Source organism: Chryseobacterium culicis, assembly GCF_002979755.1.
GTDB lineage: Bacteria > Bacteroidota > Bacteroidia > Flavobacteriales > Weeksellaceae > Chryseobacterium > Chryseobacterium culicis_A.
This window is the reverse complement of record NZ_PCPP01000001.1, coordinates 214,336-272,006: the sequence shown is the minus strand read 5'-3', so window position 1 is coordinate 272,006 and position 57,671 is coordinate 214,336. Positions and strand designations below refer to the sequence as shown.

Annotated in this window: 51 protein-coding genes and 4 tRNA genes (2 of these 55 only partly in view); 22 read left to right on the top strand and 33 right to left on the bottom strand. The window is 36.4% G+C overall.

What is annotated here, in order from left to right; all coding sequences use genetic code 11:
• Window positions 1–768, bottom strand: partial view of an MsnO8 family LLM class oxidoreductase gene (locus CQ022_RS01335; RefSeq protein ID WP_105682707.1) — the 5' portion only. It extends 228 nt beyond the left edge of the window; the window shows 768 of its 996 coding nt (coding positions 1–768); it begins with the start codon at window positions 766–768; its stop codon lies beyond the left edge, outside the window.
• 66 nt (window positions 769–834) lie between these two features.
• Window positions 835–1,191 (bottom strand): winged helix-turn-helix transcriptional regulator, encoded by a 357-nt coding sequence (locus tag CQ022_RS01330; protein WP_105682708.1) that lies wholly within the window; start codon window positions 1,189–1,191, stop codon window positions 835–837.
• A gap of 107 nt (window positions 1,192–1,298) precedes the next feature.
• On the opposite strand from CQ022_RS01330, the gene CQ022_RS01325 reads away from it, so the two are divergent.
• Window positions 1,299–2,444: an MFS transporter gene (locus CQ022_RS01325; protein ID WP_228421686.1), complete on the top strand. Its 1,146-nt coding sequence runs from the start codon at window positions 1,299–1,301 to the stop codon at window positions 2,442–2,444.
• Window positions 2,445–2,498: 54 nt separating this feature from the next.
• Here the strand turns inward: CQ022_RS01325 and CQ022_RS22845 are convergent, their stop codons facing one another.
• From CQ022_RS22845 to CQ022_RS01315, 3 genes are all read right to left on the bottom strand, one after another.
• A complete protein-coding gene (locus CQ022_RS22845; RefSeq protein ID WP_158521351.1) occupies window positions 2,499–2,663 on the bottom strand; it encodes a bacteriocin-like protein in 165 nt (54 codons plus the stop codon).
• A 175-nt stretch (window positions 2,664–2,838) separates the two neighbouring features.
• Window positions 2,839–4,335 carry a sodium/proline symporter PutP gene (gene putP / locus CQ022_RS01320; RefSeq protein ID WP_105682711.1) on the bottom strand — a complete coding sequence of 499 codons (1,497 nt, stop codon included), beginning with the start codon at window positions 4,333–4,335 and terminating at the stop codon, window positions 2,839–2,841.
• Between the two features lie 194 nt (window positions 4,336–4,529).
• Window positions 4,530–5,825, bottom strand: a complete 1,296-nt coding sequence (locus CQ022_RS01315) for an Ig-like domain-containing protein (RefSeq protein WP_105682712.1) — start codon at window positions 5,823–5,825, stop codon at window positions 4,530–4,532.
• A gap of 233 nt (window positions 5,826–6,058) precedes the next feature.
• On the opposite strand from CQ022_RS01315, the gene CQ022_RS01310 reads away from it, so the two are divergent.
• The 7 genes from CQ022_RS01310 (at window position 6,059) to CQ022_RS01280 (ending at window position 13,357) form a co-directional block, all read left to right on the top strand.
• Window positions 6,059–6,940, top strand: a complete 882-nt coding sequence (locus CQ022_RS01310; RefSeq protein ID WP_105682713.1) for a cupin-like domain-containing protein — start codon at window positions 6,059–6,061, stop codon at window positions 6,938–6,940.
• Between the two features lie 127 nt (window positions 6,941–7,067).
• Complete coding sequence (locus tag CQ022_RS01305) at window positions 7,068–7,781, top strand: hypothetical protein (RefSeq protein ID WP_105682714.1); 714 nt, start codon at window positions 7,068–7,070, stop codon at window positions 7,779–7,781.
• Between the two features lie 56 nt (window positions 7,782–7,837).
• On the top strand, window positions 7,838–8,374 hold the full coding sequence (locus tag CQ022_RS01300) for a TetR/AcrR family transcriptional regulator (protein WP_105682715.1): 537 nt from the start codon (window positions 7,838–7,840) through the stop codon (window positions 8,372–8,374).
• Window positions 8,375–8,386: 12 nt separating this feature from the next.
• Window positions 8,387–8,920 carry a Crp/Fnr family transcriptional regulator gene (locus CQ022_RS01295; protein ID WP_105682716.1) on the top strand — a complete coding sequence of 178 codons (534 nt, stop codon included), beginning with the start codon at window positions 8,387–8,389 and terminating at the stop codon, window positions 8,918–8,920.
• 66 nt (window positions 8,921–8,986) lie between these two features.
• Complete coding sequence (locus CQ022_RS01290) at window positions 8,987–9,370, top strand: hypothetical protein (RefSeq protein WP_105682717.1); 384 nt, start codon at window positions 8,987–8,989, stop codon at window positions 9,368–9,370.
• A gap of 134 nt (window positions 9,371–9,504) precedes the next feature.
• Window positions 9,505–12,315: a TonB-dependent receptor gene (locus CQ022_RS01285; protein WP_105682718.1), complete on the top strand. Its 2,811-nt coding sequence runs from the start codon at window positions 9,505–9,507 to the stop codon at window positions 12,313–12,315.
• Between the two features lie 7 nt (window positions 12,316–12,322).
• Entirely contained in the window at window positions 12,323–13,357 is a 1,035-nt protein-coding gene (locus CQ022_RS01280) for a phytase (RefSeq protein ID WP_105682719.1), read from the top strand.
• 390 nt (window positions 13,358–13,747) lie between these two features.
• Here the strand turns inward: CQ022_RS01280 and CQ022_RS01275 are convergent, their stop codons facing one another.
• From CQ022_RS01275 to CQ022_RS01235, 9 genes are all read right to left on the bottom strand, one after another.
• Entirely contained in the window at window positions 13,748–14,470 is a 723-nt protein-coding gene (locus tag CQ022_RS01275; protein ID WP_105682720.1) for a sterol desaturase family protein, read from the bottom strand.
• 79 nt (window positions 14,471–14,549) lie between these two features.
• Complete coding sequence (locus CQ022_RS01270; protein ID WP_105682721.1) at window positions 14,550–14,819, bottom strand: hypothetical protein; 270 nt, start codon at window positions 14,817–14,819, stop codon at window positions 14,550–14,552.
• Window positions 14,820–15,087: 268 nt separating this feature from the next.
• On the bottom strand, window positions 15,088–16,425 hold the full coding sequence (locus CQ022_RS01265; RefSeq protein ID WP_105682722.1) for a S41 family peptidase: 1,338 nt from the start codon (window positions 16,423–16,425) through the stop codon (window positions 15,088–15,090).
• A gap of 6 nt (window positions 16,426–16,431) precedes the next feature.
• Window positions 16,432–17,175: a hypothetical protein gene (locus tag CQ022_RS01260; protein WP_228421688.1), complete on the bottom strand. Its 744-nt coding sequence runs from the start codon at window positions 17,173–17,175 to the stop codon at window positions 16,432–16,434.
• Window positions 17,176–17,355: 180 nt separating this feature from the next.
• Complete coding sequence (locus tag CQ022_RS01255) at window positions 17,356–18,279, bottom strand: T9SS-dependent choice-of-anchor J family protein (protein ID WP_105682724.1); 924 nt, start codon at window positions 18,277–18,279, stop codon at window positions 17,356–17,358.
• Between the two features lie 76 nt (window positions 18,280–18,355).
• Complete coding sequence (locus tag CQ022_RS01250; RefSeq protein ID WP_105682804.1) at window positions 18,356–19,648, bottom strand: hypothetical protein; 1,293 nt, start codon at window positions 19,646–19,648, stop codon at window positions 18,356–18,358.
• A gap of 324 nt (window positions 19,649–19,972) precedes the next feature.
• Entirely contained in the window at window positions 19,973–21,259 is a 1,287-nt protein-coding gene (locus CQ022_RS01245; RefSeq protein WP_105682725.1) for a hypothetical protein, read from the bottom strand.
• Window positions 21,260–21,316: 57 nt separating this feature from the next.
• A complete protein-coding gene (locus tag CQ022_RS01240; RefSeq protein ID WP_105682726.1) occupies window positions 21,317–24,619 on the bottom strand; it encodes a TonB-dependent receptor in 3,303 nt (1,100 codons plus the stop codon).
• Window positions 24,620–24,669: 50 nt separating this feature from the next.
• Window positions 24,670–25,617 carry a FecR family protein gene (locus tag CQ022_RS01235; RefSeq protein ID WP_228421690.1) on the bottom strand — a complete coding sequence of 316 codons (948 nt, stop codon included), beginning with the start codon at window positions 25,615–25,617 and terminating at the stop codon, window positions 24,670–24,672.
• A 241-nt stretch (window positions 25,618–25,858) separates the two neighbouring features.
• On the opposite strand from CQ022_RS01235, the gene CQ022_RS01230 reads away from it, so the two are divergent.
• On the top strand, window positions 25,859–26,485 hold the full coding sequence (locus tag CQ022_RS01230) for an RNA polymerase sigma factor (protein ID WP_105682728.1): 627 nt from the start codon (window positions 25,859–25,861) through the stop codon (window positions 26,483–26,485).
• Between the two features lie 981 nt (window positions 26,486–27,466).
• Here the strand turns inward: CQ022_RS01230 and hxpB are convergent.
• Together hxpB and CQ022_RS01220 are read right to left on the bottom strand one after the other, a co-directional pair.
• Window positions 27,467–28,114, bottom strand: coding sequence for a hexitol phosphatase HxpB (gene hxpB, locus CQ022_RS01225; protein ID WP_105682729.1), 648 nt, complete (start codon window positions 28,112–28,114; stop codon window positions 27,467–27,469).
• A 36-nt stretch (window positions 28,115–28,150) separates the two neighbouring features.
• Entirely contained in the window at window positions 28,151–28,771 is a 621-nt protein-coding gene (locus tag CQ022_RS01220) for a helix-turn-helix transcriptional regulator (RefSeq protein WP_105682730.1), read from the bottom strand.
• Window positions 28,772–28,965: 194 nt separating this feature from the next.
• On the opposite strand from CQ022_RS01220, the gene CQ022_RS01215 reads away from it, so the two are divergent.
• The 6 genes from CQ022_RS01215 to CQ022_RS01190 all read left to right on the top strand — a co-directional run bounded on the left by CQ022_RS01215 (window position 28,966) and on the right by CQ022_RS01190 (window position 32,566).
• Window positions 28,966–29,592 carry a superoxide dismutase gene (locus CQ022_RS01215; protein WP_105682731.1) on the top strand — a complete coding sequence of 209 codons (627 nt, stop codon included), beginning with the start codon at window positions 28,966–28,968 and terminating at the stop codon, window positions 29,590–29,592.
• Between the two features lie 21 nt (window positions 29,593–29,613).
• The gene (locus tag CQ022_RS01210) at window positions 29,614–30,114 is read left to right on the top strand and encodes a DUF2480 family protein (RefSeq protein WP_105682732.1); all 501 of its coding nucleotides are present in this window, start codon (window positions 29,614–29,616) and stop codon (window positions 30,112–30,114) included.
• Window positions 30,115–30,118: 4 nt separating this feature from the next.
• Window positions 30,119–30,688, top strand: a complete 570-nt coding sequence (locus CQ022_RS01205; RefSeq protein WP_105682733.1) for an NADPH-dependent FMN reductase — start codon at window positions 30,119–30,121, stop codon at window positions 30,686–30,688.
• Between the two features lies 1 nt (window position 30,689).
• Complete coding sequence (locus CQ022_RS01200) at window positions 30,690–31,742, top strand: NAD(P)/FAD-dependent oxidoreductase (RefSeq protein ID WP_105682734.1); 1,053 nt, start codon at window positions 30,690–30,692, stop codon at window positions 31,740–31,742.
• Between the two features lie 5 nt (window positions 31,743–31,747).
• Window positions 31,748–32,071, top strand: a complete 324-nt coding sequence (locus CQ022_RS01195; RefSeq protein WP_105682735.1) for a 2Fe-2S iron-sulfur cluster-binding protein — start codon at window positions 31,748–31,750, stop codon at window positions 32,069–32,071.
• 144 nt (window positions 32,072–32,215) lie between these two features.
• Entirely contained in the window at window positions 32,216–32,566 is a 351-nt protein-coding gene (locus CQ022_RS01190) for a 4Fe-4S dicluster domain-containing protein (protein WP_105682736.1), read from the top strand.
• A gap of 90 nt (window positions 32,567–32,656) precedes the next feature.
• Here the strand turns inward: CQ022_RS01190 and CQ022_RS01185 are convergent, their stop codons facing one another.
• From CQ022_RS01185 to CQ022_RS01175, 3 genes are all read right to left on the bottom strand, one after another.
• A complete protein-coding gene (locus CQ022_RS01185) occupies window positions 32,657–33,592 on the bottom strand; it encodes a ketopantoate reductase family protein (protein WP_105682737.1) in 936 nt (311 codons plus the stop codon).
• Between the two features lie 63 nt (window positions 33,593–33,655).
• Window positions 33,656–34,237 (bottom strand): Crp/Fnr family transcriptional regulator, encoded by a 582-nt coding sequence (locus tag CQ022_RS01180; RefSeq protein ID WP_105682738.1) that lies wholly within the window; start codon window positions 34,235–34,237, stop codon window positions 33,656–33,658.
• Window positions 34,238–34,313: 76 nt separating this feature from the next.
• Window positions 34,314–35,120 carry a class I SAM-dependent methyltransferase gene (locus CQ022_RS01175; protein WP_228421693.1) on the bottom strand — a complete coding sequence of 269 codons (807 nt, stop codon included), beginning with the start codon at window positions 35,118–35,120 and terminating at the stop codon, window positions 34,314–34,316.
• Between the two features lie 175 nt (window positions 35,121–35,295).
• Here CQ022_RS01175 and CQ022_RS01170 point away from each other — a divergent pair, with 175 nt between their 5' ends.
• On the top strand, window positions 35,296–36,051 hold the full coding sequence (locus tag CQ022_RS01170) for a helix-turn-helix domain-containing protein (protein WP_105682739.1): 756 nt from the start codon (window positions 35,296–35,298) through the stop codon (window positions 36,049–36,051).
• A 26-nt stretch (window positions 36,052–36,077) separates the two neighbouring features.
• Window positions 36,078–37,244 (top strand): FAD-dependent oxidoreductase, encoded by a 1,167-nt coding sequence (locus CQ022_RS01165; RefSeq protein WP_105682740.1) that lies wholly within the window; start codon window positions 36,078–36,080, stop codon window positions 37,242–37,244.
• 94 nt (window positions 37,245–37,338) lie between these two features.
• Here the strand turns inward: CQ022_RS01165 and CQ022_RS01160 are convergent, their stop codons facing one another.
• The 3 genes from CQ022_RS01160 to CQ022_RS01150 all read right to left on the bottom strand — a co-directional run bounded on the left by CQ022_RS01160 (window position 37,339) and on the right by CQ022_RS01150 (window position 44,040).
• On the bottom strand, window positions 37,339–40,374 hold the full coding sequence (locus CQ022_RS01160; RefSeq protein ID WP_105682741.1) for a reprolysin-like metallopeptidase: 3,036 nt from the start codon (window positions 40,372–40,374) through the stop codon (window positions 37,339–37,341).
• Between the two features lie 663 nt (window positions 40,375–41,037).
• A complete protein-coding gene (locus CQ022_RS01155; protein WP_123864370.1) occupies window positions 41,038–42,462 on the bottom strand; it encodes a hypothetical protein in 1,425 nt (474 codons plus the stop codon).
• A 168-nt stretch (window positions 42,463–42,630) separates the two neighbouring features.
• A complete protein-coding gene (locus tag CQ022_RS01150) occupies window positions 42,631–44,040 on the bottom strand; it encodes a tetratricopeptide repeat protein (protein WP_123864369.1) in 1,410 nt (469 codons plus the stop codon).
• A gap of 511 nt (window positions 44,041–44,551) precedes the next feature.
• On the opposite strand from CQ022_RS01150, the gene CQ022_RS01145 reads away from it, so the two are divergent.
• Together CQ022_RS01145 and CQ022_RS01140 are read left to right on the top strand one after the other, a co-directional pair.
• Window positions 44,552–45,034, top strand: coding sequence for a GNAT family N-acetyltransferase (locus CQ022_RS01145; protein WP_105682806.1), 483 nt, complete (start codon window positions 44,552–44,554; stop codon window positions 45,032–45,034).
• Window positions 45,035–45,219: 185 nt separating this feature from the next.
• Entirely contained in the window at window positions 45,220–46,095 is an 876-nt protein-coding gene (locus CQ022_RS01140) for an alpha/beta fold hydrolase (RefSeq protein ID WP_105682744.1), read from the top strand.
• Between the two features lie 102 nt (window positions 46,096–46,197).
• On the opposite strand, the gene CQ022_RS01135 is transcribed toward CQ022_RS01140, so the two are convergent.
• Window positions 46,198–46,270, bottom strand: a tRNA-Lys gene (locus tag CQ022_RS01135).
• A gap of 485 nt (window positions 46,271–46,755) precedes the next feature.
• Here CQ022_RS01135 and CQ022_RS01130 point away from each other — a divergent pair.
• Entirely contained in the window at window positions 46,756–47,490 is a 735-nt protein-coding gene (locus tag CQ022_RS01130) for a hypothetical protein (protein WP_105682745.1), read from the top strand.
• Window positions 47,491–47,680: 190 nt separating this feature from the next.
• On the opposite strand, the gene CQ022_RS01125 is transcribed toward CQ022_RS01130, so the two are convergent.
• The 5 genes from CQ022_RS01125 to CQ022_RS01105 all read right to left on the bottom strand — a co-directional run bounded on the left by CQ022_RS01125 (window position 47,681) and on the right by CQ022_RS01105 (window position 51,393).
• Complete coding sequence (locus CQ022_RS01125) at window positions 47,681–49,060, bottom strand: helix-turn-helix transcriptional regulator (protein ID WP_105682746.1); 1,380 nt, start codon at window positions 49,058–49,060, stop codon at window positions 47,681–47,683.
• Window positions 49,061–49,295: 235 nt separating this feature from the next.
• The gene (locus CQ022_RS01120) at window positions 49,296–49,757 is read right to left on the bottom strand and encodes a hypothetical protein (RefSeq protein ID WP_105682747.1); all 462 of its coding nucleotides are present in this window, start codon (window positions 49,755–49,757) and stop codon (window positions 49,296–49,298) included.
• A gap of 1,317 nt (window positions 49,758–51,074) precedes the next feature.
• A tRNA-Lys gene (locus CQ022_RS01115) sits at window positions 51,075–51,147 on the bottom strand.
• Window positions 51,148–51,202: 55 nt separating this feature from the next.
• Window positions 51,203–51,285: transfer RNA gene (locus CQ022_RS01110), tRNA-Leu, on the bottom strand.
• 35 nt (window positions 51,286–51,320) lie between these two features.
• Window positions 51,321–51,393, bottom strand: a tRNA-Lys gene (locus CQ022_RS01105).
• A gap of 115 nt (window positions 51,394–51,508) precedes the next feature.
• On the opposite strand from CQ022_RS01105, the gene CQ022_RS01100 reads away from it, so the two are divergent.
• Complete coding sequence (locus tag CQ022_RS01100) at window positions 51,509–52,024, top strand: shikimate kinase (RefSeq protein WP_105684228.1); 516 nt, start codon at window positions 51,509–51,511, stop codon at window positions 52,022–52,024.
• 16 nt (window positions 52,025–52,040) lie between these two features.
• On the opposite strand, the gene CQ022_RS01095 is transcribed toward CQ022_RS01100, so the two are convergent.
• A complete protein-coding gene (locus CQ022_RS01095) occupies window positions 52,041–52,481 on the bottom strand; it encodes an RNA-binding S4 domain-containing protein (protein WP_105684229.1) in 441 nt (146 codons plus the stop codon).
• 55 nt (window positions 52,482–52,536) lie between these two features.
• Between CQ022_RS01095 and CQ022_RS01090 the strand changes: the two genes are divergently transcribed.
• Window positions 52,537–53,316 carry a hypothetical protein gene (locus tag CQ022_RS01090; RefSeq protein WP_105684230.1) on the top strand — a complete coding sequence of 260 codons (780 nt, stop codon included), beginning with the start codon at window positions 52,537–52,539 and terminating at the stop codon, window positions 53,314–53,316.
• 63 nt (window positions 53,317–53,379) lie between these two features.
• Here CQ022_RS01090 and CQ022_RS01085 read toward each other — a convergent pair whose 3' ends face one another.
• From CQ022_RS01085 to CQ022_RS01070, 4 genes are all read right to left on the bottom strand, one after another.
• Window positions 53,380–54,897 carry an FMN-binding glutamate synthase family protein gene (locus tag CQ022_RS01085; RefSeq protein ID WP_105684231.1) on the bottom strand — a complete coding sequence of 506 codons (1,518 nt, stop codon included), beginning with the start codon at window positions 54,895–54,897 and terminating at the stop codon, window positions 53,380–53,382.
• A 54-nt stretch (window positions 54,898–54,951) separates the two neighbouring features.
• Window positions 54,952–56,298: a tRNA (N(6)-L-threonylcarbamoyladenosine(37)-C(2))-methylthiotransferase MtaB gene (mtaB, locus tag CQ022_RS01080; RefSeq protein WP_105684232.1), complete on the bottom strand. Its 1,347-nt coding sequence runs from the start codon at window positions 56,296–56,298 to the stop codon at window positions 54,952–54,954.
• A gap of 66 nt (window positions 56,299–56,364) precedes the next feature.
• Window positions 56,365–56,955, bottom strand: coding sequence for a DUF1572 family protein (locus tag CQ022_RS01075; protein WP_105684233.1), 591 nt, complete (start codon window positions 56,953–56,955; stop codon window positions 56,365–56,367).
• A gap of 88 nt (window positions 56,956–57,043) precedes the next feature.
• A protein-coding gene (locus CQ022_RS01070; protein ID WP_105684234.1) for a T9SS type B sorting domain-containing protein crosses the window boundary here: on the bottom strand, window positions 57,044–57,671 show its 3' portion. 1,475 nt of this gene lie beyond the right edge of the window; only the last 628 of its 2,103 coding nucleotides appear in the window; the start codon falls outside the window, past its right edge — the gene reads right to left on this strand; it ends in the stop codon at window positions 57,044–57,046.

Here is a 57,671-nt window from a genome sequence, read left to right as displayed (position 1 = left end):
AGCATCAGGACTGACTAACTGTCGGGATTGTAAAAACTGATAAGCCATTCCATAGGCATTTCGTCTGGCTTCTTCAATATTGTCTGCTACAGACAGGGCTACAGCAACCTGTAAAGAAGGCTTGGGAAAATATTGCGTTGCATCAAATTCTCTGAGATAAGCATCCGTATTTTCCTTTCCATTTTCGCTATTCATAAAAGCCGCAAATGAATATCCAACTCCATGTTTTGCCGCTTCCCGGGCAGAGGTCATTCCTGAACCCAGCCACATGATTTCCGGGATATGCTGCACATGAGTAGGCTGTGCAATAAGCCCATCATATACACCTTCTTCCTCTCGTATGAATTGAATGATCTCTTCCAGCTTTGTTTCCATATTGGATAAAACTACCGGTTTATGGTTATTCAGTGCCATGACAGCATCTTTTAATCCTCCCGGCGCTTTTCCCAACCCGAGAATAAACCGTTCAGGATAAAGGGTCGACAGCATTTTGGACCACTCCGCAATTTTATACGCAGAATAGTTCCGCATCATAATACCGGCTGTTCCTACTTTGATACGGTTTGTTTTACTGAGAACGATAGCAGCTAATAATTCAGGGCTGGAACTTCCATAAGCTTCTACGCCATGATGTTCGGAATACATAATGCTATGAAATCCTATTTCTTCAGCCCATACAGCAAGGTTAATACTGTTTTTCAATGCGGATGCTGCATTGCCCCCCATGGTGGTGGGTGACTGATCTAATATCCCCAGTTTCAGCTTCATACTATTGAATCAATTTTATGGTGAAGTTATGAAAAAAGCGTTACGTAATGGAAAAATATAATCTTATCATTCTTTAGGCGGGAAGACAATTCCTTCATCCTTAATCAGCTCATAGCCAAACTTCATAATGGTTTCAATCACCGGAATGGCTTTTTTCCCTTTTTCTGTAAGACTATATTCTACTTTTGGAGGAACTACGGGAAATACTTCTCTGTAAATCATTTCTTTAGCTTCCAGTTCGCGCAGCTGACTGGTCAGCATCTTGTCGGTGATATGCGGAATGTCTTTTTTAAGTTCACTAAAACGAAGAGGTTTCTCCTGTAATCTCCACAGAATAGGCATTTTCCAGGTTCCTCCGATATGACTTAAAGCAAATTCAATGGGAGTATAGTACAATCTTTTATCATGGAAAAATTCAGGCATAACAATTTTTTTTGAGGGTCACTTTCAAAAAGGTAAGTATAGAACTAAAAGGTAAGTATATAGTTTTCTGAAAGTCTATTCTGCAAATTTGCAAAAAAATAATGAAAATGAACAGAAATCTTTATGTGCTGGCACTCGGTGTTTTCGGAATTACCACTACTGAATTCGGAGTGATTGGAGTATTGCCAGAAATAGCTTCTACATTCCGGATATCCATTGAAAAAGCAGGCTGGCTGCTGAGTACCTTTGCATTAATTGTTGCCGTTTTTGGGCCTTTTATGCTGATGATATTATCTTCATTCAAAAGAAAGAATCTGCTACTTTTGTCTCTATTTATTTTTGTCGCCGCCAATATTTTTTCTGCCTGTATCACCAATTTTTATCTGCTGCTTGCCGTCAGAATGATTCCCGCATTTTTTCATCCGGTATACTGGTCCATTGCCTTATCTGCTGCCGGACAGACCTCAGATCCTAAAGAGAAATCAAAAGCGGTAAGCATTATTTTTTCAGGCCTTACCCTAGCCACCGTCATGGGAGTTCCACTGGCTACCTTTATGTCTGATCTGTTTTCCTGGCAGTCTTCTTTTTTACTTACTGCTTTTATTAATGGCGTTGCTCTGGCAGGAGTATGGATTTATTTACCATCGATTCAAAATACCCATGCATCATCAAATCAGTTTCCCTTTAAAATATTTAACAGTAAACATCTATGGATTGGGCTTTTCCTGGCATTCTTTACGATTACAGCAATGTACTCAACCTATGGTTATATGGCAGAATTTTTAAAGAGTATTACCAAAATGAACGGAAAACAGATCAGTCTGATGCTCTTCCTGTTTGGAACAGTGGGAATTGCAGGAAATAAAATTGCGGGAAAATATATGAGCAGATTTCCGTTTCAGACCACTCTTATATTTCTCATTCTGTTATCTGGTATTCATTTTCTGATTGGGCATTATGGCAGTCATTTTGTAATCATGACTCTGATCGTGGGATGCTGGGGATTGGTTCATTCCGGAGGGTTTCTGATCAGTAATATGAATGTAACCTCATCTGTTTCGGATTCTTCAGAGTTCATCAACAGTATTTTTACTTCCTGCGGAAACTTTGCTGTTACTGCCGGCACTCTATTCGGAGGATTCTGGATTGCCCGTTATGGGATAGAAAATACAATATGGTCAAGCATTATAGGATTAACTCTCGCTCTTATACTGGTGCTTATCAAAAGGAAGTATACAGAAACTAAACTTTAATATAAAAAATACAATCTTCCTTATTCCGGAAGGTTTCTTTCTTTATAAAGATGATTATGCACATCTGATATCAGCACAACCGCCACCACCTCCATTTCCGTTTTTGTAATAACATGCTGATGTAGGGCATCCACATGCTATACACTCACTCTCTGCAGGTGGACGACCGCCCGTGATTGTTTTTAAACTTTGTCTCGCGATTTTCTTTAGATTTTTCATAATAAATAAGTTTTTGGTTTGAAATAACAAAATAGTAAAAAAATGTAAACCATCTTTAATACAGATTATTAAATAGCAATACATTAAAATATAATAGGCTGGGAAAAATGAAAAAGATATACCCTCACTGTTGAGCAAGGGTATATTATTGTTGTATAATTGCAAAAGTTCTATATTACTCCTGCATTATTTTTTTAACTTCATTAAACTCGCTTTCAATAACAGCATCTGGTTGATAGGTTGATAATGAAACAATCACATTAGTCAACAGAGAAAGGGCAAACCCAGGAATGATTTCGTACCAGTCTTTTAATGGATGCTGAAGATAGACCCATGCTAAGACCGTAATTCCTCCTACCATCATCCCGGCAAAACCTCCCTGCCATGTTGCCTTTTTCCATAAAAGAGACAGCAGGATCAACGGTCCGAATGCAGAACCAAAGCCGGCCCATGCATTTCCTACAAGATTAAGAATACTATCCTTGGGATCCAGGGATAAAAGTACCGCAATGACGGCTACGAGTAAAACAGAAAGTCTGCTCGCCATTAATAATTGCTTGGAAGTTGCTTTTTTATTAAGAAAAGCTTTGTAAATATCTTCTGTTAATGAACTTGAAGTCACCAATAACTGGGAAGAAATCGTACTCATTACTGCTGCGAGAATGGCTGTAAGTAAAAATCCTGCAATAAACGGATGGAATAATATACGGGAGAAATAAATAAAAATAGTTTCTGCTTCCGTCTTTGATCCGTCAAACTTCATCATAGTATTCATATCGAACTTTTGCAGATAAGCGATTCCTACCAATCCTATGGCCAGAGCTCCTGCAACAGTAAAGATCATCCATGTAATCCCTATACGTCTTGCTTTAATCAGATCTTTCGGTTTATCAATAGCCATAAAACGGACCAGAATATGAGGCTGACCACAATATCCTAATCCCCATGCCAATAAAGACACAATACTTACGGTGGTGGTTCCTCTGAACAGATCCAGATATTTTGGATTTTTTGCTTCAATCAGGGAAAACGTCTCTCCCACACTTCCGATTTGAGTAATCGCTACAATAGGAACAATCACCAATGCCAACACCATGATGGTGCCTTGCACAAAATCAGTAAGACTTACTGCCAGAAATCCACCTAGAAATGTATACAGCACTACTACCAGACTTGTCAGGAGCAAGCCTACAGTATAATCCATCCCGAAAGCTGATTCGAATAATTTTCCTCCGGATACCATTCCTGCAGAAGTGTACAGAGTAAAAAATACCAGAATAAAAATAGAGGATGTGATTTTCAGAAGCTGATTTTTATTTTTAAACCTGTTTTCAAAAAATACAGGTAGCGTAATGGCATTCTGCGCCACTTCTGTATAAATTCTGAGCCTTGGGGCTACAATAATATAATTGAGATAAGCTCCAATGGTTAAGCCTATCGCAATCCAGGAACTTGAAATTCCGGACAGATACATTGCTCCCGGAACGCCCATCAAAAGCCATCCGCTCATATCGGCTGCCCCTGCAGACAGTGCTGTTACGGCTGCTCCCATTTTTCGGCCGCCAATTAAAAATTCTTCTGAATTACTTGTTGATTTTCTATAAGAATATATGCCTATACCTATCATTAATAACAGATATAACCCCACAGAAATCCCTTCATATACTTGCATATCACTATTTTTACGAAGCCGAATATAACCTTTTTTTGAAAAAGGTTAAATCTTCTTCCATCCACAGAATCTTATGAAAAGGCTAAAAAAACCAGGAAATCAATACAATTTTAACACACTATCAAAAATATAATCAAGGATAAAAGAAATTCATTTTCAGATCCTCCATATTAATTATCCCTTTATGAAAAAGGCTATTTATTGCCGGTTTTAAACTTTATAAGAAGTTTCTCGTCTCTTAGAGGATGACCTTCTTTAGAAATAAAACCTTTATTGGTAAGCACAAACTCATACTCTTTATTGGGTTTAAGATCTACTAATACCAGCAAAGTTTTATTATTGTTTTCCATCCCTGCTATTTTTGTCATTGGATTATATTCTTTTCCCTTATCAGACAGATTGAAGGAATATTTCCCGGGAACCATTTCCTGTGAAAAAGTAATCCGGAGTTCTTTTGTATCCGCATTTACATCTTCGGAACCATTGGCTGGGTCCATTTTCACTACATAAGGTAATTTACTCTGATATTCTTTGGCAAGCTTATCAATTTTTTCTTTGAAAAATTTTGATTTGTCCAGAAAGTCTTCCACAGATTTATTATCACTATAGTTCAGTTCAATAATATCTTTGATGGCCTGTTTTTTATCTTTTGCATTCTGGTAGTACATTTTACTGATCACATATCCTACATAATAACCCAAATCTGCACCTTCTCCTTTTTGTCTTCCATTATAAAACCAGTTGGCAAGATTACTGGTAAACATTTCTTTTTTAAACTGGGCTTTAACTTCAACGTCATGAGCAATTCCATAAGAAATATATTTTCTTTGCGGAGATTCTTTCATCGCAAGTTCGGCAATCAGATCGCATGATCCTTCCTTTATAGCCTGATTTAAAACTCTATTTTGATATCCGGTCTGCTGGGTATGTATATATTCGTGAATATTTAGGAAAACTATATTATCCAGAGACTGGTTTGCAAAAAGACTCTTCAACCATTCATCTTTGAATTCTGAAGTATCTGTAGACGGAAGTCCGGTGGCAAGTTCAGCCCCTACCATTACCATATTGCCGCTCACTGTTCCTCCCGCGTTAAGCCCTCCAATGGTAAAATACATTTCAGCATCTTTAAGGGCGGGATATAACTCCTTCAGTCTGGCAACACTGGCCTCCAGTTCTTGGGTCTTGGTTTTTATTGTTAAAGTATTCGGTCTGACTGAATTCCAGAATTTCGGATACTGGTCAATGACTTTTACATAAACGCTATCATTGTAATTTCTGGCCTTCATAAAAGCTTTCAGCCCTTTTGTTGCTTTGTCGGTATAAAGTTTTTTAATAAGATCCAGCTTTCCGGAATGATCATTTGTTTTTTGAATGCTGTCATAAGCCACCCAAAAGTTATCAATATCTGAAGTAAAAATCTTGGCTGATTTTTGCGAAAAGGCAGTGCAAAATACAAGTGAAAAAATAATTGTAGTAAAACTTCTCATGGTTATTTTAAGAGAACAATTATACATACAATTATTGTATCTCACAAATATCTTTTACATCGTAAAGACCGCAGATATCAAAGGAACAGAGGGTAAATTCACACCATAATAACTCTAAAAAAATGAAGTACAAATAGTAATTTGTTATTTATTTATATTAATTCCAAATAATTTTAATTCTTTCCATTTTATTGTCGCAAATATTTAATACTTTAGCTTAATAATTTGAACGAATGGGAATAATCCTTAAACCAATTGATATTGTAGATGACATTTCACAAGAAGATTTCCGTGAAAAATATCTAAAGCCATGTAAGCCAGTGGTAATCAGAAATATGGCAAGAAAGTGGCCCGCCTATCAAAAGTGGACGATGGATTACATGAAGGAAGTAGTAGGCGACGTTGAAGTTCCCCTTTATGATAGTGCCAAAGCAGATCCAGCCGCTCCCATCAATACACCGACTACGAAAATGCCTTTTCGTGATTATGTTGACCTTATTCAGAGAGAGCCTACTGATCTGAGAATTTTCTTCTTTGATCCTATAAAATTTGCGCCAAAATTGTTGGAAGACTATGTTCCGCCAAAGAATCTTATGGGTGGATTTTTAGATAAATATCCTAGTATGTTTTTCGGAGGTAAAGGTTCTGTGACTTTTCTTCATTATGATATTGATATGCCGCATATTTTCCATACTCACTTCAATGGAAGAAAGCATGTTCTTCTGTTTGAATACAAATGGAAAACACGTCTGTATAAACTTCCTTATGCCACATATGCACTGGAAGATTATGATATCGCCAATCCTGATTTTGAAAAATTCCCGGCATTGGACGGTATTGAAGGAATTGAATGCTTCCTGGAACACGGAGATACCTTATTCATGCCTACAGGTTGGTGGCACTGGATGAAATATCTGGATGGATCATTCTCTATTTCCCTGCGTGCCTGGGACAAAAGCTGGGCTGTAAAAGCACATTCTCTTTGGAATCTTGCTGTTCAGCGTAATTTTGATAATTTCATGAAAGGACGATACAAAAAAAGGTATATGGACTGGAAAGAAAGAAAAGCTGTAGAAAAAGCCCATATCGCTTTGAAAAAAGGACTACCAAAATAGAATAAAACCTTTTTTAGATAATTAATGAGTGGATGATTTAACCAGAATCATCCACTTTTTTTATCGACCTTAAAGATGTAATTCAAAAATTAGTTAACTTGCAAACGTTCCCTTAATATAACTACAAATGTTTGAAAAGTTGATAGATAGTTTTGAAAAACTATGCTTACAGATTATTATTGAAATACTGTTGGTTCCGGTAACCATTTTCAAGTTGTTTCAGGATCCCCGCCGCTGTTATGATCTTTCTGTACATGAGATGGAAAAAGAAGAAACCGAGCGTTTTCAGGACTACCTTTCACCCATAAAACTTTCTGTTTATACCTCTGTGATCATCTCTGTGCTTTTAATGGATTATGGGGGTGAGCATAATATTATTTCGAAGATCAAGGGGCTAAGTATGGTGGAAAAAGCTCTGTTTATATTCCTCATGAATAATATTACTGCGGTCATTTTCAGTGTCGCTTTATTGTGGTACAAAAAAGAGAAAGTCAATACAGTAACTTTCCGAACCTTATTATTTTCTTTTATTTATACAACCGTATATACGTCTACTCCATTTTTTATATTAATTATTTCAGCTATGTTTCTGGGGCAAACCATGAATGTAAAAGCTTATGTGGATCATCTTGGGATGGTGAATGAATATGGAACAAGAGAGTATCTGTTTTTACTAGTCTGTCTGGTTTTTATCATTGTTGGAACGATTGGTATTGTTAAGCTTTTCAAAGCGCTGCACTACATCCTCAAGAATAATTTCACCTATCATCCTTATATCGTTTGGTTTTTCACACTGCTTTTTTTTATTATCCAGCTGTATTATACGCAAGGTTTCATTTAGACACCAACACATACCAATCTGTTCATATTTGCTTACCTTTGTAAAAATTTTACCTTATGCTCAAACCTCGTGAAAGAATACTAAGCACCGCTATGGTTCTTTTCCATAGACAGGGCTATAACAATACAGGTATCAATCAGGTCATTGATGAGGCTCACGTATCAAAAGCAAGCTTTTACCAGCATTTCAAATCTAAAGATGACCTTTGCATCGAATTTCTTAATAAAAGGTATGATTACTGGGTTGCTGAACTTGAAAAATTTACATCAGAAGCAGAAACGGTACAGGAAAAAATCCTGAAGTCATTTGATTTTTTGATGGATATGAACAAAAGAGAAGATTTCAGAGGATGCAGTTTCCTGAATATTTTATCTGAAATTCCTGCTGATAAGGAAGAAATTTACAAAGTAATCCGCTATCATAAAAACAAACTCAGAGAATGCTTCAATGAAGACATTCAAAACGATATGGTTTCAGCTCATGTTTACCTTCTTTTTGAAAGTTCAATCCTGACCAGCCAGCTGTACAGGTCTAATGAACTGATCGAAAAATCTAAAATTATTGTAAAGGAAGTACTGAGCAACTCACTTTAATCCTTTTCAGATATGCACATTCCGGATATTCATTCTTTTTTTAAATCAGATCTTCATGTATTATCTGAAGTTACGTATCCTGCTAAAACCATCCTGCTTGAAGAAGGAAAAGTTTCAGATAAGATGTTCCTGGTAAAAAACGGAGCTTTAAGAGTATTTTTCTATCAGGATGGAAAAGAACTTACATTAGAATTTATTACAGAAAATCAAGCCGTTTCATCTTTTAACAGCTTCCTGAATGGCACCCGAAGTGAATTTATCATAGAAACACTGGAATCTTCCACCGTATATGAGATGCATGTAGATATTTTTCGTAAACTCATGGAAGGTCAGGAGTTCCAGCAAACTTTTCATCCTCTTTTTTACAGGCGTTTCAGTGAAATTAATAATCGGCTGGTTTCTTTTATTAAAGATTCTCCACAGAAAAGATATGAACAGCTTTTAAAAGACAGGCCAGAGCTTCTTCTCCGTTTCCCACAACATTATATAGCTTCCTACCTGGGAATTACCAGTGTTTCACTAAGCAGAATCAGAAACCGCAGATAATTTCTTTACAATTGTTATCGTTTACTGACCCATCTCTGAGATAATTTTGTTTCAAATAATAAAGTTATGAAACATTTTATCCAACAGGTTTTCAGCGAAGTTCTGGAAAATCCTGCATTTGACGAATTACTCATTGAAAAGTATTTCTCGAAAGATTATATCCAATTAGTTGACCGCCAGCAATTAAATTATCAAGAATTTGTTCTTCATATTAAAAAACTGAAAGAAAAAGTGGCAGAACAAAAGATTGAGTTCATCAGCCATGCTGAAAATAGCAACATCATCTTTACTCATCATGTGGTAAATTCTAAATTAAAAGACGGAAGTTTTGTTATCCATAAAGTACTGGCAGAATTTACCATTCAGAATAATAAGATCATACGATGTGATGAACTGACTGTAGTATTGGAAGGAAATCAAGCCGAAAAAAATCTGGGATCTGAAATGTAGAGCATAAAACGATATTGCTTTACCGTATTAAGTTTCTATATTAACAATTCTTAAGATAATCTTAATTTTCCCTTCAACACTTTTTCCAAACAGACGTTTAATTTTGTTGCGATTTTTATCTAAAACTAAGAAAAGTGAAAAAAATTTTTACGTCTGTTTTATTTTGTGCTTCAATTTTTTTCTATGCACAAACCGGTTCTCTTTCCGGAAATATCAACGATGATTCGAAGATAGCCCTGCCAGGAGCCAAGATTTCCCTAAGTCCGGGAAATATTTATACAACTTCTGATGAACATGGAAACTTTGTATTCCTGAATGTTCCACCAGGAACTTACACCATGAAAATTGATTATCTCGGTTATGGGGTACATGAATATAATGTAACGGTAGAATCTGAGAAAAATACCCGTCAGAATATTATTTTTGACAAGAAAGAAACGTCTATTGCAGAAGTTGTAGTCTCAGGATCCACTTTAAAAAATCAGGCCAGAGCTTTAAACAAGCAAAAAAATAACGCCAATATTACCAATGTAATTTCTTCGGATCAGATCGGTCGTTTTCCTGATGCCAATATCGGGGATGCCCTGAAACGTGTACCGGGAATTACCATACAGAATGATCAGGGTGAAGCCAGAAATCTTATCATCAGAGGGCTTGCACCGAATCTAAACTCCGTTACCCTGAATGGAGACAGAATTCCGTCTGCTGAAGGAGATAACCGTAATGTTCAGATGGACCTGATTCCTTCTGACATGATCTCTACAATAGAAGTTAATAAAACCCTGACTCCGGATATGGATGCCGATGCCATCGGAGGTTCTGTAAACCTTATTACCAGAGCTTCCCCGAACGGACAGAGGATTTCTGCGACAGTTGCAGGAGGATACAATCCCATTCGTGAAAAAGGAAATTATACAGCGGGATTTGTGTATGGAAATAGATTTTTGGATAAAAAACTAGGAGCTGTATTCAGTTTTTCTTATAATAACAACAATTTTGGTTCAGATAATATTGAACCTGTATGGAGCCAGGCTAATGATCTTGCCCAAACGGTGTATGTCAGCAAAATGGGGGTACGTTATTATAATGAGCATCGTATCAGACACAGTTTTGACCTTAATATGGATTATGAATTTAATTCTAAAAACAAGATCTACGCTTCTGCCATGTACAATTTCAGAAATGATAAAGAAACCAGACTGGCATTAGGATATAAAATAAAACCTGTCTACAGCGCCGATGAAACGGAGATTACGGATTGGAAAGGCAGTATTACAAGACAGAATAAAGGCGGTGATGCCGATAATGACAATACCCGTCTGGAAAAGCAGAAAGTTCAGAACTATGCTTTAAGAGGAGAACATTTATTAGGTTCTAAAGTAGATCTTGACTGGTCTGTCAACTATGCCATTGCAAGTGAAGATAAGCCTCATCAGCGTTATATAGAGTTTGAAAACAGCAAAATGAACTTCTCTCCAGACCTTAGTAATCCTGAAAAGCCGACATTTAATCTCTTGGCAGCAGACAATCTTGGCAGCTACAAACTGAGTGATCTTTCGGATGCCAACAACTTTACACAGGAAAAAGAATTGGGAGCAAAAGTGAATGTACGTTTTCCTTTTTCTGTGATTGATGGTCAGAAAGGGCGTCTTCGTACCGGGTTCCGTATGCGTTTGAAGAAGAAAGAAAGAGAGAATGATTTCTATGCTTTCACTCCAGTCAATAGTATGGGAAGTCTCTTATCTGTACCAACGATCAATCTTGATGGTCAGAATTTCCAGGCCGGGAATTATGTTCCGGGAACATTTGTTGATCCTTCATTCCTTGGAAGCCTGGATTTATTCAATCCAAATTTATTTAACGGTAAGCTGAAACCTGAAAAGTACCTTTCCAGCAACTACAGTGCAAAAGAGCAAATCTATGCAGGTTACATCCGTTGGGATCAGGATTTCAATGATCAATTATCCATGATTGTTGGAGCACGTATTGAAACTACCCAGATAGATTACACCGGAAATTATGTGATGAATGAAAAAGATCTGGTAGGACAAATTAATAATACGAATACATACACAAACGTACTTCCTAATATTTCCTTCAAATATGTTCCGATGCAGGATCTTGTACTTCGGGCAGCATTTACAACAGCTCTTGCCCGCCCGAACTATTATTCACTGGTTCCTTATCTGAATGTTATTTCAGAGGATGAGATCGTTGCAGCAGGAAATCCAAACTTAAAGGCAACCTATGCTTATAATTTTGATTTCATGGCAGAAAAATATTTTAAGTCTGTGGGAATTCTTTCCGGAGGAATTTTCTATAAAAACCTGAACGACTTTATTTATACCTATTCCAAAAGAAATTATACGGCTAATGACTTTGCCAGTGATTTCGCAGGACAGTCCAACCCTATTCCTGCAGGAGAAAGCAACTGGAAGTTTACCCAGCAGCGCAATGGTGACAATGTAGACATTTATGGTTTTGAAGTGGCTTTACAAAGACAGCTTGATTTTATTCCCGGAGCTTTCTGGAAAGGACTTGGAGTGTACGTAAATTATACCTATACCAAATCCAAAGCAAAAGGAATTACCAATGAAGATGGAATTGAAAGAACAGATGTAGGACTTCCGGGGGCAGCACCTCATATGTTTAACGGATCTCTTTCCTGGGAGAACAAACGTTTTTCAGCAAGGGTTTCCATGAACTATACCTCTCATTATATTGATGAGCTGGGTGGCAAGGCGTTTGATGACCGTTATTATGACAAACAGTTTTTCCTTGATGCCAATGCTTCCTATAAAATTACCAGTCAGCTTAGAGTTTTCGCAGAAGCCAATAATCTTACCAATCAGCCGTTAAGATACTATCAAGGTATCCAAAGCAGAACCGCTCAGGCTGAATATTACAGACCAAGGTTTACGATGGGAGTGAAATTTGATTTTTAAAATACACATGAAAAACATACATTATATAGTAGCCCTTTCAGTTCTTCCTCTTGTGATCAACTGTACCGGGCAGAAAGAAGTAACAGAAAAATTAAAACCTACAGTGATCACAGAAACAGTGATCCATGATACGGATGATCCCGCCATATGGATCAATCCTCAGGATGCTTCAAAAAGTATCATTATCGGAACAGATAAGGATACAGACGGTGGATTGTACGCCTTCGATCTTAACGGAAAAATCATCAATAAGGTTTTAGGACTGAAACGTCCCAATAATGTCGATATTGAATATGGTTTTATGCTCAATGGTAAAAAAACAGATATCGCAGCAGTAACGGAAAGAGAAACCAACAAAGTAAAACTTTATACACTTCCAGAATTGAGAGAAACTGGAGAGATTTCTGTATTTGACGGAGAATCAGAACGTGGACCGATGGGAGTTTCCATGTATAAAAATCCGGCAACAGGAGAAATATTTGTCATTGCCGGAAGAAAATCAGGACCAAGTGACGGCTACCTTTGGCAGTACAAGCTGACTGAAAAGAATAGATCTGTTACCGGTGAGGTGGTTCGTAAATTTGGAAAATACAGTGGTCTGAAGGAGATTGAAAGTATTGCAGTAGATGACGAAATGGGCTATATTTATTATTCTGATGAGCAGTTCGGGGTTCACAAATATTATGCAGATCCGGAGAAAGGCAATGAGGAATTATCCGTTTTCGGGAAAGGGGATTTTAAATCTGATGTGGAAGGAATTTCCATCTACCCTACTTCTAAAGGGAAAGGATATATCCTGGTTTCCAATCAGCAGAATGATACCTTCAATGTTTATTTAAGAGAGGATCAGTCAAAAGGAAGAATTGCAGAAATTCCGGTTTCTACCCTGGAAAGTGATGGTTCTGAGGTGACGAATGTTAATTTGGGTTCAAAATTTCCCAAAGGCGTTTTTGTTGCCATGAGTAATGGCAGAGTCTTTCACTTTTATGACTGGAGAATGGTTGAGAAAGCCATCAAATCAGCCGGAAAAGCTACTAAATAAAAAAATAACTTTTACACCATTAAGGTGGATAAGATTGTAAGAGTATTAAGTTGAGTCGAATAGTCATTGCGAACCAAAGGTGAAGCAATTTCATGAATTTAGCTCATCTTAATATTCTTCACTTTTTCATTCTTCTTAATGGTTCATATCTTAAAGTTTTTCAACGCAAAGCATATTTTAAATTGGGTAATATTTTAAGTAAGCTAAGAAAGAGTTGATTTTCAATCACCTGATGAAGCTAGATGTTTATCCATAAACCTTTAAGCCTGCTGCAACACTTTGCTACGGCAAAAATATTAAAGTTTGTTGCCTAAACTTTGCGTTTGAAAAACAATTGCATTGTTATATCGCAGTAACAACTTCCCTCTTCCAGCCCCCGCGCCTTTCCTCCTACTTATACGTTCTGAATAAACGATCCCAAATCGAGGTATAAAATCCAAAATTTTTGCTTTCATCCAAATGATGTTGGTTGTGAAACCTTGTTGTTCCCACGAAGAAACGGTCAAAAGAAGCTGGAAAAAACTCCCTGTTTAAATGTCCTATAGTTCCCCAGATAAGGTTCAGCAGAAGGTAAATTGAAACAGAAGTTACAGAAAAATCATAGCCTATAAGTAACACCAGCATCATCAATCCAAATCCTATGGTTTCAAAAGGATGCAGCACAAAAAGACTTAAAAAATTGGTACTGACATGCTCATGATGTTTTCCATGCAGAGTTTTATAGATGAAAGGTAAATGAGCGGCAAAATGAAAAAAATACATCAGGAGATCCATTAAGAGAAGCAAAGCAACAACCTCCGCTATTATCCCAATTACAGATTGAGTCTGCCCCAATACAATCCATCCGGTTTTCCATAAGAAAGCTCCAAGCAGCAGTACAAAGCTGTTACATACAATCGTCATCAGGCTGAGATAAAAATCGGATCTTGTGACAGGATGATTTTTCTCCTGTAACTGGCTTTTACGGCAAGTCTTTTCAATAAAAACATATAATCCTATGGAGAACAGATACAGAAAAATATTAATGACCAGACTGAATATAATCCATTGTGGCCAGGAAAACTGCCAAAATATCTGTAAATAACCGGAAAGTTCTGTTTGATTAAAATTCATAAGCCCGTCATCCTTCAGCTTGATGTCATAAAGGTATGAATTTCATAGTAAAATCAACCGATAAAGTGCATTTCAGGGTTTATTTCTGTCTTGCCTTTCTTCTCAATTCCCGAAGTCTTGACGTCAATTTCTTTCTTAAATCATTATGATATTCGCGGTAGTTTTTGATGCTGTTCTCCAGATTCTTTTTATTAAGCAGATATTCCTCATACAGATTCCCTAGCTCTGAAATCTGGGTAACCACATCGGAAGGCTGGCTTTCAGGATCTTCTGCAGCTTCTATCAACAGACGGTAATATTCAATACGACTGGTCAGGTTCATGTGAAGTTTTGGTTCTATTCCCTGCATGTTTTTATGATTTTATGGTGTTCCTGAATAGATAAAAGGGCAAAAGGTTTTATCCTTACTATTCGATATATTCTTTTTTATTATTAAATAAACCTTTTAATTTTTCTTGAACCATTAAGATTGTATTAAGACGTTAAGATTATTAAGATCAAGCTTCGCTTTAACTTAAGATCAGAATGATTGATCTTAACTATACTTTATTTCTTCAAACTTCTTAATGGTTTAAAATATTGATATTCATTTTCTTTCTTTGTCTTTTCAATCCAAATTATTTTTCCATCATCACCGGAGGCACATCACTTTGAAATAGAATCTTAACACGGGCATTATCCTTCCCTACAGATTTGAAATAACCTCCATTAAGAGCAGAAGAAATAAGGGTTTCATTAGGATCGCCCAAAGGTAATAATGGCAGTCCGGCAAATTCATTGACATTGACCTGAGGGGAAATTCCATTGCTGTATTCTCCGGCTTCATTCGCGTTAAATACTTTATAAATTACCGGATGGATCTGCCAGGAAATTTTTCTCGGTTTACGTTTGTCTTCTACTACAAATCCTGCCATATCTTTTCCCAGTGTAGTATCTCCAATCTGAATAACCTGCATATAAGGTTTGAGGTTATTCACAACAATTTCGGCTGCCGATGCTGTACTGTTCGATGTGAGGATAAAAACTTTCTGCAACCCAAGCGCATTGGCTCGTAATGTATTAAAATCAAGCGCTTTGGGATCATAAGCAATCTGTTGGGCAAATGTCCTTTTTACTTCTCCTCCGTTTTTATTTCCTTTAAAAATGATGAATGGCGAACCAGATGATAACCCTGAGGGAATGAGTGAACAAAGTGCTGCTGCAGATGATACAGAGCCTCCATAATTGTATCGGAGATCGAGAATGAGTTCCTGTACTCCGGCCGCTTTCAGTTCCCCAAACTTTTGATTCAGAGTCTGAGTCATCCCGTCGGGAAAATCATAGATGTACAGATATCCTGCTTTTTTACCGTTTTTCTCAAAAACTTTAGATAAAACAGGCTGCTCAAAAGAGAAACCATAGTAAACGGTAATATCTTTTTCATCGGTTACAGCTCCGTTTTGCCATTTTCCAACGGTAAGTTCTACCACAGTCTGATCTTTAATGGAAGAAGCCATTGCTTCAGCATTCGCGGCTGTCATTATCTTTCCATTAACTTTGGTAATGATCATTCCCCGTTCAAGCCCTGAGTTAAAGGCAGGAGAGTTTTGAAGAACCAGCTTCACTACCGTAACCACCTTGTTGCTGGCAAGCTGAACAATGGAATAATCAAAACCATACATATTCCTTATGGAACGTGGATAGGTAGAGGAATCTTCAGTATTCACCATGAAAGAAAACCGATCCTGAGGAGACAGCAGACTTTTAAAAAAATCTTTTACAGGAAGTCGGTAATCTGGTTTTACAGGCATTTGGTCTGCCCAGTAATAATATCGTTTCATGCTGTCCTGAACCCATAGATTTACAGATTCTGTACTTCCTTCCGGAAAAACGGGTGCACTTTCATCATTATTATTCGTACACGAAATGAGAAAGACTGCGATGGCAATGCATTGAAGTTTAAAAAAATTTTTCATACGCAATTACAGATATTCTGCAACATCAATATCTCCTTTTACCACCCATTCTCCATTTTCCATTTTTTCCTGAAGGACAATCATGTTAGCCCCTGTGTGCTGTTTTAATTTTACCTGAATCATTTTAGTTCCTGCATAAGGTTCCGTAGCTCCCGGTTTGTATAATTCAAGATATACCGGAGCTGTGGAACTGAAAAAATTATAAATCTTTACAGCCGTAAAATTATCTTTCCCGATACTATCAAATTCTGCCAGTACTACCCCGTTTTCTCTTTTCAAAATACCTTTCACATTTTTCAGTGAGGTTCCTGAAAATTCGCCAAGATTGGGAAAAATAAATTCAAAACCTACTTTCCCAAAATTAACCTGAGGTTTTACCGCATACGTCTGCAGATAAATTCCCGGAAGATTAAAAAAATACAGGTCTTTATAGTCTTCTATATTGTCATATGTAATATTGTATTTTGCAATTTCGGTGCCTGTTTCATGGTTATAGACAGACAGTTTATTGGTTTCTCCCTGATCCAGTACAAACTGAAGCTGAGTTTCTATTTTATTGGTATAGGACGTTTTTCCGTCAATGGATACAGGCTGTCCGTTGAATCTCAGCTGAAGAGCATCCGGTTTGGAAAATCCCTTGATATTAACGTCTCCGGGTTTCTGTACCTTATCAGACAACTCCATTGTATTGCTGTCTGTGCATGAAAAAAGTACCGTAAAAAATAGGAGTAATGCAAAGATTTTATTCATCTTTCTCAATTATTTCATTGTAAAACTTAAAAATATTGCCCGGCCCTATAAGCCGGGCAATATATAATTATAAAAAAACTAGTTGGATATATTCTGAATAGCCTTCTTTCAAAGACTACCCATTATTTTATATAAAATTTCATGGTGTTCCTAAAATCAGATTCTAAGGAGCCAGAATGCTTATTTTTTAATAAATTTCAGTCTTTCCGTTGTCTTTCCGTCTGTAACTTCTGCGATATACGCTCCTGCTATAAGACCAGCTATATGAATACCTTTGGAATACTGAGTCGTCAATACTTTTTGTCCAGCTGCATTGTAAATATTAACTACCGTTGTAGTTTCTTTCAATGACGGATTAAGCTGCAACTGTAAAGATTCTTTTACCGGATTTTCAACTATTTGTGTTGTAATTTTGTTTCTTTTTATCTCCTTAGTTCCTAAAAATGAAGTAGCATAAATTCCCATTTCATCGATATTAATATTCTGGATATTATTTCCACTTGCTTTTCTGTTCGCCCACATTCCGATATAGATTTTCTTCCCTGCGAAAGCAGAAAGATCTACAAGAGATTGTACAAACTCGGTAAGATCTGCCGGAAATGGATTGGCTGAATCTCCTACCTGTATTTTATAAAGACTCTGAACATCATTACCACCTGCATCTACCGTCATAGCCTGAAAATCAGCTAATGTAGGAACTTCTTTCTGTGGTGTACTTACATAGATAAAAAGATCTCTGGCAACAATAGTATGGGTAGTTCTCTGCCTTCCGATATTCGCAGCTAAAGTAACTGTACCTGCAGTATTAGTAAGATCAATCTGAGGAGAAATGATCCAGTCGTTTTCCGCAGCAAAGCCATTAGCATTTCCACTTGGTACCAAACTGATGGAATGACGAAGAACACCTGAAGTTCCATAAGTAAGAGTAGTTCCGTTGTGATAAATGTTTTGTCCCTGTACCCATCCGTTACCATTGCTGTTCAGATCATGGAATGTCCATCCCTGAAGATCAGCAGGAGTATCAAAAGAGTTTCCCCATACCAGAGACTGCGCTGCAGCCAGATGGGATAAAAACAGAACAGATGATAAAATTATTTTTTTCATAATACTGATTATTAATGTTTTTGAAGTAAAAGCAAGGAATCAGCATGTGCTGTTCCCTGCTTTTTAAAGTTTTTTATTATTCTACAATAGAGAAATTGTATTTTGTCCAAAGTCCCTGGAAGTTTCCACAGTTTCTTGGAGATACATTCCAACCACCTTCGTTGAAGAAAGGCTGGCTCATCCCCCATAGAGATGCAGGAGTACCAGTCGCCAGGTTAGCTGCAGGGATTCCTGCTGTTCCTGTACCTGTAACTGAAGTAGTAAATCCGTGAACCTGAATCGTGTTGTATGCTGAAGCTGAAGAAAGCTCAGAACCTGTACCTTCTACTTTGATTCCCACAGGATATCCTGTAACTACAGCGTTATTTAATGTTAATCTTCCGTGTCTTCTGATGTGGATTCCGTTTTCATACAAAGCTCCTTTATTAGAGTTCTTAGCTCCAATGATGGTAAGGTTGTTGATTACCGGATGAGTCAACAATGTTGTAGAAGAACCGTCTGCGTTGTTATCAAGCTCGATACCGTTAGAATCCGGGCTTGATCCGCTAAGACTGTGTGTAGAGTTGTAATCTGCCAAAGCTAATGCACAAGTGATTGTTCCTGTATATCCGTTATCGAAGTCGAAGTTATCATCATCTGCTGCAAAAGAAACAAGGTTTGAAGCGTTTACTGTACCTCCGAAGAATTCAAAAGAATCATCTTTTCCGAAAGATACCTGAATATGATCCAAAGTAGTTCCGTTCCCTACTCCTCCTAATGTAAGACCATTGATTTCGTTTCCTGAGTTTGGCGCTAAAAGATCGTACCCTGCAAACTCAATACGTACATATTTCAATGTTCCACCGTTGTGAGAAGCATTGGTACCTCCGTAATAGAAATCAGGTCCAGATAATCCTTCAATCGTTTTTGTGAAAGGTGTGTTTGTAGGAGCATCTCCTAAAATGATAACCCCACCGAAATCACCAGGAGCAGCAGTTGTATCTTCGTTTCCGTCTAACAACTTGTAGCTGGTGAAAATGATAGGCTGAGCTTCTGTACCCGCTGCGTTGATTTTTCCTGTTTTAGAAATTACCAAAACTCCCGTAGCGGTATTGTTTGTGCTTGGTTTAGCTTTAATGAATGTACCCGGCTGAATTGTTAATGTAGCACCATTTTTTACGGTTACAACTCCATTTAATTCAACTACACCACTCCATGTAGTATTTGAAGTAATATCACCGCTTACGCTGGTTACCGGAAGAGCAGAAGCTGTAAGGTACTCAGCAGAAGTAGATTTCATTTCGAATGGAGAAGATGAATCCGCCAGTTGATCGTTTTGACAAGCTGTAAGAGATAATGCTGCCACTGCAATTAGAGTTAGTCTTTTCATTGTTATAATTTTTAATAAATCCGGTCGTGTTATTTTATACCAGATCAGTTTTTTATTCAGGAATATCTTCCTCTCTATTCCTTCGATTTGTTTTTTGGTGTTCATCCCATCGCTGCAGGAGGAACTGCATTGCGGGAGTTCCCATGGAAACCGTTAATGCCTGGGAAAAACAATTAACGTTCGGTTTTTTTCTGAACCAGTACTGATGTGCGCCTTATCAGCATTTTCCAGTTTTTGATCAGGTTCCCGAAACCTGTACGCTTCTATCATTAAGATATCTTTTTACTCTAAGTTTCTATTTCCATGCTCATAAGGCTCATTTCCTTATTCTAGAATGGAGAAATTATATTTGGTCCAAAGTCCTTGAAAATTGCCACAATTCCTTGGTGATACATTCCATCCTCCCTCATTAAAAAATGGTTGATTCATTCCCCAACCGGAAGCAGAAAGTCCAGTAGATAAGTTAGCCATAGGAATTCCTGATGTACCAGCCCCTGTGACGGAAGTTGTAAATCCGTGAACAAGAATGGTATTATAATTAGAGGCAGAAGCAAGCATTGAACCTGTACCTTCTACTTTGATTCCAACAGGATATCCTGTAATAGTAGCATCATTTAATGTTAATCTTCCATTTCTTCTGATATAAATTCCATTTCCGTACCTAGCACCCATAGTGGATTTCCAAGGACCTATTATTGTAAGATTATTCACTACAGGATGTGTTACTAATGGTGTAGATGTTCCATCAATATTATTATCGAGTTCAATACCGTGAGAATCATTGACGGCCCCACTGAGACTATGGGTAGAATTATAATCTGCCAAAGCAAGTGCACATGTAACAGGCCCAGTATATCCATTATTAAAATCGAAATTATCATCATCTGGTGCAAAAGAAATCAGGTTGGAAGCATTTATGTTTCCTCCATAAAATTCAAATGAATCATCTTTACCATAAGACACCTGAATATGATCGATAGTGGTACCACTACCTACTCCGGCTAAAGTAAGGCCGTTAATTTCATGGATTGTATAGGGGAATATATCTGTTCCTCCGAATTCAATACGTACATATTTCACGATTCCTGCGTTATGATTTTGGTTAGTCCCACCATAATAATAATCAGGTCCAAAAAGTCCTTCAATGGTTGTTGTAGAAGGAGTATTCGTTAAAGCATCCCCCAGCAGGATTAATCCTCCAAAGTCGCCAGGCTCTCCAATAGTATCTTCATTACTGTCCAACAGCTTATAACTTGTAAAAATAATCGGCTGACTTTCTGTTCCTACGGCATTGATTTTCCCTGTTTTTGTGATGATCAGAACTCCTGACGGAGCTGTTGTTCCTTTTGGTTTTGCTTTAATATATGTTCCTGGAAGGATTGTCAGTGTAGCTCCATCTTTTACTGTTATTATTCCATCCATTTCGATGACTCCACTCCAGATTGTATTAGTGGTAATATTATCACTTACAGTAGTTACCGGAAGAGCAGAAGCTGTAATATATTCAGATGAAGTAGCCTTTATTTCAAACGAAGATTTCTTATCCTCTAATCTGTCATGCTGACAAGCTGTAAGGAATGATAATATTACAATTGGAATTAACTTTTTCATTGTACCGCTTTAATTATTGTATTCTATTTTATTTAGACCTATATCTTGATTGTGTTTTTAAAACATATAGTTCACACTCAGGCTGAACATTCTTCCACTGTAAGCCCGAAACATAATCTTATCAATATTCTTGTCATACCTGTCTGTTGCACCTGGTAAAAGCCCCCATGCTTCCCTTTCAGTTCCGATCGCACTACCCAGTCCCAGTGGTATTACATAGGAATTGTAATTATTATAATATTCCTTCACTCTATTGAATAAGTTTCTTGCATTGAATTTTAATTCAAGGTTTTTGTTTCGAAGAAATTTATAGGAGATCTGTGCGTCTGCCACAGCATAAGGACGCTGTATTTCTTCTCCTTTGTAAGCATACCCAACGGTGATATACTGATCTCCTTTAGCATTATATAAAAAACTAAGTCCCAAACGATCACCATCATAGGTCAATCCAAGATTATAGGCATAAGGAGTCTGTCCATAGAGCGGACGTTTTACTTCATAGGTTTCATCATTCTCACCTGTTTTATAAAGATCTTTAAAGGCTACTACCTTTGTGTGATTATAGGTGAAGTTTCCGCTTATAAAAAGTTTTTCCAAAAAGGTTCCGTCTGCAATAAATCCTAAATTCTTTCTTACCTCAGCCTCTACTCCCAATAATTTTGCGTTTTTCGAATTACCATTATAGAGATATAGATTTCCTTCGCTGGAAATATGTCCCTCACGTTCTATGGGTCTGTCTATATTTTTATAATACAGCCCTGCAGAAAAGATTTCTCCCAATCCGGGAAACCATTCAAATTTGAAATCATAATTATTGATGACTGAAGATGTCATTTCTGTATTATAAATCAAACCATTAGCTATCGGGTCAAAATAGGGTAAACCAGTTCTTTCATTAAACTGCGGACGAATTACGGATCTGTTGTAGGCAAGCCTAAGATTCATTTTATTCGTAGGACTATAGGTAAAGTTCATAGAGGGCATCCATTGCCACGGTTTATCCTCAATGGCCGCTCTTTCTACATTCTTGGTATCACTGGGGTCTAGCTGCTGAGAGATAAGATTATATTTAAAGTATTCTGCACGAAGTCCCCATACCAATCTTAATTTCTTCCAACGGTTATCAAACATGACAAAAACCGCATGCTGATTAACTTCTCCTTCATATTTATCATTTTTATACAGTGCCCGGGTTTCCCATCCAATACCTCCTGGTACATAGTGAGATCCATTGAACCAATCTGCAAGAGCTCCATACATTGTCAAATAATTTTTTTCACTATTCGGAACATTTCTGTTCTCATCCACTCGTAGAAAGAATTTTTGTTGTTGATTGGTATTATTTTTCAATGTTCCTGCATATCCTGTCTTTACCGTATTTTTTACGTTTCCAAAATCCAGATCCCATTTAACTGAAGCACCATAATTGTAATCAGTCTCTTTATTGGCTATATATCCTCTATAAAAATTTCCTCCTGTATTATAGATTTTATGATAGGTCAGGATCTCACTCCCAATAAAATCATATAGCGTCAGATACTGAGTATAATCTTTAGTATCAGATGTTATCCCGGTTCTTGCTGCAAACCAGTTGACTTCCGCATTTCCTATTTTATGATTCCCTTCCAGTTTATTTTGTAGGAGCATCTGAAAAATGGGATAATTCGTATTATCAGTATAAGGCCTGTCTAGGTTTTTGATCTGAGCAGGATCATTATTGGGTATCATTCCGTTATAAAAATAATTGTAGGCTAATTCTGCATTAGAAGCCATGGCACTACCCGTAGTATATTCATTCCAACCGGTAACTCTTGTCAGGGTATTATCAAAAATATGGGTATAGGAATTACGGAATGATATTCTGCTTTTCCCTAACTGAAGTCCGAAATTAAGCATCCCCGCAACTGTAGAGTTGTAATTATAGGAAGCACCTTTATTTTTGAAGTTATAAAATGGTATAGGAGCGACTCCTTTTGTTTCCCAATCTGCAATATAAGGTCCCGTGGTATCCAGCCAGTTTCCTCTTCCTGTGTGGTCAATATCCAGTTTATTCTGTTCATTTCTGATGACAAATGCTCCTGCAAAACCCCATTTATTATTGTTTTTAAGCGCATATGTTCTTCCTAATGCCAGCTGTATATTAGATCCCATGTCACCTCTGGTTTTATAGGTGCTGAAATTATCATTGGTAAACTGTCTGGACTGCTCAAAAAATCTGGGATCTGTCCAGTTCATCGGTTCAAGTCCTTTAGGAAAATCTCTGCTTCCGTCATCATATCCGAAATAATCATACTTTCCCCTCTTACGGGTTAAAAATTCTTTGAAAGCAGACTGGTCGTTATATGAAGTTCCCAGGGTTACCGTTGTAAAATTTTCATTGGGAATATCTTTGGTCCTTACTTCTACGTAGCCTCCTGCAAAACTTGCATTCATATCAGGTGTTGCAGATTTGCTTACCACCACACTTTCTACCATGGCAGTAGGAATGATATCAAATGAAAAGTTCTGATTATAAGCTTCTGTACTGGGCAGGTTGATTCCGTCCATGGCTGCAGTATTCCAACGTTCTCCCATAGATCGTACTACCACATATTTATTATCGATGGTGGTGATACCTGTTACTCTTTTCAGTGTTCCTCCCACATCGCTGTCTGGCGTTTTAGAAATCTGCTCCGCTGAAATACCATCACTCATCTGGGCTGCTTTTTTCTGCTGGGCAAGAAGCCCCGCCTGAGTATCTGCTTTACGGGCAGCTGTGATAACAACTTCTTTGATGTCTGTAATTTTATCGGAAGCTTTGTTTAAAGCAAATGAAACTGAACTGGTTTCTTTATTGGTAACAGATAGTTTTTCAACTCTCAGCGTATTATATTTAGGAGCTTTTATCGTCAGATTATATGTTCCTGAAGGAAGATCTATGGTAAAATCTCCGTTATTATCTGTGACTGCAGTTTTCTGAGCAATAGTAACTTCTGCTCCGGTAATGGGATTTCCCACCTCATCCACTATTTTACCGGAAATACGTCCGTTTCCCGGTACCGAAATGTTTAAACTTTCATATTTTATCGAAATAAGATCACCATGCAAACGGTAGATAACAGGAAGCCCATTGGTAATATCCTTCAGGCAGTTGTTGACAGAAGTATTTTCGCATTTCACCCCTTTTACCTTCAGCTCTTTAATATCTACCTTGGAATAAGCCAGTCTCATTCCCGTTTTTCCGGCAAATTCTTCCAAAACTTCAATCAACGGTCTGTTGGCAGGTACGGAAAATGTTACTTTCTGAACCAGCTCCTGAGCTTCTGCGGCTACAGTAAAAAATAAGGCTGCTATGGTAATACCACATTTCAAACTTTTCATACTTAATAGTGTTCTCTTGATTATGATTATTTATTTTTTTGAATAATGATTTATTTCTTAAGGATATAAGTGTTTTCTTTTTTCTGAACTTCCAATCCCAGAATGAAGGCCAGTGATTCAATATTTTCGCTAACTGTTCCTCCGGTAAAATCAGCCGTGATCTTTTTGTCTTCGGCTTCTTTAGGATACAGTACTTTTGTGTTATAATTGCTTTCCAGCACTGCGACTACTTCTTTTAAAGGAACATCATTAAAACTCAAAGACAATATTGAAGGAATTTTGTTTGCCGGGTTTTTCGCAGGTTTCAAGGAAATAATGGCTGTGGTATGAGCAACCCCGAAATTGGTCCACTTCTGATTAGGTTTAAGAAAAGAAACCGGAACTCCCGGAGATGATACCGCTACCTTTCCTTCATAAAGATCAACGGCTTTTTTCTTTCCGGACTGTGAGATTTTAAACACAGTTCCCAATACTTTAGTACTGAAACCCTCAGCATGAACAATGAAAGGATGTATTTTTGACTTCGCCACAGAAAAGACAGCATCTCCTTTTAAATTCACCACTCTGGTAGAAGCAGGAAATGATTTTGCTACCGTCAGTTCAGCACCTGGCAAAAGAGTGACCACCGATCCGTCTTCAAGATAAACAACACGGTTTACCGATTTTGCGAGATACACATCAGGCTTTATGAACATGGTGTAAGTAAAAATGCCTCCCAACGACAAAAGCAGAATAATAACAGCCGCAATTTTATAGAAGGTTGTTTTAAAACTTTTTACAGACTGTATATCTCTTTGAGGAAAGTAATATTCAAGCCCAGCTAATACCCTTTCTCTGGATTCTTTCAGATGAACAGCATCCAGATCTTTTTCTGTACGGATCTTCCATTGTTTTAAAAGTTCATTTTCTTTTTCCGAAATTGGGTCTTCCGAAATTTCCCGTTCCCAAAGTCTGAAAACAAAGGCTTCAATATTTTTATAAGTTAAACGTTTTTTCATAGAGTCTTTCATGGTATTCACTGATACTTCTATCTATAAGACCGTGAAAATGAAAAACTTCCCCAGCGCATTCTTAACCTTATATTCACATTACAACCAGATTGTTAATAATTTTCGCCCTTTTTCACATTTACTCAACATTAATGTCATATTTGAGGGCTGTTTTTCAGAAATATTTAATCTTACTCTACCCAAAGTTCACAAAAAGTTAATTTTCCTTTAGGTAATTTTGTAACACAATATGAGCCCAACAGACTATACATTATTAAAGAAAATAAAATCAGGCGACCGCCCTGCATTTATGCTGCTGTATGACCGATACTGGGATAGTCTATATCGCTTTGTTTTTGTAAGAACACGGGATAAAGAAATCTCTGAGGAAATTCTTCAGAACCTATGGATAAAGATTCTTGAGAATACAGATGTGATACAAACCGATGATACGGGAAGTGCGAAAGGCTACCTTCTCCGCCACCTTCATTACAGAATCATTGATTTTTATAACAGCTACAAAAAAGTACTCCCTACTCTGAGTATTGACGAGTTTGATATTCCCAATGAAATTGAAATAGCAGATACAGACTACTTTGAAATCCTTGAGGAAAATGAGATCAGTGCTCTGTTATTAATGATTGATGAAGTGGTTTCTCAGCTTCCTTCAACGGAACAGCAGGTGTACGATATGAGAATCCGAAAAAATATGTCTGTGAATGAGACCGCAGAAGCACTGGGAATCAGCAACAAGACGGTAAGTAATAAATTAAGTAAAGCGTTGGGAGAAATCCGTGAACAGCTGAACCCTGAGTATCAGTCGTCAAAAAAACTGGTTTCTATCCTGCTTTTGATGGAGGTGTTGACGAGATGTTGAGAATGGGATGCGAGGTTCGGGATTCGGGGGGGCAAGTCAATGGTCAATTTGCTACGCAGTCAATCATCAATTTTTATAACAGTTATCAAAATTCACAGCGAAGCAGATTCACCTTTTCACGTCATTGGTCAATCTGTTGCGCAGTCAATCGTCAATTTTTATAATGTCTATCAAGATTCACAGCGAAGCGGATTCACCTTTTCACGTCATTGGTCAATTTGCTGCGCAGTCAATCGTCAATTTTTATAACGTCTATTAAGATTCACAGCGAAGCGGATTCACCTTTTCACGTCATTGATCAATCTGTTGCGCAGTCAATAGTCAATTTTTATAACGTCTATCAAAATTCGCAGCGAAGCGAATTCACTTTTCCACGTCATTGGTCAATCTGTTGCGCAGTCAATCGTCAATTTTTATAACGTCTATCAAGATTCACAGCGAAGCGGATTCACCTTTTCACGTCATTGATCAATCTGTTGTGCAGTCAATCGTCAATTTTATAACGGCTATCAAGATTCACAGCGTAGCAGATTCACTATTCACGTCATTGGTCAATTTGCTGTGCAGTCAATCGTCAATTTTATAACGTCTATCAAGATTCACAGCGAAGCGGATTCATCTTTTCACGTCATTGGTCAATCTGTTGTGCAGTCAATCGTCAATCTTATAACGTCTATCAAGATTCACAGCGAAGCGGATTCACTATTCACGTCATTGGTCAATCTGTTGCGCAGTCAATAGTCAATTTTTATAACGTCTATCAAAATTCACAGCGAAGCAGATTCATCTTTTCACGTCATTGGTCAATCTGTTGTGCAGTCAATCGTCAATTTTATAACGTCTATCAAGATTCACAGCGAAGCGGATTCACTATTCACGTCATTGGTCAATTTGCTGTGCAGTCAATAGTCAATCTTATAACGTCTATCAAGATTCACAGCGAAGCGGATTCACTATTCACTATTCACTATTCACTATTCACTATTCACCAAATACTGGCAGAAAAACGGTATTAAAGTCCAGGATCTTAAAATCGGCAAGATTTGAATCTATGCTTTCATCATTATTCGTAAAAATTACGGTCTGCATTCCGGCCTCTTTTGCAGCCTTTAATCCTGAGTGGCTGTCTTCAATAGCAATGCAGTGTTCCGGGGAAACTCCAAGGTTTTTTGCAGAAGTGAGATACACTGCAGGATGAGGTTTTCCCTGAGTTTCAAACTCTGATGAGTGGATAGTATCAAACAATTCACGAACCTGAAGTTTTTCAAGAACAACATGTGCTACACGCAAAGGAGCATTGGTTGCCAGCCCTATTTTATATTCTTTAGTCTTAAGATTTTTAATAAACTCCTGCACACCGGACATTGTACAGTCTTTGGCCTGTATCATCTCGATCACCCTTGTTACCACTTTATGTTCCAGATCGGATGCATCAAAATTTTCCCAGGGAAATCTTTCATACCAGAATTCGGTAACTTCCTGAGTGGTCATATATTTGGTTTGTGCTGCAAGATCTTCTGTAACCTGCACTCCATAGGATGAAAATACATCAAGTTCAGCCTGTGTCCAGAATTTTTCTGAGTCTATCAGAACACCGTCCATGTCAAATATTACTGCTTTTAAAGCCATCTTCTGAATGATAAATTATTAGTTATGAATGATCATTTACTGGCTGATTTTATATACACAGCGCTGCCCTCCGGAAATGATATGATCTATTCTTTCCACTTTGTAATCCTTACCGATCAAAGATTGAAAATTGGATAATTCGGCACGGCAGAACCCCTGACATTCTGTTGCCGCAGCACATATGGGGCAATGGTTTTCAATCAGAAAATAATCTTTGCCTTCTTTTTTCCATTCTGCCATATAGCCTTCTTCACTACGGACTTTTGCGAGAGATTCAAGACGCTGTTCCAGAGATTTTGCGTGAGAAAGTACTTTTTCATACCGCTCATGGGTGTTCTTTTCCCTGTCACTGATCAATAAGTCCAAAGCATTGTCACCCAAAAGATTTTTCACTGACTTCAGAATCTGAACCGTCACATCTGCATGTGTATCCGGAAATTGAGACAATCCTTTCTCTGTGAGGGTATAGTAAGTAGATGGACGGCCTACGCCTTCGCTCTTCACCGAAGACCGGATCAATCCTTCGTGAGCAAGGTTCAGTAAATGCTTTCTAGCCCCTTCTTTAGTGATCGAAAGCTCTTCAGCAATAAGAAGCGATGTAGCTTCACCTCTCATCTTTAAAAACATCAGAATACGATCCGCAGCCGGCTTCTTCATTTGACAATGTTTAGGTTGTTTTATTTTTCAACAACAAATATAGTCATTTTCTATAACCTTAAAAAATAAAGCTTAAAACAAACATTTACAAGATATTATGTTTTCAAACTACAGAATCAATAAAACAACCTAAAAGTTGTTTTATTAAAATATATTTCTACCTTTGTCATACATTAATCAAAAAAATAAATACGATGAACCCATTTACATTACCCCAATTACCTTATGCTTATGATGCTTTGGCACCTTTTATAGATACAGAAACAATGACAATTCACCATCAGAAACATCATCAGGCTTATGTAGATAATCTGAATGCTGCACTGGCACAAACCAATGAAATCAATCCCGACCTTGATTCACTGCTTCAAAGAATTAGCGAGTACAGTCCTGCTGTAAGAAATAATGGTGGCGGTCATTATAATCATTCTTTATTCTGGGAAATCCTTTCTTCTCAACCCAAGCTAAATCCAGAAGGTATGCTTCATGATGATATCACAGCCACTTTCGGAAGTCTTGAGAACCTTAAAGCAGAAATGAAAAAAACCGGTTTGGCGCAGTTTGGTTCCGGATGGGTATGGCTTTTTGTAAAATTCAACGGATCTCTGGCCATCAGCTCTACCCCTAATCAGGATAACCCGATGATGGATATTCTTTCCATGAACAGAGGTTTTCCGATTCTTGGAATAGATGTATGGGAGCACGCCTATTATCTGAACTATCAGAATAAAAGGGCAGATTATCTGGATGCTTTCTGGTCTGTACTGGATTGGTCTTCCGTGGAGAAAAAATACGAAGAAGCTTTATCAAAAGTAAGATAATCAACACAAAATAAACAAACTATGACTGAGGAAAATTTTATCAATAAAGCAAAGGCTTCCGGCATTATTGCCCTTGACCTTTCAGACTATAAACCTACTACGGAGATTGTAGAACTGGATATCAAAGAGTACCTTTTCATGGGAATGATTGTTAAGGAAAAAGAGTTTAAAGAATCAATTGCTGCGGTAGATTTTTCTGTATACAACGAAAAAGCAGTAGGCATTACCTGCTCTACGGATGCCATTATTCCGCCCTGGGCTTACATGTTCATTATGGAAAAACTTTCGCCTTATGCTTCTTATGTGGATTTAAATGATGCCGAAGCAATTCTGCTCGATCTCTGGAAACGCCGTCTCATCTACGCAGATCTGAAACAGTATAGAAATCAGAAAGTGGTTGTTCGGGCCAGTACCCATCATGATCCTTCACTTTATTTACTAGCTGCAGGATTATTGAAACCTTTGGTTAAGACACTGATGTATGGCGAAATAGGATTACCCAAAGTAATTTTTAAACAATAAAAAAATGAAAGCAATCATATTCAACGGATCACTGGAAAGAAGAGCCTTATCTACTTCCGGACTGATTTCAGAGTATTTTTCAGAACAGCTGAAAATACTGGGAATTCAAACAGATATTTTTACACTGGCTGATTCCGGCATTCCTTTATTCGATGTTACCCTTACCAAAACCCCTTTGGCGGTAGAACGCATGACTCAGATGTTCACTGATGCAGATCTGCACATCTGGCTGGCTCCTCTTTATCACGGAAGTATTCCGGGAGTGATGAAAAACTGCCTGGACTGGCTGGAAGTGACCGCCAACAGGTATGAACCTTATCTTACAGATAAAACTGTGGGGTTGGTATGCTGGGCAGATGGTCTGCAGGCGATGCAGGGAATCAATGCTATGGATTCTATTGCCAAATCATTGCGTGCATGGCCATTACCTTTCAGTGTTCCTATTGTAAGATCATCATTATTTGCTACTGATCAATCCACTGAAATTTCAGCTCTCTACGCTGGTAAGTTTGATAAACTGATCAGCATTGCTACCTCCAAAAAAATAGAAAAAACGACTATAAACCATTCATAACATGATAGAAACAGATATACTGATCATTGGTGCCGGCCCTGCAGGGTTATTTACGGTATTTGAAGCCGGCCTTCTCAAAATGCGCTGCCATATTATAGATGCACTGCCGCAGATGGGAGGCCAGTTATCAGAACTGTATCCCAAGAAACCTATTTTTGATATTCCCGGATTTCCCAGTGTACTGGCCGGAGAACTCATCGATAATCTTTATGAGCAGATTAAACAGTTTGAGCCGGGCTTTACATTTAATGAAACAGCAATACATCTTCTCAAACTGGAAGAAAATCTTTTTGAAGTGATTACTGATAAAGGAACAAAACACAGAGCGAAAGCCGTTATTATAGCCGGAGGTCTGGGAAGTTTTGAGCCTAAAAAACCACCTATTGAAAATATTTCTGATTTTGAGGAACGCGGCGTCAGTTATTTTATCAAAAGACCGGAGGATTATACCGGAAAACATATTGTCATTGCCGGAGGTGGGGATTCTGCACTGGACTGGACGATTCATCTTGCTGAAATAGCTTCGTCTGTTACTCTTATTCACAGAAGGAATGAATTCCGCGGAGCTCTGGATTCTGTTGAAAAGGTAAAAAAATTAAAGCAGGATGGAAAAATCAACCTGATTACCCCGGCAGAAGTGGTAGCTGTAGAAGGAGAAAATCATTTAACAAAAATATTTATTGAAAAAGAAGGAACCATTCAAGCCATTGAAACAGATTATTTTATTCCTCTGTTCGGGTTGGTTCCCAAATTAGGTCCTTTGGCTGATTGGGGACTTGAACTGGAAAAGAATGCGATAAAAGTAGACAACAGCACTGACTTTCAAACAAATATTCCAGGGGTGTATGCTGTAGGAGATATCAATACCTATCCTTATAAAATGAAACTGATTCTGTGCGGGTTCCATGAAGCAGCCATTGCCTGCCAAAGTATCTATCAACGTTTAAATCCCAATAAAAAATTTGTACTAAAATATACAACGGTAAGTGGAATTGAAGGCTTTGACGGCACTAAAAAACAAGCAGAAAAACAGGTAGTAGCTACTATTGACTAAGGATTATGGAGAATGAAATTACCATTACTGTTATCGACCAAAACGGTAATACTCATACATTATTATGTCCTTTAGAAATGGGACTTACGCTTAAAGATATCTGCAAGGCTTACGAATTACCCATGGAAGCTATGTGTGGAGGAATGGCCATGTGTGCCACCTGTCATTGTTTTATTCTCAGTGAAGCCATCCCTCTTCCTGAAAAAAATGATATTGAGGAAGCTCTGTTATCAGAACTGTTTACCTCCAATACAACCAGCAGATTAGCCTGCCAGATTCATCTGACTGCCCAAATGGATGGACTGTCAGTAAAAATTGCTGTAGATTAATGAGTTAAAATTAAAAATTAGCACACTTTATGCTGCTTATTTTCAAAGAACAGTGTTGAACTGCTGTAATTAAGTTTAGCGGGGATTTCTGAATCGTCCGACGTTGAAGAAATCCCTTTTTTAAACCCTTTAAATTCATACAATATGGCTATAAAAATAACAGATGCCTGTATCAACTGTGGAGCCTGCGAACCTGAATGCCCCAACTCAGCCATTTACGAAGGTGCTATCGATTGGCGCTGGAAAGACAAAACAAAACTTTCAGGACATATTACATTTCCTGACGGCACAGAAGGTGATGCTGATGCATACCATGAAGCTGTTTCGGACGAAGTTTATTATATCGTTTCCGGAAAATGTACAGAATGCAAAGGTTTTCATGAGGAACCACAATGTAAGGCCGTATGCCCTGTAGACTGCTGCATAGATGATCCTGATCACAGGGAAACAGAGGAAGTATTATTGGACCGACAAAAATTCATGCACAGTGCTTAATAAATTTCTATCTTTTATATTTAATTTTCAATAGAGGCGGGTTTTAACCCGCCTTCTTATATTTCTTTTTCTTTCGGCTTTAGCCAAAACTTATTTTGCAGTAATATCAGTGTAGATTTTCTGAGTAAAAGAAGTTTCAACACCTGTTTCAGCACCATATTTCAATACGGCACCTGCAAATAGTTCCAGTTCGTTATCCTTCTTTCCAGAATGGATATCAAGCTGTAAGGAAGTAGGCGTTTCAAAAGGAAATGTAGACGCTTTTTCAAATGTTTTATCAATGATATCTTCCTGAAGATAGATTTCTTTTTTAGCAGCAATCTGTTGTATTTCTTTCATAATTTCAGTCGCTTCCTTCTTCTGTTGCTCGTCCGTACATACAGTTCCGATGGATGAATTATGCTTTGCCGTCACCAATCCGAAACTGGCAATAAAAATAAATTTTGTCCAGATATCCGTTAATGAATTATCCTTGAAATCAAAGTCAATTTTACTTTCCCTCAAAAGGTCTGTAACCCATTCCACTGGAGTGGAAAAATGCTCAGGATCTCTACCAACAATCATTTTCCCGGCTTTCCCTTTATGCTCTACAATTCCTCTCTCTTTAATATGAGAAGCTACATAAATGCAGGTTGGAAGAATGGTATGATCCGGAATAACGGTACGTATTCTGTCATAGATATCTGCTCCGTTCATCATCGGAAGCAAGATCGTATCTTTGTTGATAACCGATAGCAACTGCTTACATACATTTTCAAGGTCATATTCTTTTACACAAATTAATATCAGATCAGGATTTTCAATCTCACTGATGTTCTGTACAATGGTATCAGGATGAGTCTTCGGATTAGCATGTTCAGGAGACAGCAAAGTCAATCCGTTATCTTTTACTTTCTCACAAGTTTCTCCACGGGCAACAAAGGAAACGGTATATTTCCGGAAAGTTTCATTAGTCTGATTGATTTTAAATCCAAAATAACCGCCTACACCGCCCAATCCTACTACTACAATATGTTTTTTGTTCATGAATTATTTTTAAACAAAGATCAGTGATCATTTCTGAACTATCACTTGACAAATGAAAAGAAATTACAGTTTGTGAATGTCCCTTCGGATCCTGCTCAGTGAGCTGTCTTTAATTCCTAAATAAGAAGCAATTACCTTCAAAGGGACATGCTGAAAAATATCGGGATCCTTCTTCATCAGATTGAAATATCTTGTGCCTGCTTTCTGACTGGCCATTTCAATCAGTCTGTCATGAATATTATAATAATTAAGGACAAAAAGAAGCCGGCTAAACTCCCTGAATTCGGGAATATTATGGAAATTATGCTGTACATTTTCCAATCCTGTTTCCCAGAAAATACAGTCTGTAACAGTTTGATATATTTCTTTGGTAGGCTGCTGTCTGAAAAAGGATAAAAAATCATTAACGAAGCAGGGAGCTTTATAAATATTGGTGGTAATCTCCTCATTATCTTCATTCAGTATATACGAGCGGACATAGCCTTTTTCAAGAAAATAGGTTTTGGTACTGATAGCATCTTTATCCAGCAAAATTGTATGGGCTTTCAATTCAAAGCAATTAAATTTTTCAGTGATTTTTTCAACCACTTCTTTTTCAATACTGAATAGAGAATGAAAGTAAATGTTAAGTGATGATTTGTCCATTAAAGTATCTTCATAAATCTATTTTGAGACTTCTAAAATAGTGATAATTCAGATATTCGTAAAAATTTTCATGCTTTCAATGGTCTGGTTTTACTGCTTTCGTTGCTATAAAAGTTGGTAGATACTCATCAATTAAAAAGCGTGGGTTTGGCTGCATTTCTTCTATAAAATCTGCAATCAAAAAACCTGCTCTCAATTGTCCGCCGATAAGGTCTGAAAAGGTATGCCCAAAAACCAGAGCTTCATTATTTTCCAGTTTTCTATTAATCTGATTCTGATCCAAATCTTTTATATCAGCATAAGGAAGTGTATATTTTGGTCTGATAATTCCATCTTTTATATCCTGAGGATTTCGGTCTGCAACAAACACAACGGGATTAAAAAAGCTGGCCAGCAATGCTCCTCCTTTTTTCAAGACTCTATACGTTTCTCTCCAAACGGGATTCACATTTTCCACATAATGGTTGGATATAGGATGAAATATAATATCAAATGTTTCATCTTCAAATACACTCAGGTCTCTCATATCCCCCTGAACGGTTTTCAGTGACAAACCGTCACGTTCAGCAACTTTTTCATCCTGTTTAAGCTGTTCACCGGAAATATCAAAAACAACTACGGAAGCTCCTGCTGCTGCCAGTACCGGAGCCTGCTGTCCTCCTGCAGATGCCAGACACAAAATTTTCTTTCCTTTCACATCTCCCAACCATTCCTTATTTAATGGCTTCGGAGTCAGATGAACCTCCCATTTTCCTGCTTTCGCATCATTAATTAAGTCTGTACTTACAGCTTTTGACCATTCATTCTCTTCTAATGCCTGTTTGTTCCAGGCCGCTTCGTTGTGCTGTATAAAATTGATTTCTCTTTCCCGCATTTTTTTCATTTTCTGGTCATTAACTCTTAATTTAAAAAAATATCATATTCATAAGCAAATCAGCTGGTACAGATTTCCTAAAATGTACTAGTCCAGTTCAATATTCAAATTGTATTGTACTTTGTAGTTTACAACAATTTTTGTAATTTTCTTCATCTAAAAACAGTCTGCACAGACAATAATTATGGACAATGACTTCTCTTATCATTTCATAGAACCGGACAAAGAGATCGCAGATTTTGTTGAAAATCTGGGAACTTTTCAGAACCTTTCGGATGAAGCGAAAGAAGTGGTTATCATCCCTGACGGAAGAATTGATTTATTTTTTTCACAATCAGCTTCAGAGCCTTTTCACATTACTCTTCTCGGGTTGGAAACTTATCCGGAACAAAGATACATTGCTCCCCATACCATTGCCTTTGTCGTCAGTTTTAAACCTCTTGCAGTTGAATATATTTTGAATACCTCTATTGCAGATCTTTTGAATATTGGAAAAGAAATTTCTCCTGATTTCTGGGATTTTAAAACAGATGATTTAAAAGATTTTTCCAGCTGTTGTACAAAAGCAATTCAAAAAATAAAAGAACAGCTTCCCTCAAAGGTAGATGAAAGAAAACGCCAACTTTTTGAACTTGTGTATGCTTCAAAAGGAGAAATGAGTGTGCAGGAACTTTCTGAAAAAACAGGCTGGAGCAGCAGGCAGATCAACCGTTATTTTAACAAACAGCTCGGCTTGTCATTAAAAGCCTACTCTACTATTTTGCGTTTCAGGGCATCTTTGGAACACATCGCACAGGGAAGACTTTTCCCGGAACTTAATTATACCGATCAGAATCATTTCATCAAAGAAGTGAAAAAATTTTCAGGGGTTGCTCCTAAAGAATTATCCAAAAATAAAAACGACCGATTTGTACTATTATCAGTGTTGAAAGGAAAATAAATTTGCATTGTAAAATTTAAATTAAAATGCTGATAGAAAATAAATCAATAGCAATCGTTGGTGGTGGTCCTGCAGGACTTACGCTGGCAAGACTTTTACAATTAAAAGGTGCAGACGTAAAAGTATATGAAAGAGATTTCAATAAAAATGCACGGGTACAAGGCTCTCCTCTCGATATGCATGAAGACTCAGGACTGGCGGCCTTACGCAAAGCAGAACTATTGGAGGAATTCAAAAAGACTTTCCGTCCCGGTGCAGACAGAACACTGATCATGAATGAAAAGGCTCAAATATTTTTCAACGATCATGAAACAAAACCTGAAGAAGATTTTGGACATGAGCATTTTCGGCCAGAGATAGATCGGGGTCCATTAAGAAATATGCTGTTAGAATCCCTGCATCCTGACACCGTAGTCTGGGACAGTCATTTTCTCTCGATGGAACCTCAAAATGAAGGCTGGCTTTTGCACTTCAAAAACGGGAATTCCGTGTATGCAGACCTTGTTATTGCCGGAGACGGAGCCAATTCTAAAATACGGCCTTATCTCACTGATATCAAGCCAGTTTATTCCGGAGTTATTATGTTGGAAGGAAATATTTCAAAAGAAAATGCCCCTAAGATTGATGCCCTAATTAAAGGCGGAAAAATAATGGCATTCGGAAATACAAAAAATATTTTACTGGGCCAGAAAGGGAATGGAGATCTTGGGTTTTATGCAAGCTTTAAAGCTGATGAAAACTGGCCTGCCACCAGTGGTCTTGATTTTTCTGATAATGCACAGGTGCTCAAATGGTTCAAAACAGAATACTCCGAATGGAATCCTTTATGGGAAGAATTGTTTGAAAATGCTGGAACTCCGTTTATTCCACGTCTGATTTACTCTATGCCTTTAGATCAAACATGGAAAACCCAGCCCAATCTGACACTGATTGGTGATGCTGCTCACGTAATGCCTCCATTTGCAGGAGAAGGTGCCAATATGGCCATGCTGGACGCACTTGAATTGAGTGAATATTTAACGAATGACAGTTACAACACATTACAGGAAGCAATTTCCAGCTATGAACATCATATGCGGAAAAGAGCAGCCACTGCCACACAGGAATCCCTTGAAAACAGCGAACGGATGCATTCTGAAAAGTCATTAGCAACCATGCTGGACTTTTTTAATGGTCATCTTACTTCATCATAAACAAAAGGCTGTCCCAACCAGAGACAGCCTTTTTCAGTTAAATAAATCTTTTTTCTCTCCGCGTTTTAGATCCTGATGCGGAGATTCATGTGTGTTATTTCTTGATTAACTTAGTATTATAAGTATTCTTATCATCTTTTATAGTGATCACATACATTCCTTTTACCAAAGAAGCAACATTGATCCTTCCTTCAATTTTACCTTCCTGAACTAATCTTCCGTCAGCACTGTAGATTTTGTAATCTGCTTTACCTTTAAGGTTTTTCACTTCTACAAATGTATCTGCAGGGTTAGGATAAATAGATACTTCGGATGATTTCGTGTCTACGACATCTCTCACAGCAAGGTTAGCATTTTCCGAAATCTTCACAGAAAAATCTCTGAAAGATCCTACAGAAACGATTCCACCACCATTTACAGGTACAGTAGGACTTCCACAAGGTCCGCTGGCTGCATTAAAGAAAGTACTTGCAACTCTCATTCTCAACAATTTTTCACCAGAGTACGCCGTGTCAGGCACTGTAAATGTCACATTTCCGTCACGAAGGTAAGCCTGAGCAGCGGCAGCAAAGAAAGGAAGAGCTCCACTGGTCACTACTTTTTCAGAGTTTTCAAAGACTCCGTTTCTGTTGTAATCTATCCAGATTTCAAGCCAGTCGTTATAGTTTCCTCCCGCAAGGTTTCTAAAGCTTGCTGTATATTGAGTTCCTTTTGTTAAATTAACAACTTTGGTTGCATCTTCACTAAAGTCAAGATATGTTTTGTAAACATCCAATCCGGTATATACATAAGCCAGGTTAGATAACGTCAATCTTACAAGACCACTATTAAAGCTTCCGCCATTTCCTCCTGTAGTCATCAAACAATAATCTGAACCCGTTCTCAGCCCTTTTGTTTTAAAGGCATAATTAGTAGAGAATGCTCCCGGAACACTATTCACAACGGCAGCTACCTGTACTTCATAATTGGTTTCATCTTCAAGATTTGACAACAATACAGAGTTGGCAGCACTTGTTGTATTCGACCAACTTGCAGCCCCTACTTTTCTGTAATTGACAGAGTAAGTGGCTCCCGGTACTTTATTCCACGATATTCTCGCCGTTGTTTTTAAAACTTCTGTCTCTATTGCAGAAACTCCTGTTGGAGCAACGGCAGTAGAAATAGGAGCCGTTCCTACTGTTACAGCCGGAGATACAGCATAGAAAATATTGCCTACTGCTGATATTCTTAATTTAACAGTCCCCGTTACATTAGCCGGCATTTGTACAGCATAGCTTCCTGTATTAGGTGTAGAAGCTACCAGACCTGTCCATGTAGTCCCGTTATTGGTTGTATAATCTATTTTTACAGCCGCTACATTATAAGGAGCGGTATTGGTGTTTGCAGCATCCCATGTGATGGTATTGGATGCATCATTATATAAAACAGATGTTGTGGTAAGTCCGCTGAATTTGAAAGGTCCGTCATTACCTACTGTTACAACCGTTTCAGCAGTGGAAGTCATTGGTCTTAATGCATTCTGATCTCTTACAGTTACCGCATAGTTCAATGTTCTTGGGATATAGGAAACGGTTTCCCATACCTGTTTGTCTGTCAGTACACCATTCAATACAGTTTCCAGCTTAGGGAAATATCTTCTGCTGTTAGCTGTTCCCGGTAAAGATCTCGCGATAGCTCCTTCTGCATTATAGCCCCATCCGCTATCTCCGGAAATCGTATTCCTGTCTCCTACACTGTTATATTGTTCCCATGTATAGGTAACAAGATCACTTTCCGCATCTACTGCTACCGCATCCAGATAATAGGCAGTTCCTTTAGGAATAGAATAATTAGCCAACGGTGTAATTACCGGTGCGGTATTGTTTATGATATCAATAGCAACACCACATCCTACTTTAGATTCGAGGTTATTCAATACCTGAGAAATAGATTTATAATGGAAATATCCATCCATATTGGCCTGAATATTATCCTGAGTAATTCCCGGATATCCCATGATCGTTGTTCCTCCCCAAGGCTCTACATTGGCACCGGAAGCTTCAGTTCTCATAGAGAAGGTATGGTTGGCTCCCAGCTGGTGTCCCATTTCGTGTGCTGCCATTAAGTCAAATACTTCTCCTACAGGGTCAGGGCTCATTGAAAAAGCGGCACCTTTTCCTAAAGAAGTATTAGTGGCAGGATTTGTACAAACAATTCCTATTCCTCCCGCATTTCCATTTCTGCTTTGTCCTACATTGCGATGAAATACGTGTCCAATATCATAATTGGCATTTCCAACATCTGCCGTCAGCTTTTGTTGCAGCTGTAAGTTTAATGACGGATCTCCTGCAGCTGCCTGAGGTGTATAAAAATCGGTAGCAGGATCTGTATAAATAATTCCCGGAAGATCCAACACATTAAAGTGAGCTCCAAAATCTCTCTCAAAAACCCCATTGATTCTTGTCATTGTATTATTGATCGCAGCGACAGCCCCGGCAACTGTGCCACCGTGAAATTGCGTATATTCACCGGTAACAGCCATAGCCATTCTGAAAGTTCTGTATTTTGTATTAGTAGGTCTGTTGGTAATTCCTATATTGGAAAGCATCTTTTTTCCGTTTTCCACCAGTTTACCTATCTCTTTAAGATCATGCTCGGTATCACATTCAAACCCATGTATGTCTCCTTTTTCCTTTGTTTTATAAAAAACGCCATAAGTCTGTTTATCTGCACTTATAGGTTCTATAAACTGAAATATACCGTCTTTAATAATCATAGACTGCATATCTGTAGGGGATGTACTAAATCTTAAATACTTAGAAGCATCATCCATGCCAATTCCTACATAGGATCCCAGCTGATATCTGTCTACAAGAGATTGATCCATCACAGGATTGCTATAGACCGCAAATTTTTCAATTTTTCCTTCTGCTGTTGGTAAAGAAATAATAACAGGACGTGCATTTTTTCCCGTCTCTTCAGCATTTTTCAACATTTCTCTCAGAGACTTCAAATCAACTCTGTAAGAATGTTGTACGGCAACTCCTTCTCTTATCTGAGAAGTTTTCTGAGAAACAGATTCCCATCTCTGAGCATTGAAAGCCGTAAAACATGATGCTAACGCACAAACGAATAAAATTCTTTTTTTCATAGATTTATTTAAAATTATTTTGGTATAGATATAAGGTTGCGTATTTTTTCATCAATAGATCCTTCAGACATTGTATTTAAAACCATAGCGGGATATTATCATAAATACAACAAAACAAAACCAATCGTGTAAAATTCGCAAAAAATTCTACCACAAAGCTTGTATATTTCAAATGAAAAACAAAAAAAAATCATACTACACAGGTACAACAAGCATGATAATTATTTAATTATCAATAAATTATATTAAAAATCCATTTCAGGCTTAAATAATATAAGTTCTTTTAGACGAGGAATCATTAAAATTTCAGTCCAAAAACTGAATATAAAAACGTATTGAAAATCAGGACGAAAGTCATACTTAAATAGTACTTAAAAAAGATAAATTATGAAAAATTAAGGTGAAAAAATAAGTCAGTTGAGAATAATCAGCTCTTTTTTTGATTAATAATTCCACAGATTAACCAAAAACACAACAATCTATATATCAAACATTTAAAAATAAAAATACTCCGTGTAGTACCCATGTAGTATAGCATTTTTTCATGTTACCAATAAAAATTTTCATATTTGACCACAGAGACCACAAGAAAAAAACCGAGTGGTGAAAAGAGAATATTTCGAGTACTGTCTGACCTGATACATCAGACAGTTTTTTTTTGGATTATTTTAAGGTATCAAAGAAATGATAGATATCTGTTTCCCCAGGAATGTCTAGTTTTTTTCTGATTCTGTATTTTTTCTGCTGAATACTTCTATGCTGAACCATCGTATAGCTTGCTATTTCTTTAGAAGTAAAATGCAATTTAATCATAGCACAAAAAACCAGTTCAGAATTTTCAAGACTTGGGTTAATCATTAAAAGCTGAGCTATAAACTCTGGGTAAGCTTCTTTAAAACGATCCAGAAATTCAGAATCATTCTTTTTACCAAGTTCTATAATCTCTTCCTGCTTATTGTCATTCATCCTTATTTTCAGGTTTTCAGCTTCTATAGAAAGGATTTTTTTCCGTTTTCTCAAGGTAAGAATAATTCTCCAGGCATATAATCCCAACAGGCAGATACCTATGAACGACAGGGAAACAATCCAATATATTTTACTTTGACGATGATGGGTATCTTGTTGGGCTACCGTAATAAAAGACTCCATATCCTGATTGATGGTAGCCAGCAAAGATGTATTGGTCTTATAAAAAGCATCTGTGTACGCCTTCAGATAAAAGTAAGCCTTCTCTTTATCCCCCGTATGTTCATATAATACCCTTAAATCATTATAGAGATACTTGGCGTAATAAGCATAGATACGTTTAGTTTTTTCATTGATTTTCAACGCCCTATTAAAATACACTTCTGCTTTATCATATTCTTTATAATTAAGAAAGTACTCTCCCATAATAGTATTAGTATAGAGGGCTATTCCGTCTTCTTTACCTCCTATATTGGCTTTGTTGTAGGCTATTGTTATGTACTTATAGGCAGAATCCCTGTCTCTGCGCATATAAACATAATCGCTTATAGCACAGTCTGCAAGACCCGTATTGTCCAGTTTTTTGGCTTGATGGAAATATTCAAGCGCTTTTTCATATTCTTTTTTTTGGGTAAGATAAATTGCCTGTCTCAAATAAATACTGAAAAGTATATCATTTTTAAGCTCTGAGTTATCACTTTTCTTTATAAAGCTCATGGCTTCATTGTTATATTGAAAAGCTTTATCAAGCCTTCGAAGTTCTACATTGAAGCGTCCGTAAACGTTATAAAATCTGGCTTTGTGGATATTATCCTCTGAACCATCCAGGATCTCTTTTGCATTATCAAAAAGAATCTGCGACTTCTGAAAATTTTCCAGTGAAATATTAAGCTCAGCCAGATTGATAAAGCACAGCGCCTTCCCTTCTGCATAATTCATTTTATTAGCCTGATCATAATATTTTTTATTAAGAGCAATCAATGAATCATAGGCTCCGGCAAGCCTGAATTTCTCATTCTGTTTCAGCAAAGAGACATCAAATCTCTTTTCAGCCTCTTTCTTTGAATGAGAATGGCACGAAACTAAAACAAAAAGTAAAACAGAAAGAAAAATACGCATCATAAGTTTCTCTATTTAAGCTAAATCCTTGTATTAATTATGATTAAACAATGATTTCTCAGAATAACGGTTCTCATATTTTAAAAATTTTCAATGGTTTTTTCTGATAAGATCAACAATAAAATCTTTTCATAAAACAGAATCCTGCTGCTTTTATTGTGATATATTTTTTTATTCTGTTAACGTTTCAAAAAAGTCATAAATATCTGTTTCTCCAGGAATATTCAGTCTTTTTCTGATCCTGTATTTTTTTTGCTGAACAGATTTGTGCTGTACAAAAGTATAATCCGCAATCTCCTTAGAGGAAAAACGTAATTTCAACATGGCGCAAAAAGCAAGCTCTGAATTTTCAAGATCCGGATTGATTTCCAAAAGGTTTTTTATAAATCCAGGATACAATTCTTTGAATTTCAACAAGAAAGAAGAATCATTCCTTCTAGCAAGTTCAATCACTTCTTCCCGCTGCTTTGTCTGGACATGATTTTTCAACGCATCGGTTTGCTCTTTCAAAGTATTCTTCTTCTTTCGTAATCCGCCAATCATCTTCCGGACATATACTCCTGAAACGGTAAGAACGGTGATGGACAGCGCAATAAATAGCGGAAGATCATTTTTATGCCAATCTGATTCCTGTTTTACTTCTGAAATAAAATTTTCAGTCGTTTTATTCATTGCAGCGAATCGTGCAGCATCAGATCTTCCCTCCTCTTCCATATATTTCTTCAGATAAAAATATGCCTTTCCACCATCATTTTTTTTCTTGTATAATTCTGCAAGAGCCTTATAAACCTCTTTTATATGTGAGGAGTAAGTCCGTCTTGTTTTTATATTGATTTCCAGTGCTTTTTTAAGCGCTTTTTCTGCCTGTTCACTATTATCAACATCATTATAATAATATCCCATGGTGTAATACACCCAAAGTGACTCCACATCTGTCGTTTTCTGACTAAGCATTTTTTCATCTGCCCTGGCAATATATATTCCTGCAGAATCAGGTTTATGGGTAAATAAATAATACTGTGCCATCATACAATTGGTATACGCTGAATTTTCCAGCACATTGGCTTTTGTAAAACATTTTAAAGATGTCCCAAACCATCCCTTCCACGCATAATAAATAGCCTTGTTTACATAAAGTCTTGGAAGTAGCTTATCAGTGAGTTTCGTTTTTTTTACCTGTTTAAAATAATAAAATGCTTTATTGTTACACGCTATAGCCTTATCATATATTTTAAGATGAGAATAATACAGACTGTAATCATCATAGAAAGTCGCTTTATGATATGCATTTTCAGAATGTATCAGATCTTTTTCTGCTTTATTGAAAAAAAATCGGGCTTTTTCATAATTTCCAGCTGAGACGTTGACACCTGCCATATTCAGGTAGCAGAGTCCTTTTCCTGCTGTATACCTCATTTTGACTGCCTTCTTCAGATATTTCTTATTAAGCTGGGCAAAGGCTTCATAGTCACCAGACAACTGAAGTTCAGAACTTTGAGTCAATAAAGAATAATCAAAATCCTCTCTTTCAGTAGTATGGGATTCGCTATGACATGAAAATAGGCACAGAAATAACCCCATGCAGATACTAAAGGTTATTATATTCTTTATACCCTTCGGATGTGTCTTTTTATTTTTAAAAATGAACCAGTTAATTTTTCCCATCACCACCACTTTTCCTTATATATCCAGATATCTACCTATTCATTTTCTTATAAATAAGTTGATAATTATCTACCGTTATTTCAATATTATTCCCCAATATGTGTTATAAATATACATATTTTATCATGTTCATTATGAAATAAACAGGTTATTTTGCAAAAATGTAACATTCAAATAAAACCATGTGATTTTCCCCTTAAACAAATACTTTTTTTAAAATTTACAGAACATTTATATAAGCATTTCTGATCAAAAGTATATGTTTTATTTTTAATAAGACTATCTAAAAAGAAATTTGTTACAGATTGATCAGCAGGTTTTAAAATTTTCATGAAATGATTTAAAATTCAGTGATAAATATAAGAGGAAGCCAAAATAATCCACACCTTTGTATTGGGTATAAATGGAAATGACAAATAAGATAACCATGAAAAATATTAACTTTCGAAAACTTCTTCCTGAGAAAAGCAAAATCTACAGAACCATCCGATTGGAAAGTCTGGAAAAATTCCCTGATTCATTTGGAGCAAACTATCAGGAAGCCCTGAAAATTGAAAAATTCCCAATGGAAAGCCATATTGAAAAGCAGACGAGAGAAAGATTTGTATTTGGAGCTTTTACAGATGAAGAACTTATAGGGATCTGCAGCTTTGTGAAGGGTGAGGACAATACCGGAAATATTTATCAAATGTATATTAAAAAAGAATTTCAGGGAAAAAATATTGGACAGGGATTACTGGAAGCAGTTATTGATGAAGCTTCTCATACATTTCATGGTATTGAAATTCTTTTAGAAGTTACTCCGGGAAATGACAAAGCTTATAAACTATATAAAAAAGCAGGATTTCTGGAAATAAAATCTCCCACAACTGAAAATATCAGCAACATCACCATGAAATATCAGGTCTGAATAAAAATTTACAACCATTCAAAAACTTCGTTTGGAAACCTAGTACGTATTGCATAGTTAAATATTATAAATGAATTCCTGCATTTGCTAAATTTAACCTGAAAAAAGAAATGTAATTGTGCATTAAGACGAGATCATTGTAAAAAATCTTAATGACAGCCCATGATTTTTAAGTTAAATACAACATGAAAACGGAAAGCTTTGAAACGATATGCGAAGACGGAATACCGCTTAAAGGAATTCTCCTTATTCCGGATCAGCCAAAAGCTGTAATTCAGTTTAACGGTGGTACCGGAACAAAGAAAGAATTTTACCTGTCATTTCTTACCTATCTTGCTGAAAATGATTTCCTGTGCTGTCTTTGGGATTACAGAGGAAGCGGAGATTCTTTTTCCGGAAATTTAAAGACCTGTGAATTTAAATTTTCAGACTATGGAGTAAGAGATATGCCTGCTATCAAGGATTTTCTCAACGAAAGATTTCCTGAACTTCCGTTTATCATTGTTGGGCATAGTGCTGGCGGACAGCAAATCGGATTTATGAAAAATCTGGATCATGTAAAAGGAATGATCAATTTCGCCGTATCAGCCGGCTATTATATGAATATGCCACTGTCTTACAGAATGAAAGCTTATTTTTATTTTTACCTTTTTGCCCCTATAAGCATTTTAATGACAGGATATGTAAAAGCCAAAACCTTTGGATTAATGGAAAACCTGCCTAAAAATGTAGTGTATGAATGGCGCAGCTGGTTGGAAAAGAAAAATTACTTCTTCGATGCTAAGTTTTATGGCAAAACAGTTCCGGTTGGGCATTTCAGGAATTATACATTCCCTATTCATTTATATTGGACGATAGATGACACCATATCAAGTCAGAAAAATACAGAATCTTATTGGGAGCATATTGATAGTAAAGAAGAAATTACTTTCACGAAGTTAGTTCCTTCAGAATTAGGATTGAAGAAAATTGACCACTTTGGTTTTTTCAAAAAAAATATGAAAGACAGGCTTTGGGAAAATGTAGTAGGTCAATTAAATGCTTTTCTTTTAAATCATTAACCCAAAAACATCCTTGGACTTGTATTTTCATGGAGAAAAATCAATAAGTTATGAACAAAAAAATGGACAAACCATTATAAAAAATGATTTGTCCATATCAAGTGACCCGGCTGGGATTCGAACCCAGGACCCATACATTAAAAGTGTATTGCTCTACCAGCTGAGCTACCGAGTCGGCCTCTTACTTTTTTCAGCAAATCCCTTTATTTAAGGGACTGCAAAGATAGACACATTTTCCCTAAATCCAAATTTTCCTCCACATTTTTACTCAAAAATTTAGCATAAACTTACAAAAATGGCAAGCCATATTAATTGATCAAAATCAGAATCATTATTTTCCGTATATAAATACCTGTTTATTAAATCATTTGCTTCAAAAATACCATTAACAAGCTTTTTAAAAATATTTTAAAAAAAATATTAAATCTGTCAATCATTATAGAAAGAGCGTTAGGAATAAAAATTTCTACCAGATAATAAAGTTTGATGTATTCAAGATGTAGATTTGATGTATACAAAACAAGCTTTTACATTGATTAATAGCCATAAATTTGTTCTTGAGTTAGAAAAATGAAACTCATTGCCCACCTCGTGATCTTAGTATTAGCTCGACTAATTTCATTATACAATTAATTATTTATCATTATATAAAAAACAATTATGAAAAAAGAATTATTACTCGCGGGTATCCTCATTACCTGTACTCTTGTAAAATCTCAGGTCGGGATAGGAACAACAACCCCGCAAAAGATGTTACATGTTAATGGATCACTACAGCTTGGCAATGAACTTAACCTGGGGGGTACTGCAACTACTGAAGGATCGGCAGGAACCGCAGGACAGGTACTTAAATCCAATGGTCCTGGTACAGCACCCTCATGGCAGACTTTAGCAGGGGTTCCGAATGCTACAGGAACAGTAATTGCTGTAAACGGTCAGTTTTTGGTAGCTCAGGAGATATCTGCGCAAATGACAGGTGATTTTACAATATCTGGTACTGGCCCAGCAACAGCTATAGGAAATTTAACCAATGTGATTATAGATAATGAGAGTAAATATACAGGTTCATCTACAACCAATTCATTTAGCGTATCTGCTGATGGTGTTTACCTGATTACAATGAATGTGCAGTTATATACAAATAATGGTAGTAATCCAACCATTGGTATTTGGGATAACCAAACCGGCAATTGGGTGGCCAGGGTTAATGACTTTTATTCAGTACCAACAAATCAACTACAAACTTATACCTTAATCACATCGATTCCTATGTCAACTTCTAAAACATATTCATTCAGAGCCGCAAATACTTCTGATACAGTAATAAGATCCCATAGCTCTGGAACTACAGGATCCGGTCCTGTTACACAGATGTCTGTGAAACGACTAAGATAAAAATCATGAAACAAATTCACTGGAAATAATGTGAGCAAAAGCGAATTCAAACACTAAAGTTCTTAAAAATTCGTCTTTTTTAAATAAACAGGTCGGGTCGTAATTTTAAATTACGACCCAACCTGTTTATTTTCTTAAAGTATTATTCATATTTGCGTTTCCATTATTGCACATAATATTACACATTAGTTTAAAATTGTGATATTGACCTGATAAAATAATACAAATCTGTTTCATTCTCAAGGAATAGTTTTTTACGTAATCTATATTTTTTTGTCTGTACAGATCTATGTTCCATGGAGGTACATTGTGCAATTTCTTTTGAAGAAAATCCAAGCCATATCATGGCACAGAATGATAAATCAGATTTAGAAAGCTTGGCATTAACCATATGCAGCTTCTGACATACTTCCGGATATGACTCTTGAAATTTTGCTAAAAAACCAATATTATTATCCCTGGCAAGCTGAATTATAACTTCATGATTTTCGCTAAGTTTTCTTTTTAAATCTATTGTTTCCTCTTCTTTTTGAATAATTATTTCATTACTTTGTGTAAGTTTGGCCTTCTTTTTTTTGATTTGCAGATAGAAATAAATGCATAGCAGAAAAATTATTATTACAGAGATACTTTCATATAATAAAGCATTATTTTCAGTTTTTCTCTTTTCATCAAGTTTTTTCTTCTCCATACTGTCAATGGCCAGAATAACTGCTTTATTCTGGTTATTATCCAGGCTATCTTTCAATGAAGTTGACTTATTTAAATATTGATTTTCAAGATCCAGTTCATGGATCTTTTTGTAAAGACTGGCTAATAATTTAAAGTCATTTAGAATCAATTTGGGCCTGCCAACTTCTTTTGCCAATCTTAATGACACTTTACAAGTATCAATGGCCTCATTATACTTATTTTGAGTTTCAAGGAAGCCCCCATAGTTATATAAAACAACTGCTCTTTGAAACTTATTATGTTTAAATTTTTTAGATTCTAAAAGAATAAAGGATTTTTTAAAATAATAGTTTGCAGAATCAATATTTTTATCATGCCAAACGTAATGTCTTGCAATATTAGCGACATCCAAGGGATTTGCTTCCAATTTCATTGCTTTATGCAAATAAATAAAAGAAGAATCAACCTGATAAGGTTCAGCCAAATAAGAGGCCCGGGTAGAGTACACATATCTTAAAAAAAAACGGCAGTCCTGATTATCTTTTTTGAGTTTCAAAGCATACTCCATCGCTTTCGAATTATAATCCAGAGCTAATTTATTAAGCTTCATCGCGTTATAAACCTGAGCAAATTCCTGATTAATCTTACCTTCTAGAAAATCATCATTAATATTTTTAGATTTTTCTACCGCTTTATTTAAATAATCTAAACTTTTTTTGAAATCTCCTATTAGCCACAACCTATTGGCAATATTGGCATACCCCAACGCTTCTCCTTTAGGATAATTATTTTCAATGGAGATTTTTACAAGATTTTCATTCCACAGGATCAGATCCTTGTTTGATATTATGGTACGAAGTTCTTCATTTTTCTTGATCAAAAGAGTATCAAGCTGCATTAAAGTATACTTCTGAGAAAATAACCTTGTAAAACAAAAGACAAAAAGAAGACAATATAATGCTTTACTAATTTTTGCTGAACAATACATAGTGAAAAATATAGTTTGGAGGTTGGTATACAGTTTTAAGGTTGAAATACACATAAATATCTGAAAATCCTACACCTTAATTATATATTACTTAACAATAATGATAGTTATCTACAAAATAAATACTCATATGATATTATAATTACTAATCAACTTTCTTGAAAAGGATTTTATTAATATCATTACTCACAATAATAATCAGTTTTGGTTTCGTTTCAAAACTACTTTGCTCTCCTGTTCTTAGTTTGTAATAATAAACAGCCTGCATTTTCTCATTTTCTTCCAATTTTAAAGGAATGAGTTCAACAGATCTATTCGTTGCAGGATGTAGTAAAACCACTACCTTTTCTCTTGAAAAATCAATGGGAGTTGGCTTTCTATTTTTCCCCATAAAGGAAGCCATATCAAAAATTTGGTTGAATTCATTTTCTGTTGAGATTACCTTTTCAGTAAATCCTCTAATGTCATAGTTATTTTTAACAAAATAATTATCTGCTATTTTGTAGAATATAAGAGAAGAATGTGTAGTGAATGTATTAGTTTCTATCTGGGTGTTGCAAGAACAAATAATATAACTGGAAATTAAAATAATAAGTAATTTTTTCATCAATTGCTTTTGGGTGATTAAACTTAAAAAATGTGATTCTTTAGATATGTTTTTTCACCTTTTGTAAGTACTGGTTTTTTCAATCATTTGTGTAGGTATTTTTAAGAGTAGAATTATATGCACAAATTTGCAAAAAAACAGCAACCCTGTCTCTAAAAACACATACATCAAAAATACACCACCCAATAAAACAGCTGAATATCAGACATATAAAATAATATATACTATTTTTGTATCCTTTAAAATATTTACACACTGAAAATAACTTTTAAATAATCGCTTGATTTAAGAAGCTTTTTTCCATTTATAATTAGTATTTCTACTTAACTTAAATTATCTCCCTATCTGAATATTGTTTAGTTTTTATTTTATACGATTTAATGAAGTAGATATATCATTCAATTTTTTGACAACATACCGTAATTTATTTTTCTAAGTAAAGAAACATATTTACACTTAAGCTTTGAGGCTGCATATCCATGGATTACTATATTACATTGCTATTCAAACTATTGGCCGTAAATGAATAGGAATACTCATTTTTGATTCAATTCAATAATATTAAAATCATTTGTGAAAATTTCAATAAAAATAATTTATAACAATATTAAGATTATTGGAGCGAAATCTATGGACTATACTACATCATACATACATCATTCAATCATCGTTTGTGCATTTTTTTAAGTATATTATGATTTTCTTGTCTCATTAAATAACAATACAAACTCACTATAAAAACACATTAAATAAATACGCTTTATCTCTTTAATATAAGAAACAACTGCTTCTATAACTGGCAGTACAAATAGAGATACAGGTCAATAAAGTTTGAATATATCTACAATTCGCAGAAAAGAAAATTAAATTGTACTTATAGAATACATTATATCTAGAATATAGACAATCTATATTCTCAAAATAATAAGTCAGGGAAATCAATGACAAAATTTTGCTAGAATTGGCTCATGTTGGCAACTTCCTTTTCAAAAAACAGCCACATATAACACTAATAAATTTCACTGTTTCAAGCAAATGATGTACCTGTGATGTAGGCATTATTTAGGCAACAAAATAGTTAAGGATTAATTTTGTATTACACTTCAAAGAAACCAAGTTCTTACAATATATTTACTTTTCTTCAGCCAGAGCATTTCATGACCCTAATAATTAGTATTGCTTTTCTCTCTGGTTGAAGATTTAAGAAAATTATATATACCATCAGATCTGTTTATTAATATTCACTCTAAATACAAGATCTGTTTCCCTAAATAAAAAAAGGACAAACCATTCATAAAATGATTTGTCCATATGAAGTGACCCGGCTGGGATTCGAACCCAGGACCCATACATTAAAAGTGTATTGCTCTACCAGCTGAGCTACCGAGTCGGCCACAATTAAAATGAAATAAATTTCAATATTAATTATAAAATTTTCTTTGCAGTGCCTGCGACTGGACTCGAACCAGCACATCCTTAGGAAACCACCCCCTCAAGATGGCGTGTCTACCAATTTCACCACGCAGGCAATAAAATCACAAAATTTGTAATATTTATTGCTAGTGACCCGGCTGGGATTCGAACCCAGGACCCATACATTAAAAGTGTATTGCTCTACCAGCTGAGCTACCGAGTCGGCCACTTATGCAACAAGTTTTCATTTAAGTAATGTCCCTTGTTTTAAGTGGTGCAAAGATATAACTTTTTTCTTTATCTCAAAACTTTTTCGCAAATTTGTTTAAAAAAAATTCATGGTAATTTCATTGATCGGATACATGGGAAGTGGCAAATCTCACATTTCCAAAATATTAAGCGAAAAAATCAATTTTAAATTAATTGACCTCGATAAAGAGATTTCAAGAAGAAACAAATTAACCATCCCGGAAATTTTTGAAAAAAAGGGAGAGATTTACTTTAGAAAACTGGAAAGAGAAGCCTTGGAAGAGATATTGGCTTCGGAAGAAAATGTAGTTTTAAGCCTTGGCGGAGGAACTCCTGTGTATTATAATAACATGGAGATCATTAATCACAATTCCAAAAGTTTTTTCTTAAGAACATCGGTAGGAACATTGGTAGAAAGACTTTCAAAACAGAAAGAAAAAAGACCATTGATTGCCAATATCTCGGATGAAGACCTTCCGGAATTCATTGCAAAGCATTTATTTGAAAGAAATCAATTTTACAGCAAAGCACAGTATACTGTAGGAACAGATTCCAGAGAACCGGAGGACATTGTTAACGAAATAGTAGAAAAGCTCTATCTCTAGAGCTTTTTTATTTTATTTATTGATCTTCATCACCAGCTTCGCCACCTGTCTCACCAAAGAAGTCATCCCAATCCGTAAAGTCAGAATCGATATCGTTACCTACGTAATCGTCCATTTCTCTTCTGTCTTTTTTGGTTGGTCTTCCCTCGCCTTTATTTCTGTAATAATCTTGTGACATTTTACGAAGTTTCAACAGTTCGTACTGTTCTTTATCTGTCACATCCTTAATATGAAGAGGCACCAGCTTGGCTCCTATTCTGCTTTTAGGTATCTGAATTACTTTTATTTTATAATCAATTTGATTCTTACGGATTTTAATAGTATCTCCTTCTTTTACCTCTTTAGATGACTTTACGGCAGACGTTCCTATAGAAACTCTATTCTTTTTAATCTCCTCTGCTGCAATACTTCTCGTCTTATAAAAACGAATGCTCCATAAAAATTTATCTATTCTCATATTTTTTTATACTTTTGCCGTTATATTATTTGTAAAGTAATTAAAGTTTTTTGAAATGAAAAAAATATTTTTATATATCCTTGCAGGATCTTTGTGTTTTTCTGCTTGTAAGAAAGATGATGATGTGTCAACCTATGTAGAGCCGGAAGACATTAATACACAAAATACCTATGATGATCAGGCCATTAAGAAATTCATGGATGATAATTATCTGGATGCACAGGGTAATATAAAAGCCTTCAGTTCTACGGATACAGCGGATGATAACGAAAAAAAATTATCTGAACTGTCACCTGTAACACTTCCTTCGGGAGCTATCTATATCGTTAGAAACGGTGCTCAGCCTCCTGTTAATCCTGATCCTGTTTATGATCAGACCATCAAAACTGATGATATTATCAAATTCATGGGAAGAGCTTACTCTTATCTGGCAGTTAATTCTGACGGAAACACTTCATTTACATCAAAAGCTACCTTTTTAAATACTATTGACGGAAGTGGTATTCCTGCTATTGACCCTATGTTTTATTACGTAAAGAAATCAATACTGGATGCTGGTACAACTGATGCAGCAAAAAAAGCAAAGTATTATCAAATTCCTGGTTTCAGAGAAGCTTTACAGAAATTCAAAGCATTCAATAATCTTTCCAGTGAAACACCTTATAACTTACAGGGAGTAATTATTCTTCCTTCCAGAGCTGCTTTTGCAAGAAATCCTCATTATCCTTACTTAAATGCTTCTTACAGAAACAAATCTTTTGTATTCAACTTTCAGATTTATGGACGAGATAACAGACCAGATGATCAAAAACAAACTTCTGAACAACAACAATAAAAGTAATCACATCATAAAAAAACACCGTCTCAATGACGGTGTTTTTTATTTTATCGTATGGTATTATGATCTTGCCTTCTGCTTTACATTTCCTAAAATATCAGGGAAGTAAAGGTCCGCAAGGTGATCAAACTCATCTCCTCTCATAAACATGGTGGCATCTACTTCTTCATAAGAACTTCTTCCTGCAGCCGCAATCAATTCATTGCAGGTATGAAGGGTATTTTTATGAAAGTGATATACTCTTTCTGCTTTATCCGTCACCTCAAGTCCTTTGATAAGCATTTTATCCTGTGTAGCCACTCCTGTAGGGCAGTTATTTGTATTACATCTCAACGCCTGAATACATCCTAAAGAAAACATAAATCCTCTGGCATTGTTACACATATCAGCCCCCATCGAAATTGCTCTCAGAATATCAAGACTGGTAAGAACTTTACCGCTGGCAATCACTCTTAATTTATCTCTTAAGTTATAATTATTAAGGGTTCTGTTGACAAATATCAAAGCTGGCTCTAACGGCATTCCTACTCCATCTGAAAATTCCGGCGGTGCAGCTCCCGTTCCTCCTTCTGCCCCATCTATGGTAATAAAGTCCGGATAAATCTTCAGAACATTCATCTGAACACAGATATCTTCAAATTCTCTGGTATCTCCGATACACAATTTAAAACCAACAGGTTTCCCGCCTGAAAGATCTCTTAATTGCTGTACAAACCTCAACAGTCCTGCTGCATCGGAAAAAGAAGTATGCGAGGGGGGTGAAATAACAGTCATACCTGGTGTTACGTGACGGATTGCTGCAATTTCAGGTGTATTTTTCACTCCTGGAAGTACTCCTCCATGTCCTGGTTTTGCTCCCTGTGATAATTTGATTTCTATCATTTTCACATTAGGAAGGGTTGAATATTTTGTGAATAATTCAGGATTGAATTTCCCTTCATCATCACGACATCCGAAATATCCTGTTCCGATCTGCCAGCATAAATCTCCGCCTTCCATATGATAAGGTGAAATCCCCCCTTCTCCGGTATTATGATAGAAGTTTCCTTTTTTTGCTCCTCTGTTCAGGGAAATCTGTGCTCTGTCACTTAATGCTCCGAAACTCATTGCTGAGATATTGAATAAAGAAGCGTGGTAAGGCTGGGTACACTGTTCTCCTCCCACCCATACTCTTGGGAGCTCTTCTGATGGTGATTTTGCATATATAGAATGCTTGATCCCTTCATATTTTCTGTGATTTACTTCCAGCTGTGTACCAAAAGCCACAGTATCACTTAAATTTTTTGCACGTCTGTATACTGCAGAACGCTGATTTCTTGGAAACGGTTTCCCGTCTGTTTCCCTTTCAATAAAGTATTGCTGCATTTCGGGTGAAATACTCTCGAAAAAATACCTGAAGTATCCCAATACAGGAAAGTTCCTCAAAATAGCATGTTTCGATTGGTAAGCATTGTAAACACCCAATGCATAGATTGCGGATAACAGCGTAGGTATCCAATAATGCGCTCTGATCAGCAGTGCTATAATCCATGTAGCAGCTACTAATACAATTCCCCAAGATAAAAACTTATCTCTCATGAATGTAGTATTTAAAAGTTTAAAAATAAATTTAGTGGAATTTTTGCAAAGAGCCTATGCTTTTGCTAAAAAACTTTGGTAAGAAGATTGCACAGAAACCGTGCCATCTGACAGGATTTTTTCTAAATTTAGAAATTCGATTTGGTTTACGGATGCAGGATCAAAATCTTTCTGGACTCTCACATAATTTTCTGTGAAGCCAAACATTTTCCCGTCTTTATTTTCGTGCTCCCAAAGAACAGGAAGCGTTTTACCAAGTTGTGTCTGATAAAATGCCATTTTCTTCTTTTCAGAAAGAATTCTCAGCATTTTATTACGTTTTTTTCTTTCTGCTACAGGAACTACTCCATCCATAGCAACTGCTTCCGTATTTTCTCTTTCAGAATAAGTAAATACGTGCAGGTAAGTAATAGGAAGATCATTCAGGAAATTATAGGTTTCTATGAATCTCTCTTCTGTTTCTCCCGGAAATCCTACAATAACATCTACACCAATAGCCGCATCAGGCATAACCTCGCGGATCTTATTGACTCTGTCGTTGTAAAGTTTGGTCAGGTAACGACGTTTCATCTTTTTCAAAAGATCATCGCTTCCGGATTGTAACGGGATATGAAAATGCGGAACAAAACTTTTACTTTTAGAAACCAGCTCTATACTTTCATCTTTTAAAAGATTGGGCTCAATAGAGGATATACGGATTCTTTCTATTCCATCTACTTTATCCAGTTCTGAAATAAGATCAAGGAAAGTATGTTCATGTCTTTTGTTTCCAAATTCTCCTTTACCATAATCACCGATATTCACCCCTGTAAGAACAATTTCTTTAATATCTCTTGCCGCAATTTCTGTAGCATTTTTGAGAACGTTTTCGATAGTATCTGAACGCGAAATTCCTCTGGCTAACGGAATTGTACAGTAGGTACATTTATAGTCACAGCCATCCTGTACTTTCAGGAAAGCTCTGGTTCTGTCTCCAATAGAATAGCTTCCGATAAAGAAATCGGTTTCTTCAATTTCACATGAATGCACTACCCCTTCGCTTTCAGATTTCTCCAAATCATCAAGGTAGCTCAGAATATTGAATTTTTCTTTTGCTCCTAAAACCAGGTCAACACCTTCAATCTGTGAAATTTCCTCAGGCTTTAGCTGTGCATAGCATCCCACAATAACTACCAGTCCTTCCGGATTGGCTTTCATTGCTCTTTTCACATGAAGTTTACATTCACGGTCAGCATTTTCAGTCACAGAACATGTATTGATAACATATACGTTCGCTTTTTCATCAAAACTTACCTTATCATAACCTGCATCTGTTAATTGACGGGCAATAGTAGATGTTTCTGCAAAGTTTAATTTGCAGCCAAGTGTATGAAACGCGGCAGTTCTGTGAAAAGTAGACATTTGTTACTCCTGAATTTTATGGGTGCAAAGATAGTAATTTTAATAAGAATCCAAGATTGATTCAATCTATTGTTTATATTCATCCCTTACTTCAGGGCTGTTTTGAAAGCAGACGGGGGAAGAATTGGCTTCGGGATCTTGATTTGAAAATTGGGTTTTCATTTCTGTATTAAACTCTTGAGACCTGTTTCTGGCAATAGACAGTGTGCTCCAGTCTTCATTTTTTATCATTTTAGCAATATAAACGATCTGTCCGATATGGTAAGGATAATGAGCTAATTGACGAAGGACAGCATCAATCACCGGATGTGCTTCTCCTCTGATATAGGTTGTTGCATAAAGATTATCCTCATTTATTTTCTCAAGAGCATCAAAAAAGCATTTCCAGCCCTCTTCCCAAAAATCCAGAACCTGTTCTTTAGTGGTAAAGGTATTGACAAATTCTCCATCGCGGTTACGCCAGGATTTTTCTCCGTCTTCAGTCAGGAAATTCGTCCATCTTGACAGCATATTTCCGGCAAGGTGTTTCACGATGATGGCAATAGAATTACTTTCTTCATTGTACTGCCAGAACATCTGCTCATCTGTCAACTGAACGAATGTCTTATCCCCAAGAGATTTATAGTATTCAAAACGTTTTACAAAGAGGTCTTTCATTTTTTCTATTTTGCTATCTAATTTAATAACTTTCAAAAATAAAAACCACTTCAAATGAAGTGGTTTTATCTATGTATAAAATTTATTGTTATTCTCTGTTTTTCACCAATACCCAACCGGTAAATTTAATTGCTGTATTTTTTTTATCATTTTCATTCCAAGTGATAGAATACCAATAGGTTCCGGTAGGCACTCTTCTTCCGCCCTGGATTCCGTCCCACTTATAGCCATTTGATCTGTCTGCCTGGAATATTTTATTTCCATATCGGTCAAAAACATTCATGATCAGGTTTTGTTTGTTGGCCAATGCAGAATAATCAATTACATCATTTATTCCATCTGCATTCGGAGTAATCACATTAACCAAATTAGGGACTACAATTCCTATCTCTATCGGATCACAGTCATAGGCATCTTTTACATAGACTTTATGATCTCCTCTTGAAAGATTATTGAACACATTGGAATCCTGCCAGATAATATTATCTATTGAATATTGATAAGCCGGAGTTCCTCCTATTACAGATACTGTGATTGTATTATTCGAAATATCAATACCGGAAACAACCGGCTGTTCGGAAGGAAGTACTTTTACCGTTTGTGTTGTAACACATTCTCCTGTTTTAAGTTTCACCCAATAGGTTCCTATTCCGGCTTTAATTGTTTGTGTAGTGGCTCCTGTACTCCACTCGTAACTTTTAAATCCAGGTCCTGCA

What these genes read in the sequence shown, in the direction of transcription:
- CQ022_RS01095 (WP_105684229.1), bottom strand. Translation starts at nt 52,481, where the DNA reads ATGAGAATAGATAAATTTTTATGGAGCATTCGTTTTTATAAGACGAGA.
- CQ022_RS01090 (WP_105684230.1), top strand. Translation starts at nt 52,537, where the DNA reads ATGAAAAAAATATTTTTATATATCCTTGCAGGATCTTTGTGTTTTTCT.
- CQ022_RS01175 (WP_228421693.1), bottom strand. Translation starts at nt 35,120, where the DNA reads ATGAAAAAAATGCGGGAAAGAGAAATCAATTTTATACAGCACAACGAA.
- CQ022_RS01195 (WP_105682735.1), top strand. Translation starts at nt 31,748, where the DNA reads ATGGAGAATGAAATTACCATTACTGTTATCGACCAAAACGGTAATACT.
- CQ022_RS01165 (WP_105682740.1), top strand. Translation starts at nt 36,078, where the DNA reads ATGCTGATAGAAAATAAATCAATAGCAATCGTTGGTGGTGGTCCTGCA.
- CQ022_RS01270 (WP_105682721.1), bottom strand. Translation starts at nt 14,819, where the DNA reads ATGCAGGGAATAGAACCAAAACTTCACATGAACCTGACCAGTCGTATT.
- CQ022_RS01155 (WP_123864370.1), bottom strand. Translation starts at nt 42,462, where the DNA reads ATGATGCGTATTTTTCTTTCTGTTTTACTTTTTGTTTTAGTTTCGTGC.
- CQ022_RS01265 (WP_105682722.1), bottom strand. Translation starts at nt 16,425, where the DNA reads ATGAAAAATTTTTTTAAACTTCAATGCATTGCCATCGCAGTCTTTCTC.
- CQ022_RS01280 (WP_105682719.1), top strand. Translation starts at nt 12,323, where the DNA reads ATGAAAAACATACATTATATAGTAGCCCTTTCAGTTCTTCCTCTTGTG.
- CQ022_RS01140 (WP_105682744.1), top strand. Translation starts at nt 45,220, where the DNA reads ATGAAAACGGAAAGCTTTGAAACGATATGCGAAGACGGAATACCGCTT.
- CQ022_RS01300 (WP_105682715.1), top strand. Translation starts at nt 7,838, where the DNA reads ATGCTCAAACCTCGTGAAAGAATACTAAGCACCGCTATGGTTCTTTTC.
- CQ022_RS01075 (WP_105684233.1), bottom strand. Translation starts at nt 56,955, where the DNA reads ATGAAAGACCTCTTTGTAAAACGTTTTGAATACTATAAATCTCTTGGG.
- CQ022_RS01200 (WP_105682734.1), top strand. Translation starts at nt 30,690, where the DNA reads ATGATAGAAACAGATATACTGATCATTGGTGCCGGCCCTGCAGGGTTA.
- CQ022_RS01290 (WP_105682717.1), top strand. Translation starts at nt 8,987, where the DNA reads ATGAAACATTTTATCCAACAGGTTTTCAGCGAAGTTCTGGAAAATCCT.
- CQ022_RS01260 (WP_228421688.1), bottom strand. Translation starts at nt 17,175, where the DNA reads ATGAATAAAATCTTTGCATTACTCCTATTTTTTACGGTACTTTTTTCA.
- CQ022_RS01130 (WP_105682745.1), top strand. Translation starts at nt 46,756, where the DNA reads ATGAAAAAAGAATTATTACTCGCGGGTATCCTCATTACCTGTACTCTT.
- CQ022_RS01085 (WP_105684231.1), bottom strand. Translation starts at nt 54,897, where the DNA reads ATGAGAGATAAGTTTTTATCTTGGGGAATTGTATTAGTAGCTGCTACA.
- CQ022_RS01240 (WP_105682726.1), bottom strand. Translation starts at nt 24,619, where the DNA reads ATGAAAAGTTTGAAATGTGGTATTACCATAGCAGCCTTATTTTTTACT.
- CQ022_RS01150 (WP_123864369.1), bottom strand. Translation starts at nt 44,040, where the DNA reads ATGGGGTTATTTCTGTGCCTATTTTCATGTCATAGCGAATCCCATACT.
- CQ022_RS01125 (WP_105682746.1), bottom strand. Translation starts at nt 49,060, where the DNA reads ATGCAGCTTGATACTCTTTTGATCAAGAAAAATGAAGAACTTCGTACC.
- CQ022_RS01295 (WP_105682716.1), top strand. Translation starts at nt 8,387, where the DNA reads ATGCACATTCCGGATATTCATTCTTTTTTTAAATCAGATCTTCATGTA.
- CQ022_RS01210 (WP_105682732.1), top strand. Translation starts at nt 29,614, where the DNA reads ATGACTGAGGAAAATTTTATCAATAAAGCAAAGGCTTCCGGCATTATT.
- CQ022_RS01245 (WP_105682725.1), bottom strand. Translation starts at nt 21,259, where the DNA reads ATGAAAAAGTTAATTCCAATTGTAATATTATCATTCCTTACAGCTTGT.
- CQ022_RS01255 (WP_105682724.1), bottom strand. Translation starts at nt 18,279, where the DNA reads ATGAAAAAAATAATTTTATCATCTGTTCTGTTTTTATCCCATCTGGCT.
- CQ022_RS01235 (WP_228421690.1), bottom strand. Translation starts at nt 25,617, where the DNA reads ATGAAAAAACGTTTAACTTATAAAAATATTGAAGCCTTTGTTTTCAGA.
- CQ022_RS01100 (WP_105684228.1), top strand. Translation starts at nt 51,509, where the DNA reads ATGGTAATTTCATTGATCGGATACATGGGAAGTGGCAAATCTCACATT.
- CQ022_RS01275 (WP_105682720.1), bottom strand. Translation starts at nt 14,470, where the DNA reads ATGAATTTTAATCAAACAGAACTTTCCGGTTATTTACAGATATTTTGG.
- CQ022_RS01250 (WP_105682804.1), bottom strand. Translation starts at nt 19,648, where the DNA reads ATGAAAAGACTAACTCTAATTGCAGTGGCAGCATTATCTCTTACAGCT.
- CQ022_RS01180 (WP_105682738.1), bottom strand. Translation starts at nt 34,237, where the DNA reads ATGGACAAATCATCACTTAACATTTACTTTCATTCTCTATTCAGTATT.
- CQ022_RS01145 (WP_105682806.1), top strand. Translation starts at nt 44,552, where the DNA reads ATGAAAAATATTAACTTTCGAAAACTTCTTCCTGAGAAAAGCAAAATC.
- hxpB (WP_105682729.1), bottom strand. Translation starts at nt 28,114, where the DNA reads ATGGCTTTAAAAGCAGTAATATTTGACATGGACGGTGTTCTGATAGAC.
- CQ022_RS01120 (WP_105682747.1), bottom strand. Translation starts at nt 49,757, where the DNA reads ATGAAAAAATTACTTATTATTTTAATTTCCAGTTATATTATTTGTTCT.
- CQ022_RS01160 (WP_105682741.1), bottom strand. Translation starts at nt 40,374, where the DNA reads ATGAAAAAAAGAATTTTATTCGTTTGTGCGTTAGCATCATGTTTTACG.
- CQ022_RS01310 (WP_105682713.1), top strand. Translation starts at nt 6,059, where the DNA reads ATGGGAATAATCCTTAAACCAATTGATATTGTAGATGACATTTCACAA.
- CQ022_RS01170 (WP_105682739.1), top strand. Translation starts at nt 35,296, where the DNA reads ATGGACAATGACTTCTCTTATCATTTCATAGAACCGGACAAAGAGATC.
- CQ022_RS01305 (WP_105682714.1), top strand. Translation starts at nt 7,068, where the DNA reads ATGTTTGAAAAGTTGATAGATAGTTTTGAAAAACTATGCTTACAGATT.
- CQ022_RS01315 (WP_105682712.1), bottom strand. Translation starts at nt 5,825, where the DNA reads ATGAGAAGTTTTACTACAATTATTTTTTCACTTGTATTTTGCACTGCC.
- CQ022_RS22845 (WP_158521351.1), bottom strand. Translation starts at nt 2,663, where the DNA reads ATGAAAAATCTAAAGAAAATCGCGAGACAAAGTTTAAAAACAATCACG.
- CQ022_RS01215 (WP_105682731.1), top strand. Translation starts at nt 28,966, where the DNA reads ATGAACCCATTTACATTACCCCAATTACCTTATGCTTATGATGCTTTG.
- CQ022_RS01205 (WP_105682733.1), top strand. Translation starts at nt 30,119, where the DNA reads ATGAAAGCAATCATATTCAACGGATCACTGGAAAGAAGAGCCTTATCT.
- CQ022_RS01230 (WP_105682728.1), top strand. Translation starts at nt 25,859, where the DNA reads ATGAGCCCAACAGACTATACATTATTAAAGAAAATAAAATCAGGCGAC.
- CQ022_RS01185 (WP_105682737.1), bottom strand. Translation starts at nt 33,592, where the DNA reads ATGAACAAAAAACATATTGTAGTAGTAGGATTGGGCGGTGTAGGCGGT.
- CQ022_RS01330 (WP_105682708.1), bottom strand. Translation starts at nt 1,191, where the DNA reads ATGCCTGAATTTTTCCATGATAAAAGATTGTACTATACTCCCATTGAA.
- putP (WP_105682711.1), bottom strand. Translation starts at nt 4,335, where the DNA reads ATGCAAGTATATGAAGGGATTTCTGTGGGGTTATATCTGTTATTAATG.
- CQ022_RS01325 (WP_228421686.1), top strand. Translation starts at nt 1,299, where the DNA reads ATGAACAGAAATCTTTATGTGCTGGCACTCGGTGTTTTCGGAATTACC.
- CQ022_RS01220 (WP_105682730.1), bottom strand. Translation starts at nt 28,771, where the DNA reads ATGAAGAAGCCGGCTGCGGATCGTATTCTGATGTTTTTAAAGATGAGA.
- mtaB (WP_105684232.1), bottom strand. Translation starts at nt 56,298, where the DNA reads ATGTCTACTTTTCACAGAACTGCCGCGTTTCATACACTTGGCTGCAAA.
- CQ022_RS01190 (WP_105682736.1), top strand. Translation starts at nt 32,216, where the DNA reads ATGGCTATAAAAATAACAGATGCCTGTATCAACTGTGGAGCCTGCGAA.